Raw genomic sequence first — 57,671 nt, forward strand, 5'->3', positions numbered from 1 at the left:
CGGTCCACGTTCTCGATCAAGTTCCCGCGCGCCGCGAACATCGTCGACATCGAAGAGCGCATGAAGCGGGTCGTGCTCGAGATCGCGGAGCGGACGGGCGACCCGCAGGAGCACGAGCGGGAACTCGTCGACATCTTCCGGCAGCTCGACGCGACCGAGGAGGGGGCCCGTTTCGTGGCCCAGAGCTTCCTCGGCATGCGCACGGTCGCGGCCGACCTCGGCATCCGGCTCTGAGAGGGCGAGTACACCTGTGGAGCACATCATCGAGGGCGACGTGCGGGACAGCGACGTCGCGGTCGTCGGCATGGCCTGCCGGTTCCCCGGCTCGCCCGACGTGGACGCCTTCTGGAAAGTCCTCACCGACGGCCGGGAGACCGTCACCGTCTTCTCCGACGACCGGCTGGCCGCTGCCGGCGTGAGCCCGGCCGAACTGGCCGATCCCGCCTACGTCAAGGCCGGCCAGGTGATCGGCGGCGTCGAGATGTTCGACGCCGCCCACTTCAAGATCCCCGGGGACGAGGCGGAGATTCTCGACCCCCAGCACCGGCACCTCCTGGAGTGCTCGCTGCTGGCCCTGGAGGACGCCGGCCTCGACCCGACGCGCCATGCCGGCGAGATCGGCGTGTTCGCCGGCACCGGAATGAACACCTACCTCCTGCACCACCTCGCGGACCGCTACCGGTCCGCCTCCACCACCGGCCACTACCGGCTGATGCTCGCCAACGACAAGGACTTCCTCGCCACCCGGGTCTCCTACAAGCTGGACCTGCGGGGGCCCAGCATCAGCGTCAACACCGCCTGCTCGACCTCGCTGGTCGCCGTCCACACAGCGTGCACCAGCCTGCTCGCGGGGGAGTGCTCCGTTGCGCTGGCGGGCGCCGTGCACCTGCGGCTGCCGGAGGAGACGGGCTACGTTCACCAACAGGGCATGATCTTCTCTCCGGACGGGCACTGCCGGGCGTTCGACGCGGACGCCCAGGGCACCGTGATCGGCAGCGGAGTCGGGGTCGTCGTCCTCAAGCGGCTGGCGGAGGCGCTGGCGGACGGTGACACCGTGCACGCCGTCATCAAGGGATCCGCCGTCAACAACGACGGGTCCGCCAAGACCGGTTACACCGCGCCCAGCGTGGAGGGCCAGGCGGCGGTCATCGTGGAGGCACAGGACCTCGCCGACTGCCCGCCCGAGACCATCGGCTACGTGGAGGCCCACGGAACGGGCACCCCGCTCGGCGACCCCATCGAGGTCGCAGCCCTCACCGAGGCCTTCGGCACCGGCGTCGGGCCCGGCCAGGTCGCCCTCGGATCCGTCAAGACCAACATCGGGCACCTCGACACCGCTGCCGGTATGGCGGGCCTGATCAAGACGGTGCTGATGCTCCGCGAGCGGACCATCGTGCCCAGCCTCAACTTCCGTGTTCCCAACCCCGACATCGACTTCGCCGCAGGCCCCTTTGCCGTCGCCACCGAACTACGAGAGTGGACAGCGGGGGACACACCGCTGCGCGCCGGGGTCAGCTCCTTCGGCATCGGCGGTACCAATGCCCACGTCGTCCTGGAGGAGCCGCCCCGCAGGGCCGCCCCCGGGCCGCGGCCCCGGCCCGCCGAACTACTGGTCCTGACGGCCCGCACCCCCCGGGCCCTGGACCAGGTCACGAGTTCGGTCGCCCGCAGCCTCAAGCGCCGCCCCGGGCTCGGTCTCGGCGACGTCGCGCACACCCTCGCCGCCGGCCGTCGGCTGTACCCCCACCGGCGAGCGGTCGTCGCCCGCACCACCGCCGACGGCGCCCTGGCCCTCGCCATCGCCGATCCCGTCCGAGTGCGGACCGGCGAGGCGCCCGAGGACGCCCAGGGCACGGCCCTCGTCGTCGGGCGCGTCGAGCCGACGCTCGGCACGGGTCACGACGGAGCCGCGCTCTACCGGGAACTGCCCGCGTTCCGGGCCGCCGTGGACGACTGTGCCCACGCCCTGGAGCTCCCGGCATCGAGCGGTCCCGAGTCCCTGCTGGCCTCGGAGGGCGCGACCGCACGGTTCGTCGCCCGGTACGCCCTGGCTCGGGTCTGGGAGGACTGGGGGCTTCTGCCGACCGCGTACGTGGGCCTCGGGGAGGGGAAGATCGCCGCAGGCTGCCTGGCCGGAGTGCTCGCGCTGGGCGACGCCCTCGCCCTCACCAGGGCCCATGAGGCGGGTGATCCGGCCCCCCTGCCGGATCACCCCCTGAATGCCCCCGAGGTGCCGCTGTGCGCGGGCGAGGACGCCGTCTGGCTGGACGCCGCCACGGCCACCGACCCCGCGTTCTGGGCGAAGCCGTCCGAAGGGCCCGGCGGTGAGGAGGCCGCCGAACTCCTCGCGCAGGCCGTGCTGATCGCCGTGCCGGTCGAGCCCGTGCCGCAGGACGACCCGCAGGACGTGCCGTCCCGCCCGGCTCAGGAGGTCCTGCTCGACGCGCTGGGCCGCGCCTGGGTCCGGGGTGCCGACGTGGACTGGGACGGCCGCTTCCCGCCCGAGTACCGGCGGCGCGTGCCCTTGCCCGGGTACCCGCTGGAGCGCACCCGCCACTGGGTCGATCCCGTACCGCGCCGAGAGGCAGCGCCGTACGTGCCGTCCGCGGAGCCCGCCGGGGACGACCTGCGGCAACGGATCGACGCCGCGGGCCCGGCGGAGCGCGGCAGGCTCCTCCAGGACTACCTGTCGCAACAGGTGGCGGGGGTCCTCGGGGCGCGCGAGCGGCTCGACCCGGACCGCAGCCTCTTCGACATGGACGTGGACTCCCTCATCCTCATCGACCTGACGGCCCGGCTCGGCACGGCCCTGGGACGGCAGATTCCCTCCTCGGCCTTCGTCGAGTACCCCACCATCCGGGCGTTCGCCGAGCACGTCGCGGCGGACTGGGAGCAGGGCGGGGGCGATCGGGGCGGGAGCGGCCCCGGGCCCGCGGCGGGCAGGACCTCGCGGCGCGCCGCGACGGCCGCGCACCGGAGGTGAACGGCCGGACGGGGACGGGGCGCAGAGCGGTGGGGCACGGCGCGGCGATGGTGACGGACGGATCAGGCGGACGGACGGAAGGGCACATGGACAAGAAGCGAGCGCTGCTGCTCGAGCTGCTGGGGCAGGTTGCGGGCGCGCAGGCGACGGACGCGGCCGGTGGCGACGAGCCCATCGCCGTCATCGGCGTGGCCGGCCGGTACCCGCTCGCCGACACCCCCGACGACCTGTGGGCGAACCTGCGGGACGGCCGGAACTGCGTCACCGAGGTGCCCGCCGACCGGTGGGAGGCCGACGCGCACTACAGCGCGGACGGCTCGGTGGCCGGCCCCACCACCGGCCACACCAAATGGGCCGGATTCGTCGCCGACGCGGACAGGTTCGACCCGTTGTTCTTCCAGATCTCGCCGACCGACGCCGAGAACATGGACCCCCAGGAACGGCTGTTCCTGCAAACCGCCTGGGAGACCCTGGAGGACGCCGGCTATCCGCCGCACCGCCTCGGAGCGGGTAGCCCGGTCGGCGTCTTCGTCGGGCTCATGAACAGCAACTACGAGTGGATGGGCGGGGAGGCCAGTGCCCTCGGTGTGCACACCGACGCCCACTCCGACCACTGGTCGCTCGCCAACCGGGTTTCCCACGTCCTCGACCTGACCGGGCCGAGCCTGGCGGTCGACACCGCCTGCTCCGCCTCGCTGACGGCCGTCCACCTGGCTTGCGAGAGCCTGCGCCGGGGTGAGTGCGAGGCCGCACTCGCGGGTGGAGTGAACCTGATCCTGCACCCCAAGCACCTGGCCCTGTACTCGCGCCGCAACATGGTCTCCCGCGATGACCGGACGAAGGCCTTCGGCTCCGGCGCGGACGGCTTCGTGGCGGGGGAGGGGTGCGGTGCCGTACTCCTCAAGCCGCTGAGCCGGGCCGAGGCCGACCGGGACCGCATCCTCGGCGTCATCCGGGGTACGGCGGTGAACGCGGGCGGCCGGACCGTCGGCTACACCGTGCCCAGTCCCGCAGCCCAGGCGGCCGTGATCAAGGCCGCTCTGCGGCGCTCCGGAGTGGACCCGCACACCATCGGCTACGTGGAGGCCCACGGCACGGGCACCCCGCTCGGAGACCCCATCGAGATCGCAGGTCTTGCCGAGGCGCTGGGCGGGCGCACCGACGGCGCCACCGTCGCCGTCGGGTCGGTGAAGTCCAACATCGGCCACCTCGAATCGGCGGCCGGCATCGCCGGGCTGACCAAGGTGCTCCTCCAGTTGCGGCACGGGCAGATCGCCCCGTCGCTGCACTCGTCCGAGCTCAACCCCGAGATCGACTTCGACGCGACCCCGTTCGCCGTCCAGCAGAAGCTGGCCCCTTGGCCGAGGATCACCGTCCCGGGTGCCGACGGGCGCCCCACGGCCCTGCCGCGCCGGGCCGGCGTCAGCTCCTTCGGCGGCGGCGGCGCCAACGCCCACGTCGTCGTGGAGGAGTACACCGGCGGACCCGACCGCCGGCCCCCGGCCCCCGGCCGACGGCTGCTGGTCCTCTCCGCCCGCACCGAGGAGCAGCTGCGGGAACAGGCCGGCCGACTGGCGGCGGCCCTGGCGTCAGGCGTACACGGCGCGGACCCCGCCGCCGCACGGCCGGACGCCCCGGCTTCGGACCCCGGCCCGCTGGCCGCCTGCCTGAGGCTGGCCGCGGACGTGCTCGCCGTCGCGCCCGAGGACCTCGACCCGGACTGCGACCTGCTCGACTTCGGGTTCGGCGCCGCAGAGCAGGCAGCCCTCGCCGCCGCCCTGGGCAGGGAGTTCGCAACGGAAGCGCCCGACCTGGACTGGGCCGGCACCACCCTGCGCGACCTCGCTGCCGCCCTCGCGGTCACCACCGAGGACCCGGCGCGGCAGCCCGCACCCTCCGCCGCGGACCCGGCGCGCCTGGCGGACGTCACGCACACCCTCCAGGTCGGCCGCGAGCCGATGGACGTCCGCCTGGCCTTCACGGTCGGGGATCTGGACGAACTGCGCGAGCGGCTGGCCGCCTTCGCCGAAGGACGTCCCGTGCCCGGCGCCCGCCACGGCCGGATCACCGGGCGCCGGGGCACCGACGCGGAAGGGCGGGCGCGCCTGGAGCGCGCCCTGGCCGAACGCGACCTGGAGTCCGTCGCCGAACTGTGGACGGCGGGCGCCCGGGTGGACTGGGACCGCCTGGAAGAACCCGGCACCGTCCTGCGGACCGCGCTGCCCACGTACCCCTTCGCCCGCCGCAGGTACTGGATCCCCCAACTCCCGCCGCGCACCGGGACGGCTGTGGTCCTGCCGGCGGCGACGGGCCGACCCGTGGCCGATGCCACGGACGCCGCCACGGGTTCCGCCGCCGGCGCCGGCACCGACGGCGGGGCCCGCATGGGGCACTACCGACCGGTATGGGAATCCGCCGGGCCGACCACGGCCGCACCCGGCTCCGGCGCCGGCACGGTGCTGATCCTCGCCACGGCGGCCTCGGCCGGCCTCGCGGAGGCCGTTGCCGCCCGCTACGCCGCCGGCACGGCGCGCATCGTCCGGCTCGACGGACCCTCCGCCGAGGGATGGGAGAGCGCTGCCGCGGACGCCGACCACGTGTACCACCTCGGCGGCATCGCCAACGCCTCCCTCGACGAGGGCCAGCGCCTCGGCCTCGTACCACTGTTCACGCTCCTGCGGCGGTTCGGCCGCTCCTCGCGGGAGCACCGGCTCAGCGTCGTCACCGGCGGCGTCCACCGGCTGCCCGCCGACGGCGGCGACAACCCGTATGCCGCCGCGCTCCACGGCCTCGTCCAGGTCGGTCTCCGGGAACTGCCGCGACTGCGCGCCGCCTGCGTCGACGTGGCCGACACGGAGGCGCACGGCGGACGCGACGGCCTCGCCCGCACCGCCGCGGCCGTGACGGCCGAGCCGTGCGACCGCACCGGTGCCACCGTGCTCGTCAGCGGCGGGACCCGGTACCTGCGCCGACTCGTGGAGCTGCCCCGCACGTCCCCCGCGACGCCCGTCTACCGTGACCGCGGCGTGTACCTCGTCGCCGGCGGTACCGGCGGCGTGGGCCTCGCGCTCAGCGAGGAGCTGGCCCGAGCCCACCGCGCCCGGCTGGTCTGGATCAGCCGCAGTGCTCCCGGTACCGCGCAGCAGGCTGCGGCGGACCGCATCCGGGCCGCCGGCGGCGACGTCCTGCACGTCGCAGGGGACGTCACCTCGGCCGACACCGTCCGGCGGGCGGTGCGGGAGGCCGAGGACCGGTTCGGAGCCCTGCACGGGGTGTTCCACTCCGCCATGACCTTCGACACCCGCACGCTCGCCGAACTGGACGAGGCCGGCTTCCGCCGTGCCGTGGGGGTCAAGATGGAGGGCAGCGCCGCGCTCGTGGAAGCCCTCGGCGACCGTCCGCTGGACTTCCTCGTGCTCTTCTCCTCGGTGGGGGCGTTCGCGGGGGCCGCGGGCAACGGTACGTACACCACGGCCACGGCGTTCCAGGACGCGTACGCCCGCACCCTCGACCGCCACCTGCCCCACCCGGTCCGCGTCATCAACTGGGGCTACTGGGGCGAGATCGGGTCCGGCGACCGGCCCGGATTGCGGCGCATGTTCGCCGACCTCGGCATTGAGCCCTTCGGCACGGTCGCAGGCCTTGCCGCCGTTTCGGAGGTGATCGCCGGACCGTACGCCCAGGTCATGGCGATCCGCGCGCACGCCCGCGGCCTGGCCGCCCTCGGCATGGCCCTGAGCACCCGCGCCGAAGCGGGCCCCGGCTCCGGAACCGGGCTGCCCGTGGCCGCGGACCCCGCCCCCGTCGACGCGGTGGCGGCCGCCCACCGGCGGCTCGACCGGTTGAGCGAGGCCGCGCTGCTGCACGCTTTCCAGCGCATGGGCGTCTTCACCGACCCCGGAACCACCCATCCCAAGGACGGCCTGTCCGACCGGCTCGGCGTGGCACCCAAGTTCGCGCGCCAGTACACCGCCCTGCTCAACATCCTCGTAGGGGCCGGGTACCTCGCCGACGAGGGCGCGCACCTGCGGGTCCTGCCCGCCGCCCGGACCCGGGCACCCGGTCCGCAGGACCTGCGCGAGGCGTTCGACCGGCTGGCCGAGGACCGGCCCGACCTGGCGCCGACCGTGACCCTCACCCGGCTCTGCCTGGAGCGTTACCCCGAGGTGCTGCGCGGCCAGGTCCGCGCCACCGAGATCATGTTCCCGGACGCCTCCATGGAGTTGGTCCAGGGGCTGTACCAGGGCAACCCGCTCACCGACTCCTTCAACGACGCGGTCGCGGAGGCCGTGCGCCGAAGGCTCGCGGAGCTGCCCGGCGACGCCGGCGCAAGGATCGTCGAACTGGGCGCCGGGACGGGAGCCACGTCCGAGCGCGTCCTCCCGGTGCTGGCCGACCGCGCCGGCCCCGCCGAGTACTGGTACACGGACATCTCCGCACGCTTCACCGAGCACGGCGAGGAACGCCTCGCCGGACGTTACCCCTTCACCCGGTTCCGGGTGCTGGACCTTGAACGGGAGGTCGAGGAGCAGGGCTTCACGCCCGGCACGTTCGATGCGGTCGTCGCCACCAACGTCCTGCACGCCACCCGCGACCTGCGGGCCGGCCTGCGCAAGGCCCGGTCCCTGCTGCGGCCCGGCGGGCGGCTGGTGCTCAACGAGCTGACCACCCTACGCTCGAGCAACACCGTCGGCGGCGGCGTCCTCGACGGTTGGTGGCTGTCCACCGATCCCGAACTCCGCATCCCCGACGCCCCGCTGGCCTCGCCCGATACCTGGACCCGCCTGCTCGCGGAAGCGGGCTTCGAGAACGTGGAAGCCTGGCGCGGCACCGCCTCCGACGGCTCCGACCTCGGTCAGAGCGTGATCGTGGGGACCTCTCCCGGCCCGGTCGCCACCGCGCCCGCCGAGGCCCCCGGCGCCGGCCGGCCGGCCGGCCGTGCCGAGAGCGCCCCAGTCGGCCGCGGGCCCGCCGAGGGCTTCGGCGAGGGGCTGCTGGCCCGCCTGGCGGCGGTCACCGAGCGTGCCCTGAAGCTGGACGAGCCCGTCGACCCCGACCGGCCGCTCCAGGCGTACGGCTTCGACTCGCTGACCGGCATGAAGATCGTCTCCGCCGTCGCGGACGAGTTCGGCGCCAAGGTCGACCTGAACGACTTCTACGAGTACCCGACGCTGCGCGAGGCGGTCGGCCACTTCGTGGAGAGCGGCAAGATCGGCCCGGACCCCGCCGGTGCCTCCGCGGGTGCGGCCGCCCCGCCGACGGCGGCCCCGGCACGGGAGAGCTCCCCGGCCGGTCCGGCCGGACCGGCCGGGACGACCGGCGGGGCCGCCCCCGCCGCCCGGGCCTACCGGCTCCGCCCGCCCGCCGCGGTGCCCGAAGACCGCCTCCTGCCACTCTCCCGCGGGCAGCACGCCCTATGGGTGCTGGACCGGCTCGCCGAAGGCACCACGGCCTACAACCTGCCGCTCGCCTCCTGGATCGATCCTGCGGTCGACGTGGCCGCCCTCCGCACCGCCCTCCAGAGCATCCTCGACCGCCACGACCAGCTGCGGGCCACCGTGCACCGCCGCGAGGACGGGCCGGTGCTGTCCGTCGCCGGCTGGCTGGAGCTCCACTTCGACCACCGCCACCTCGCCGTCGACGACGACGCCGCCGTCCTCGAGCACGTCCGTGCGCAGGCGCGCCGCCCGTTCGCCCTGGACCAGGGCCCGCTGGTGCGGGCCACCCTTTTCGCCCTCCCCGACGGCCGCCAGCTCCTGCTGCTCCTCTTCCACCACATCGTGTTCGACGGGGTCTCCATCGGGGTTTTCCTGCGCGAACTCGAGGACGCCTACCGCAACGCGGCCGCCGGCGTCGCGCCGTCCGCATCGCGCCCCGCCCGCGACCACGCCGCCTTCGTCGCCGAGCAGCAGCGGATGCTGGACGGGCCGGAGGGTGCGCGCCTGCGCGACCACTGGCGGGCCAGGCTGGCCGGAGAGCCGCCCCTGCTCCAGCTCCCGCTGGACCGGCCCCGCCGTGCCGTTCCCGGCCGCCGCGGCGCCAGCGTCGAGGGCCGGCTCACCGCCGCCGCGACCGGGGCCGCCCGTGCCCTGGCGCGGGACGAACACCGTTCCCTGTTCGCGGTGTTCGTCGCCGCGTACTTCGCCCTGCTGCACCGCTACGGCGGCCAGCGGCGGATCCACGTCGGCACACCCACCGCGGGGCGCCCCGGCAGCGCCTACGACGACGTGCTCGGATACTTCATGAACATGGTGGTCCTCGCCGAGGACGTGGATCCCGACCTGGACTTCCGCTCCCTCCTCGGCCGCGTGCACCGCACCGTGACCGAAGCCCTGGAGCACGGCGCCCTGCCGCTGATCGAAGTCGCCGATCTGCTCCCCCGGGACTCCTCAGGTGCCCCGGCCGAGCCTTTCCAGGCTGCGTTCTACTTCCAGAACTGGCTCGAACGGCACCGGCCCCAGGACGGCCTCGTACGGGGGCCCGTCGACGGGGTTCACCAGGAGGGCGAGTTCGAGCTCACCCTGGAGGTCATCGAGGAGCGCGACGGCTGCCGCTACACGCTCAAGTACGACCCCGACCTGTTCGACGAGGACACCGCCCGCCGGATCGCCCGGGACTACGAACGATTGCTCGACGGCCTCCTCGCGGACCCCGGCCGCGAGCACACGGCCGTACCGCTTCTCGACGAACACGCACTCCGTGTCCTGCACGAGGAATGGAACGGCACCCGCCGTGACTACCCGCGCGACCGGCTCCTGCCCGAACTCTTCGAGGAGCAGGCCGCACTGCGGCCGGATGCCCCCGCAGTTACCCACGGCGGCACCCGGCTCACCTACGGTGAACTCGCCGAACGCGTCGACCGGCTGGCCGGCCACCTGCGCAGGCTCGGTGTGGCGCCCGGCCGTACCGTCGGCGTGCTCCTCGAACGATCCGCCGACATGGTGGTCGCCCTCCTCGCCGTGGCCCGCGCGGGCGGCGCGTACGTGCCCCTCGACCCCGGCTACCCGGCGGAACGCCTCGCCTACATGGCCGAAGACGCCCGCCTCCACCTGCTGATCGCCCACGAGGCGACCGCCGCCCCGCTCGCCGGCGCCGGTGTCCGCACCGTGTTCCTCGACGGCGATCGCGACCGGGAGGCCATTGCCGCCGGCGCGGGCACGGGCGGCGAACCCGGTGCGACCCCCGAGGACACCGCCTACGTGATCTACACCTCCGGCTCGACGGGTCGGCCCAAGGGCGTGGAGGTCGGGCACCGCGCCCTGGTCAACTTCCTCGCGTCCATGGCCCTCGAACCCGGTTTCGGTCCCGAGGACCGCCTGCTCGCCCTGACCACCGTCTGCTTCGACATCGCCGCGCTGGAGCTCTTCCTGCCGCTGGTCACCGGAGGCAGCCTGGAGATCCTGCCCGCCGAGGACGCGCGTGACGGCATCCGGCTGCGCCGCGCCGTGGAAAGCGCACGGCCCACCGTGGTCCAGGCGACCCCGGCCACCTGGCGGATGCTCATCGCCGCCGGCTGGCAGGGCGACCCGGACCTCAAGGTGCTGTGTGGCGGGGAGGCTCTCGACGCCGACACCGCGCTCCTGCTGGCCGAGGGGAACCGGGAGTTGTGGAATCTCTTCGGGCCCACCGAGACCACCATCTGGTCCGCCGCCGCCCGCATCACCCCCGGCGACCCCGTCACCCTCGGCCGTCCCATCGCCAACACCCAGCTGTACGTGCTCGACGTCCGGATGTCCGAGGCCCCCATCGGCGTGCCCGGTGAGCTGGCCATCGGCGGCGACGGCCTCGCCCGCGGCTATCTCGGCCGGCCGGCTCTCACCCGCGAGCGCTTCGTCGACAACCTCGTGCCGGGAGCCCCGTCACCCCGGCTGTACCGCACCGGCGATCTGGTCCGGCGGCGGCCCGATGGCCGGATCGAGTACCTGGGCCGGATGGACTCGCAGGTCAAACTGCGGGGCTTCCGCATCGAGCTCGAAGAGGTCGAGGCCGCGCTGCGCCGCCGCCCCGGCGTCCGCGAGGCCGTCGTCGTGGCCCACGGAACCACCCCCGACAACGTGATGTTGCGCGGCTTCTGCGTCCTGGAGGACGGAGCCGATCCGGAGACGGGACTCCCGGGAAGGGACGACCTGCGCGCCTGGCTGCCGGACTACATGGTCCCGGACGTCCTGGTCGCCGTTGCCTCGCTGCCCCGCACCCTCAACGGCAAAGTGGACCGGGGGGCACTGGCGGCCCACCCCCTCGGACTCCCGGGCCGGGATCCCGGGGCAGCAGCCCCCGCCTCCCGCACCACCGGGCCGGCGCAGGCCGGCTCCGGCCCCGCCGACGAAATCGCCGCACTCGTCGCCGACCTGGTGGGGCTCGCTCCCGCCGAGATCCTGCGGGACACTCCGCTCGGCTCGTTCGGCATGAACTCGGTGGCCTTCACGGCCCTCGCCACGGCCATGGCCGCGCGGTTCGGCATCGAGGCCAACCCCACGCTGTTCTACCGGTTCCCGACGATCACGGCGCTCACCGCGCACCTCGCCGCCGCGCACCCCGAGCGGTTCGCAGCACCGGCACCCGCCCCCGAGGGCGGTGCCGCTGACGCGGCCCGCGCCACGGGCGACATCGCACTGATCGGGATGGCTGGACGACTGCCGGACGCACCCGACCTCGCCACGTTCTGGGAGCACCTCTCGGCGGGCCGCGACCTCGTGCGGGAGATCCCGGCGGAGCGCTGGGACTGGCGCGCCCACACCGAAGGATCGCGTTCGCGGTGGGGCGGGTTCCTGCCGGACGTCGATCGGTTCGACGCCGCCTTCTTCGGGATATCGCCCCGCGAGGCCGAGCTTATGGACCCGCAGCAGCGCCTGGTACTGGAGACCGCATGGCATGCCCTCGAGGACGCCGGCATCAGGCCCGGCGACCTCGCCGGCCGCAGGGTGGGCGTCTTCCTGGGCGTCACCAACTCCGAGTACCCGGAGGTGCAGCGGGCCGCCGGGCGCGGCATCGAGGGGCACACCGTCACCGGTTCCGCCCTCTCGGTGATCCCCAACCGGCTCTCCTACCTGCTGGACCTCCGCGGTCCGAGCGTGGCCGTCGACACCGCCTGTTCCAGCTCCCTGACGGCCGTCGAGCAGGCTGTGGCCGCCCTCCGCGACGGGCGCTGCGACCTGGCACTGGCCGGGGGCGTCAGCCTGATCCTCACACCGTCCCTGTACGTCGCGCTCAGCCGGGGCGAGATGCTCAGCGAGGACGGCCGGTGCAAGGCCTTCGACAGCCGTGCCAACGGCTACGTCCGCGGCGAGGGCGTCGGCGTCGTGGTCCTCAAGCAACGGGAGGCCGCCGAACGCGACGGGGACCCCGTGCAGGCGGTCCTCAAGGCCGCGCTCACCGGACACGGGGGGCGGACGAACTCGTTGACCTCGCCCAATCCCAATGCACAGGCGGACCTCGTGCTGCGGGCACACCGGGAGGCCGGGACCGACCCGGTGACCGTCGGATTCGTCGAGGCGCACGGCACCGGCACGGCCCTCGGCGACCCCATCGAGACCGCCGGTCTCAAGGACGCGTTCGCCGAGCTGTACCGGGACGCGGGCCGGCCGCAGCCCGAGCACCCGACCTGTGTGCTCGGATCGGTGAAGACGAACATCGGTCACCTGGAGGGCGCCGCCGGCATCGCCGGGCTGATCAAGACAGTGCTGGCGCTCAGGCACCGCACGATCCCCGCCACCTTGCACTTCGAGCAGCGGAACCCGTACATCGATTTCACCGGCACCCCCTTCGAGGTCGTCTCCGAGGCCCGGCCGTGGCCGGCCCCGCGCGACGCCGCCGGTGAGGCCCTGCCCCGCCGGGCCGGCGTCAGCTCCTTCGGGTTCGGGGGGGCCAACGCCCACGTCGTCGTCGAGGAGGCGCCGACGCCGCCCGACCGCGCTCCGCGCGCGGGAGGTCCCCTGGTCTTCCCGATGTCGGCACGCACGGACGCGGCGCTCGCCGGAGCTGCGAGGCGCCTCGCCGCGTTCCTGCGCACGGAGGACGCCGACCTCGGCGACGTGGCGCACACCCTCCAGCACGGCCGGGAGCAGTACGCGCGGCGCACGGCAGTCGTCGCACGCGAACGCGCCGGGCTGCTGGCCGGCCTCGACGCGATCGCGGCAGGGGACCCACCGCCCGCCGGTGCCGCCGACGCCGCCGATGCCACCGCCGCCGACCGGGAGGCCGGAGTCCTCGCCCGCCGCTGGTCCGGGGGCGACACCGTGTCGTGGCCGGCGTGCGGTCCGCAGGAGCGACCGGCACGGCGCATCCCGCTGCCCGGATACGCCTTCGAGCGGACCCGGCACTGGGTCGCGCCCGGAGCAGCAGGCACCGCTGCGGCCCCTTCTGCTCCGGCGGGTCCCCTGCACCCGGGCCTGCTCGACGCCGACGTCTGCGATCCGCACGGAACGGCCTTCGACAAGCTGCTCCGCGGGGACGAGTACTTCCTCCGTGACCACGTCGTGCACGGCCGTCCCGTCCTGCCGGGCGTGGCCTACCCGGAGATGGCGCGCCTGGCCGGTGAACTCGCCCATGAGGGCGGGGCCCGGGTGACCCGGGTGGAGGACATCGTCTGGGCCGCTCCCGTGGCCCTGGACGCCGGGCCGCGACAGGTCCGGGTGCGGCTCAGCGCTGCGGGATCCGCCCCGGCCGCAGCCGACTACCGGCTGATCGCCGTCGACGACGGCCGCGAGGGCGTCGTGCACGGCACCGGCCGGCTGCTGTTCGACGTGCCGGTGCGGGCCGGACGCATCGATCCCGGGGAAGTGCGCGGCCGCTGCCCGCACGTACGGGACGGAGCCGCCTGCTACACCGAGTTCGCCCGGCACGGTTTCGCCTACGGCCCGTCCCTCCGGCTGATCGAGGAGGTGGCGTACGGAGCCGACGAGGCCATCGCCCTGCTGAGCCCGCCGTCCGAACCGCGGCGGGGCGAGCCGGGCCACCGGCTGCACCCCGCGGTACTCGACGCCGCCCTGCAGACGACCGGGGTCTTCGCCGCTGCCACGGACGACGTTCCCCACCTGCCCTTCTCCATCTCCGCCGTGGAGGTCCTCGGCGACCTCGACCGGGCCCGCCACGCCCATGTGCGCCGCAACGGCGGGGACGCCTCCTTCGACATCGACGTCACCGATGCCGACGGACTGGTCCTAGCCCGGATCGAGCGGCTCACGCTGCGGCCGGTCCCCGGACGCACTGCCGGCGCCGGCCGCTCGGCGCACGCGGACCGCACGGCGCACGCCGAGGCGGACCGCGCCGCCGGCAGCCTCCTCGTCCCGGTCCCGGTTCCGGTCCATGCTCCCGCCCCGGTTGTCCCCGCCCCCGGCGGCACCGTGCTGTTGCTGGACCCCGAGGCGACCGCGGCGCCGGAACTGCGCGCCGCCCTGGAGGCCCTCCCCGGCACGACAGTGATGTACGCGGGGCCCGCCGGCCCGGAGGAGGCCGCCGGGGCGGCCCGCCGGCTCGGCGCCGTCCGCGGCGGCCCGCTGAGGGTGGTGCACGCGGCCGCCCGCGGGGGAGACGTCCGCCGGGCGGCCCGGCACGGCCTCGGCACCGCCGTCGCCTTCTGCCGTGCCTGGTTCGCCGAACGGTCGGGGCCGCTCGGCTACGTCCACCTGGCCGCTGAGGGTTCCCCGCACGCCGCCCTCGACACGGCGATGGGTGCCTTCGCCCGTTCCGTCCGTCAGGAGAATCCGGACCTGGCCTTCAGCGCCGTCACTGTTCCCGCCGAGCACGATCCGGCAGCCGTCGCCGCCCTCGTCCTGGAGGACCTGCCTGCCGAGCTGCGGGTTGACACCACCGGCCGGTACGTGCCGGGGTGGCGGGCCGTCGCGCCCACCGCCCCCGGACAGCGGCCGTTCGGTGCCGGTGGGGTGCACCTGGTGACCGGTGGAACCGGCCGGCTCGGACTCCTCGCCGCCGAGCGGATCGCCGCCTCCAGCGGGGGCACCGTGGTACTGACCGGCCGCTCGGCCCCGACCGGGTGGACCGGCGGGCACCCCGCGCCCGGCGGAGGGCGGATCGAGTTCCTGCGGGCCGACGTCACCGATCGCGAGCAGGTCCGCACTCTGGTCGCCGAGGCGAACCGGCGCTTCGGGCCGGTCACCGGTGTCACGCACGCGGCCGGCGTGCTCCGCGACGGCCTGTTGCTCCACAAGACCGCCGAGGATGCGGAGGCGGTCCTCGCCCCCAAGGCGTTCGGAGCGGTCTGGCTCGACGAGGCGACCGCGGACCAGCCCTTGGAGTACTTCACCGCGTTCTCCTCGATGGCCGCCGCGCTGGGCGGGGCGGGCCAGGCGGACTACGCCCACGCCAACGCCTGGCTCGGGGCCTTCCTGGCCGCGCGCGAGGAGGCCCGGCGCCGCGGAGAGCGCAGCGGCCGCAGCGTGGCCGTGGACTGGCCGCTGTGGAGGAACGGCGGAATGCGCGCCGACGAGGCGTCCGTGGCCCGGTTGCGGACCGAACTCGGCGTCGAGCCGCTGGAGTCCGGCACTGGTCTCGCCCTGTGGGAGGCGGCGCTCCTGTCGGGCGAGCCCCGCGTCCTTCCCGTCGCGGGCGACACCACCCGGCTGCTGGAAGTGCTGGACGCGCCCGCCGGGACAGACCCCGGGCCCGCCCCCGTCCCGTCCCCAAGGGCCGGCGACCCCGCAGCCGCGCTCCCGTCCGCAGGACAGGTGGAGGCCCGGCTGGTGCGGGTGGTGGCGGAGGAGCTGGGCATGGCCGCGGCCGACCTCGACCCCACCGAGTCCTTCGAGCGGTACGGGCTCGACTCGCTGCTGGTCATGAGCGTCACGCGGCGTCTGGAGGAAGACTTCGGACCACTCCCCAAGACCCTGTTCTTCGAGTATCTGACGGTCCGTGAACTCGCGGCGCACCTGCGGGAGCGGCGCCCGGAGCAGGCGGCCGCCTTCGGCGCTCCGCCGGAGCAGGGGGGCGTGACCACGCAGCCCCCGGCGACGACCGGGGGCAGCGCGGCGGCCGCCGCACCGGTCACCGTCGCAGCGGCCGCCCCGGCCCGGCGCGTGAGCGTCCGTGCAGCGGAAGGGTCCGCCCCCGACGTCACGGCCGACGCCGGACGGGACGACATCGCGGTCATCGGCGTGGCGGGCCGCTACCCGCAGGCCCCCACCCTCGACCGGTTCTGGCAGAACCTCCGGGACGGCGTCGACGCGATCGAGGAGGTCCCCGCCGACCGGTGGGACCACTCGCGGTACTACGACCCGGACCGCCGGGTGGCCGGGAAGGCGTACGCGAAGTGGGGCGGCTTCCTCTCCGACGCCCACGCCTTCGACCCGATGTTCTTCCGGATGTCCAAGGCCGAGGCCGACCACCTCGACCCGCAGGAACGCGTCTTCCTCCAGACCGTCTGGCACCTCTTGGAGGACGCCGGCCACACCCGGCAGAGCCTCGCCGGGGTCCGCACAGGCCTCTACGTCGGCATGATGTACGGCCACTACCAGCTGTACAACGTCGAAGCGGCCTTGCGCGGAACCGGGGCGGCCACCTCGTCCTCGTACGCCTCCGTCGCCAACCGGGCTTCCTACTTCTTCGGATTCACCGGTCCCAGCGTGGCCGTCGACACCATGTGCTCGTCGTCGCTCGTCACCATCCACCTGGCCGCCCAGGCCATTCGGGCGGGGGAGTGCGAGGTCGCCGTGGCGGGCGGCGTCAACATCACCAGCCACCCGGTGAAGTACCTCCAGCTCTGCCAGCGCGGGTTTCTGTCCACGGACGGCCGGTGCCGCAGCTTCGGGGAGGGTGGCGACGGCTACGTGCCCGGCGAGGGGACCGGCGCGGTCCTCCTCAAGCGGCTCACCGACGCCGAACGCGACGGCGACCGCATCCTCGCCGTCCTCAAGGGCTCCGCCGTCAACCACGGCGGTGCGTCCAAGGGGTACAGCGTCCCCAACCCGCGCGCGCAGGGCGACCTGGTCGGGGCAGCCCTGGACCGCGCAGTCCGCGCCGGACTCGACCCGCGCGCCGTCACCTACATCGAGGCGCACGGCACGGGCACCGCCCTCGGCGACCCCGTCGAGATCAGCGGGCTCACCCGGGTGTACAGCGACCGGGAGGCCACCGGCGGCGCCATCGCGCTCGGGTCGGTGAAGTCCAACATCGGGCATGCCGAGTCGGCGGCCGGCATCGCAGCCGTCACCAAGGTCCTGCTCCAGATGCGCCACGAGGAGCTGGTGCCGTCCCTGCACGCCGAACGCCTCAACCCGAACATCGACTTCGACGCCACCCCCTTCACCGTCCAGCGGGAGGCGGCCCACTGGCCCGCGCCCGCGGACGCCGACGGCAGGCCCCTGCGCCGGGCGGCCGGAGTCAGCGCCTTCGGCGCCGGAGGCACCAACGCCCACCTGATCCTGGAGGAGTACGTGAGTCGGCCCCGGCCCCGGAGCGCGGCGGAACCGCGCCTGTTCGTCCTGTCTGCCCGGGACCGCGGTCGGCTGGCCGAACACGTCGGCAACTTCGCGGACTTCCTGCGCGGGCCCGGTGCGGCCACCGACCCGGCGGCTCTGGCCTGGACCCTCCAGACCGGCCGCGAGGCCATGGCCCACCGGCTCGCCGTCGAGTTCACGGACGTGCCCGGGCTGCTCCAGCGGCTCGACGCCCACCTCGCGGGCGGTGCGAACCCCGCCGGTGTGTGGACAGGGGAGGCCCGGACGGGGACGCCCGCGACCCGGCCGGGAGCGCAGTCCACGCTGGCGGAACAGGCCGCGCACTGGGTCGCCGGCGGGGTCGTTCAGTGGCGTCACGGGTCCGGCCCCGCCCCCGTCCGACTGCCGTTGCCGCTCTACCCGTTCGAGCCGGAACACTGCACGGTCGGCGAGGCACTGCTGCCTGCGCCGGAGGCCGTGTCCGAGCCCGCCCCCGCGCCCGAACCCCTCACGGGCCCGGCGGCTCACGGCCTCGGGGCGGAGCCGCCCGCAGAAGCCGCCCTGCTCGTCAAGGACTGGTGGCCCGCTCCGGCCGGCACGGGGGAGCTTCCCGCCTCCGTCGCCGTACTGGTCGGCCCTGGCTCCGAGGAGCCGGCCCGGCTCCTCGCCGCGCGACTGCCCGGGGTCCGACTGCTCCGGCCGGCCGACCTGGCGGCCGACTCCGACCCCCGCCCCGCTGCCGTCGTCGACCTGACGGCATACGCGGCGGCCGACTCCGGCGACGAGGGACTGGACGTCTGGCTGCCCTGGCTCCAGCGCGTGGTGGCCACGGCCGCCGCCGGAAGCGCCGCACCCCTGCTGCTCTGCGTCACCCGGGGCCTCCAGCGCGTCGGCGCGGAACCGGTGGCGCGGCACGGAGGAGCCCGCGCCGGCCTCTACCGGATGCTCCAGAGCGAGTACGGCAGTCTGCGCTCCCGGCACGTCGACCTCGAGGAAGGGACCGACGGGCCCGACGCGGTCCGCGCGGTCCTGGCCGAACTCGCCGTTCCGGGCGATGAGAACGAGATCGCCCACCGGGGAGGCGACCGGCTCCGCGCCGTCCTGAGTGAACTGCCCGCCGCGGGCCTGTCTGAGGCCGGACCCGCACCCTTCCCGAAGGACCACGTCCTGCTGGTGACGGGGGGCACCCGCGGTCTGGGCCTGCTCGCCGCCCGCCACCTCGTGCGGACCCGGGGCGTGCGCCGGCTGGTCCTGACCGGGCGCGAGCAGCTGCCGCCCCAGGAGGAGTGGCAGGGGCTGCGGGACGAGGACTCGTCCCGCGGCGAGAAGATCAGGGCCCTGCTGGCCCTGCGCGAGGAGGGCGTCCGGCTGGAGGTATGCGCCCTGCCGCTGTCGGACCCGGCCGCCGTGGCCGGGGCGCTGCGCGCGATACGGGCCGACCTCGGGCCGATCGGCGGCGTCCTGCACTGCGCGGGGCTCGCGGACGCCGAGTACCCGGCCTTCGTGCGCAAGCCGCTGGAGCGGGTACGCAGGGTCCTCGAACCCAAGGTCGCGGGGGTCGACGCCCTCGTCGACGCTCTCGCGGGAGAGCCGCTCCGCTTCCTCGTGCTGTTCTCTTCGGTGGCCGCCGCCGTACCGGTGCTGGCTGTCGGACAGAGCGACTACGCCATGGCCAACGCCCACCTCGACCAGCTCGCCGCCGCCGGGCCGCACGGCCTGCCCATCGTCAGCGTGCAGTGGCCCAGCTGGCGGGAGTCGGGCATGGGGGAGGTCCGTAGCTCGGCGTTCCTGCGCACCGGGATGGCGGCCCTCTCCGACGCCGAGGGCCTGGCGGTCCTGGACCGGGTGCTGGCCGGAGGCCTCGGTCCCGTGGTGCTGCCCGCCGTGGTCGCGGACCGCGAGGCGTGGGACCCGGCCGGCCTGACGGCGAGGCGTCCCGGATCCGGGCCCTCCGCCGCACCGGCGACCCGGACCGCGGCCCCCGCAGCGGCCGACGCCGCCCCCCGGACGGACGTGGCCCCCGAAGTCGTCGACGCCGCCGTGGCGTGGCTGCTCGCGGTCCTGGCGGAGGAACTGGGATTCGCCAGGGACCGGCTCACCGCCGATACGCCCATCGAGGACTATGGCATGGACTCGATCATGGTCACGCAGTTGATCGCCACGACGGCCAGGCAGCTGGGCACCGAGATCGACCCGTCGTCGCTGCTGGAGCACTCCACGGCCAATGCCTTCGTCGGCTGGCTGGCAGCCCGGCACCCCGACGCGCTGTCGGCGGCCTTCGCTCCGGCCGCCGGGGAACCCGGTGGATCCCGGCGGGGCGGGGAGCCCGCGGCGCCCGCCCCCGCCCAGGCGGAGCCGGCCCGGGCCGTGCCCGCCACCGTGTCCGGCTCCGCCGTGACCGTGACCGTGCCCGACCCGGCCCGGGCAGCCCCCGCCGGGGCGGCCTCCCACGGGTCCGAGGGGCCGCTGGATCTGGCCGTCGTGGCGGTGGCCTGCCGACTGCCGGGTGCGCCGACCCCCGAGGACTACTGGCGGCTGCTGCGGGAGGGCCGCAGCGCCATCGGCGCCGTGCCGCCCGGTCGCTGGGGCCACCCGAGTCCGTACCGTGCCGGACTCGTCGACGGCTACGGGGAGTTCGACGCCGAACACTTCCTCGTGCCCGCCCGGGACGCGGCCGCCATGGACCCGCAGGCGCTTCTTCTGCTGGAGGAGACCCTGTCGCTCTGGCACCGCGCCGGCTACCGGCCCGAGGAGGTCAAGGGGCGCCCTGTCGGCGTGTACATCGGGGGGCGAAGCCAGCACGCACCCGACGAGGATGTCCTGTACGCCGCACGGAACCCGATCGTGGCCGTGGGCCAGAACTACCTCGCCGCCAACATCTCGCAGTACTTCGACCTCCGCGGCCCCAGCGTTGTCGTCGATACGGCCTGTTCGTCCGCGCTCGTGGCCCTGGACATGGCGGCCCAGGCGCTGCGGTCCGGCCGGATCGAGTCGGCCGTGGTCGGCGGGGTCAGCCTGCTCGGCGACGACCGGGCGCACCGGGTCTTCTCACGCCGCGGCATCCTGGCCGAGGGAACGGAGTTCCACGTGTTCGACCGCCGGGCCGGAGGCATCCAGCTCGGCGAGGGCGCGGCGCTGGTGCTCGTCAAGCCACTGGGCAGGGCGCTCGCCGACGGGGACCGCATCATGGCGGTGGTCAAGGGCCTGGCAGTCAACAACGACGGCCGCACTGCGGGCCCCGCCACCCCGAACGTCGCCGCGCAGCGCGAGGTCATGAGCCGCGCGCTGGCCATGAGCGGCAAGCGTCCGCAGGACATCGGCTACATCGAGGCGAACGGCTCCGGATCGGTCGTCACGGACCTGCTGGAGCTGAAGGCGGTGTCCGCGGTCTACCGCGACGACTCCGACGAACCGTGCGGCCTGGGTTCCATCAAGCCGAACATCGGGCACCCGCTGTGTGCCGAGGGCGCCGCCGGGTTGCTGAAGGCGGTCCTGATGGTGCACCACCGCGAAGTGGTGCCTTTCCTCTCGGGCCAGGAGCCACTGCCCCACTTCGACCTCGTGGCCTCGCCGTTCCGGTTCGACCGGGCCGCCCGGCCCTGGCCCGGCGAGCGCCCCACCGCTGCCGTCAACTGCTTCGCCGACGGTGGCACGAACGCCCACGCCATCGTCGAGGCGTGGGTACCGGATGACCCGGACCGGCCGGTCCGGACCTCGCTGGCCCTGCCCGAGCTGCGGCGGCGTTCGTTCGCGCGGACGCCCTCGGCCGCAACCGGCTCCCCGGCGGCACCGGGCGTCTTCGACGGGGACACCCCGGCCGCCGCCACCACCGACACCGAAGGAGCGCTTGTGCGCGAGGACCCCGTACGCGACCGGCTGGTCTTCTCCAGCGGCCATCCGGCGGTCGCGGGCCACCGGGTGAACGGCACGCTGCTGCTGCCTGCGCTCGCCTACATGGACCTCGTCCTGCAGGCGTTCCACCGGCAGGGGCACTCCGTGGCCGACCTCGAACTGCGGGACCTCACCGTTCTGCGCCCGCTGACAGTGCCGGACGGCGGACGGACCGAGGCCGACCTGGACGCCGTCCCCGACGGCCGGGGCGCCTGGCGGGTCCGGGTGACCGGGGCCGACGGATCGGGTGAGCCGGTTCCGTACGCGACCGTAAGGGTTGTGGCCGTCGGCCCGCCGGAGTTCGACGGCCGACTGGACCTCGCACGGTTGCCCGGGGAACCCGTGCCCCTGGACGAGGTGTACGCGCGGCACGAGGCGCACGGCCTGAGCCACTCGGGCGTCCTGCGGGCCGCGGGAGAGGTGCGGGAGGACGAGCATCAGCTGATCGCCTCGGTGGCGGTCCGGGAGGACGCCGACAGCGCGTTCCTGTGCCACCCGGCCCTGCTCGACGGCAGCGCCGTGGCAGCCGGACCGCTGTTCCGGTCGGCGGTGGAGGAGGCGGACGGCCTGTTCCTTCCCCTGCACGTGCGCTCGTTCCGCGCCGCCGGCCCGCTCGGCGGCAGCTGCGTGGCCCGCGTCGCCAAGGACACCGTGGGGCGGGCGGAGGAGATGGTGTACCTCACCGTCGACCTCTTCGACACCGAAGGCCGGCAGGTGGCCCGGCTCGACCGGCTGGCCAGCAAGCTCGTCCGACCGGGACTGCTGACCCGGTCCGGCTCCCCGCAGGCCGCCGCCGCCCTGCTGCGGCGCCTGGTCGCCGAGCGCATCGGTGGCCGGCCCGAGGACATCGACACCGGCGTCGGCTACTACGAACTCGGCCTGGACTCCGCCCAGGTGCTCGAACTGGTCGCCTCGATCGAGGAGGCCGTGGGGGAGCCGGTGTCGCCGACGCTGCCCTTCGAACACGCCACGGTACGGGACCTGGCCGCCCATCTCGGCCGGACCTATCCGCAGGCGTTCCCGGGCACCGGTGCGCCCGCACGGCCTACCCCCGCTCAGCAGGCCCCTGCCCTCCCGGTTCCCGATGGAGTGACGCCGGGGCCGGCGTCCGGCGCCCCCGTTCCGGTGACGGGTCCCGCTCCCGCCGCCGGTGGGGGCGAACCCGTCGCGATCATCGGCATGGCCGGCCGCTATCCGGGCGCTCCTGACCTGGACGCCTTCTGGACCAACCTCCGCCAGGGCCGCAGCACGGTCACCGAGGTCCCCGAGGACCGCTGGCCGCAGGAAGCCGTCGCCCACGTCCGTGGCCCGAGCGGCCGCCCCGTGTCCCGCTGGGGAGGCTTCCTGGACGACGTGGACCGCTTCGACGCCGGGTTCTTCCGGATCACGCCCCGCGAGGCCGAAGGGATGGACCCGCAGGAGCGGCTGTTCCTGGAGACCTGCTGGCAGGCGGTCGAGGACGCCGGGTACACCCCGGCGACGCTGTGCCCGCCCGCAGGCCCCGAAGGGCGGCGTCCCGTCGGTGTTTTCGCCGGGGTGATGCAGCACGACTACCTGCTCCTCGGAGCCGACGCCCTCGCCGACGGCGTCTCGGTGCCCCTCGTCCTCAACCAGGGGCAGATCGCCAACCGGGTCTCGTTCTTCTCCGACTTCCACGGGCCGAGCATCACGCTGGACACCGTCTGCTCGTCGACGCTGAGCGCCGTCCACCTCGCCGTGCAGAGCGTGCGGCTGCGCGAGAGCCGCGTGGCGATCGCGGGCGGCGTGAACCTTTCCCTCCACCCGGGCAAGTACCTCACCTACGGCATGGCGAACATGCACGCGGGTGACGGCGTCTGCCACTCCTTCGGCGAGGGCGGCGACGGCTACGTCTCCGCCGAGGCCGTCGGGGCGGTCGTCCTCAAGCCGCTCTCCGAGGCGGTCCGCGACGGCGACCACGTGTACGCGGTGATCCGCGGCAGCGCGGCCGGACACGGCGGGACGACCAGCGGCGTGACCGTGCCCAGCCCGGTCGGCCAGGCCGAGATCATCGCGCGCGCCATCGAGGACGCCGCAGTGGACCCGCGCACGATCGGGTACGTGGAGGCCCACGCGGCGGGTACCTCCCTCGGTGACCCCATCGAGGTCGAGGGCCTGTCCCGGGCATTCCGCCGGTGGACCGGCGACACCGGCTTCTGCGGCATCGGCTCGGTCAAGTCCAACATGGGCCACGCCGAGGGCGCCGCAGGCATCGCGGCCCTCACCAAGGCGGTCCTCCAGCTGCACCACCGCACCCTCGTCCCCTCCCTGCACGCGGACCCGCCCAACCCGCACCTCGGCATCCAACGCTCCCCGTTCCGGGTCCAGCGCGACCTGCGGGAGTGGCGGCCGGAGCGGGACGCGGACGGCACCGTGCTGCCGTTGCGGGCCGGCGTCAGCAACATCGGGGCCACCGGATCGAGCGCGCACCTCGTGCTGGAGTCTTACGCCGCGCCCGTACCCCTGACCGGGCCGGCCGTCCCCGCCGAGGCCTACGTGGTCCCGCTGTCGGCCCGCGACGGCGACCGCCTCACCGCCTACGCGGAGCGGCTGCTGGGCCGGCTGCGGCCGCAGGACGGCAGCGGCCTGCGGGAGTCGCTGCGCGAGTGGACCGCGGACCTCCTGGGCGTGGCCCCGCAGGACGTGGACACCGCCGCCGCCTGGGCGGACCAGGGTGTGGAGGCGGTGCACCTGTCGGCGCTGGGGGAACGGCTCCGGGAGGCGGGCGTCGTGGTCGCGACCACCGGCCTGGCCGAGGCGGGCTCCCTCGACGCGCTGGCCGCGAAGCTCGGTGGAGCCGCCCCGGCCGCACCGTTCGAGCTCCCCGACCTCGCGTACACCTACCAAAGCGGCCGGGTCGCCCTCGCGGAGCGCGTCGCCTTCGTCGCCTCCGACCCGGACGAACTGGCCGAGCTCCTGGCCCGGTTCGTGCGCGGTGAGGAAGGCGTCGCCGGCGTGTACCGGGGCGCCGCCAAGGACCATCGCGACGTGGCCGCACTGTTCGACGCGGACGCCTTCCGTGAGGTGGTGCGCGGCTGGACGGCCCGGGGCGAGCTCGACAAGGTGGCCCGCGCCTGGGCCGGGGGCGTCGAGGTGGACTGGAGCGCCAGCCGCCCGGGCCGCACGCACCGGCGCGTCTCCGCCCCCACCTACCCGTTCGCCCGGGACCGGCACTGGCTGCCCACCGGTCCCGCGTCGCTGCGCACCGCCCCGGCGGGGTCCGGTCCTGCGACCGCGACCACCGACCCGCTCGACACCGTCCGCACGGCCGCCGCGCGGTGGCTCGGCCTCCCCGAGGCCGACGTCGAGCCCGGCGACGTGGTCCGGCACGCCCCGCTGCCGGGCGGCGTGGCGCCCCACGTCGTCTTCACCACTGGCGACGACGGAACCGTGGAGTTCACCCTGGCGGCCGGTGACACCACCGTCTGCACGGGGACCGTCCTGCGGGCCGACGGCGACGGGCCCGGCGACCGCGAGCACCTCTTCCTCGTCCGCGAGTGGACACCGGCGGCCCTTCCCACCGAGCCGGCCGGTACGCCGCAGGAGGGCCCCCGCCGCCGGGTGGTCGTTCTCGCGGGGGCGCAGACCCGCGACCTCGCCTGGGCGCTGGACCGCCACCTTCCGCCGCGCCACGAGGTGGTGGTGCGGGAGGCTGACGCCCCCGACGGGCTGCCCGATCCGCAGTGGGAGAAGTGCGACGGCTGGATCGACCTGACCGGATGCGGAACCGAGCCGGGCACCTCCGACGCCTGGCTGGGCCTGCTCCAGCGGTTCGTCGAATCAGGGCGCCGCGACGATGCGCGCGTCCTGTGCGTGACCCGGAACCTGGAGGCCTTCGGCGGCGCCCCGGTGAACCTGGCCGGCGCGACTCGGGCCGGTCTCTACCGCGCCCTCCAGAGCGAATACGCCCACCTGCGCTCCCGCCACCTGGACACGGACGCCGACCCGGTCGCCGACGTCGAGCGGCTGGCCGCGCAGATCGGCGCCGAGTACGCGGCGGCCGACGAGGAGCCCGCGGTCTGCTATCGGGGCGGTACCCGGCACCTGCCGGTGCTCGCCGAGCGGCCGGCACCCGCGGCCGGCTCCTCGCCGGAGCCATTCCCCGCCGACCACGTCCTGTGGGTGACCGGCGGGACCCGCGGCCTCGGCCTGCTCGCGGCCGGCCACCTCGTGCGCACGTACGGTGTGCGCAACGTGGTCCTGACCGGCCGGGAGACCCTGCCGCCGCGCGAGCGGTGGGCCCTGACGGCGGCGCAGGACGGTCCCCTCGGCCGCAAGATCGCCGGCATCCTCGCCCTGGAGGCCCTCGGCGCACGGGTGCGCGTGCTGGACACCCCCCTGGACGACCCGGACGCCGTTCGCGCGGCCGTCGACGCCGCGGTCCGCGACATGGGGCCGATCGGCGGCGTGCTGCACGCGGCCGGCGCCGGCGACGCCGAGCACCCCGCCTTCATCCGCAAGCCGCTGGAGTCGATCCGTGCGGTGTACGCGCCCAAGGCCGCCGGACTCGACTCCCTCCACGCCTGTCTCGCCGGCCAGCCGGTGCGGTTCTGGGTGCTGTTCTCGTCGACGGCCTCGGCCATTCCCAGCCTCGGCGCAGCCAACTGCGACTACGCGGGAGCCAACGCCTACCTCGACTTCTTCGCCGGCGCGCACGCGGGCACCCTGCCCGTGGTCAGCGTCCAGTGGTCGAGCTGGCGCGAGAGCGGGTTCGGCGAGATGACCACGCCGGCCTACCGCAGGACCGGCCTCGGCAGCCACACGGACGCCGAGGGGCTGCGCATGCTCGACGACGTGCTGGCGGGCGCGCCCGCGCCGGTCGTGCTGCCTGCCGTCCCCGAGCGGGACCGCTGGCAGCCGGGCCTGTTGCTGGCCCGCCGGATCCCGGACCCCGCACCGGGACCCGACCCCGCCCCTGCCCCGGCCGCCCCGGCCGCCCCGGCCGCCCCCGCGGCGGACCCGGCCTCCGTACCGGCCGTCCGGGCCTGGCTGGTCGAGACGTTCTCCCAGGAATTGCGCATGAGCCCCGCGGAGCTCGATGACGGCCGCGCCTTCCACGAGCTGGGCGTCGACTCGATCCTCCTGGCCCAGGTGCTCCAGCCCATCAACCGGCGCATCGCGGAGCCGATCGATCCGTCGGCGCTCTACGAGTACGCCACCTTCGACGAGTTCGCCGCCTGGCTCTCCCGTACCCACGGGGCCGAACTGGCCGCCGTCGTCGGGGCTGCCGACGGTCCCGGCGCGCAGGACCCGGCACCCGCCACGCCTGCGGTCCCGGAGTCCCCGGCACCCGCCCGGGCCGGGCGGCGCCTGGTCCCCGTACGCCGTGGATCCGGGTCCCGGCGGCCGGAGACAACCCCGACACCGCTCCCGCCGACCGCCGCTCCGACGGCCCTCACGGGACACCACGACATCGCGGTGGTCGGCATGGCAGGCCGGTTCCCCGGCGGCGACGACCTCGACGCGTACTGGCGACTCCTGTCCGAAGGCCGCTCGGCCATCACCCGCGTCGATCCCGCACGCTGGGGTGCCAGGCCCGACGACTACGCCGCCCTGCTTCCCGAGGTGAGCACGTTCGACACGGAGATGTTCGGGATTCCGCCCGAGGAGGCCGCGGCCATGGATCCGCAGGCTCTGGTCCTGCTGGAGGAGTCCCTCGTCCTCCTGGGCCACGCCGGGTACACCCGCGACGAGGTCAAGGGGCGCCCCGTCGGCGTCTACGTCGGTGCCCGCGGCCGGCTGCGCCCCGAGGAGGACACCGCGCTGTCCATCCGCGCCGTCGGCCAGAACTACCTCGCCGCCAACATCTCCCAGCACCTCGACCTGCGCGGGCCGAGCACGGTGGTGGACACCGCCTGCTCCTCCGCCCTGACGGCGATGAACATGGCCGTCCAGGCACTGCGCGCCGACGAGATCGAGTCGGCGGTGGTCGGCGCGGTCTCGCTGCTGACCACCGGCGAAGCCCACGAGGGCCTTCGCAACCGCGGGATCCTCAGCCGGGAGCCCGTCTTCCACGTCTTCGACCGCCGGGCCGACGGCGTGGTCCTCGGCGACGGCTGCGGGCTCGTCCTGCTCAAGCGGCTCGACCGCGCCGTCGCCGACGGCGACACGGTGTACGCGGTCCTGAAGGGCATCGCCGTCAACAACAGCGGCCGTACCGCCGGCCCCACGGCTCCGGGCCACGAGGCACAGAAGGACGTGCTGCGCACCGCACTGGAGCGCAGCGGCCTGCGGGGCGAGGACATCGGACACGTGGAGGTCAACGGATCCGGGTCCCAGGTCACCGACCTGCTGGAACTGAAGGCCGTCCAGGCCGTCTACCGCGACGGTTCGGACCGTCCCTGCACCCTCGGCTCGGTGAAGACGAGCATCGGCCACCCGCTCTGCGCGGAGGGCATCGCCGCCTTCATCAAGACCGTCCTGATGCTGAGCCGACGGCAGCAGGTGCCCTTCCTGTCCGGGCAGCAGCCCCTCGGCCACTTCGACCTCGAAGCCTCACCCTTCGAACTGCCGCGTTCCACACGGCCGTTGACCGATCCGACCCCGGCCGCCGCCGTGAACTGTTTCGCGGACGGCGGCGCCAACGCCGCCGTCATCCTCACGGCCTGGGACGAGGAACGCGCACCGGGCGTGCCGCTCCGCAAGCCCCTGTCGCCGACGCCGTTCGACCGCCGCCCGCTTCCTCGCGGCTCCCGGGCGGCCGTGCCGGCGCCCGCACCCGAGCCCGTGTCCGTGCCCGTGCCCGTGTCCGTGCCCGTGTCCGTGCCCGCCTGGGCACCCGACCGGGAATCAGCTCCCGCACCGCGGCCCTCCATCTGGGAAAGGTTCTGACTCTTGCTCTCCGCTCGGTTCGACTTCTCGTTGCGCAACCCCTTCGTAGCCGGCCACCGGGTCGGCGGCCGGGCCCTGCTTCCCGGGCTGGCCTACGCGGACCTGGTCCTGCAGGGCTTCGGCGGCCACGGGCACCCGTACGCCGGGCTCGAACTCCGTAACACCACCCTGTTCGCCCCCCTGACCGTCGACCCCGACGGCCGGGTCCCCCTCAGCCTGGCCGCGCGGGAGCACCGGGCCGGGGCCTGGAGCGTCGAGCTGTCCTCCGGCCCCGTGCAGTACGCCGCCGCCGAGGTGCGCACGGCCGGACCGGCCGGGTTCGCGGGCCGGGGGCTGGACCCGGCCGCCGAGCGCGCCCGGGCCCACCACTCGTTCGACCTGGCCGACGTGTACCGGCACTGCAGGAGCCAGGGGCTGGAGCACAGCGGCGTGATGCGGGCCCTCGGCACCGTCCACCGCTGCGCGGACGGCGTCCTCGCCGAGCTGTCCCTGCCCGGCGAGGCGCTGCCTGACGCCGGGGAGTTCCTCGCCCACCCCACCCTGCTCGATGCCGCCGCCGTGGCCGCCGGCCACGCCCTGAGCCTGGACGAGCCGCAACAGGCCCTCCACCTGCCGATGTGCTACGAGTCCTTCCGGATCACGGCACCGCTCACCGGCAACTGCCTCGCCAGGGTTCCCGCAGACTCGGTGCGGCGGCAGGGCGGACTGCTCACGCTGTCGATCGAGTTCTTCGACGCCGCCGGGCGCCAGGTAGCCGAACTGACCGGCTTCACGAGCAAGCCGGAGCGGACACCGCACCGGGGTGCCGCGACCGGTGCCACCGCCCCCGTGTCCGGTTGGGCGGGCGAGGACTGGGAGGCCGTGCTCCGCGCGGAACTGTCCGCCGAGCTCGGCACTCCGGCACCCTCCGTGGACCCGCGGGCCGGGTTCTACGAGATGGGCCTGGACTCGGCTGCCCTGCTCCGGCTCGTCCACGCCCTCCAGAGGCGCCTGGACACCACCCTGCCGCCCACCCTGCTCTTCGAGCACACCACCGTCCACGACCTGGCGGGATGGCTGAACGCGCACCACGCGGCTCCCGCCGCCCCGGCCCGCGCCCCCGCGGCACCCGCCCCCGCCCCGCAGACCGTGGCGGCGGCCGGCGACCCGGCCGCGACGGCCGCCCGCGCGCACCGGGAAGCCGCTGCCGGGGACTCCCCGGACCTCGCGGTCGTCGGCCTGTCGGGCCGCTACCCCGGCGCCTACGACCTGGACGCCTTCTGGCGCAACCTCCGGGCGGGCGCCGACTGCGTCACCCCTGTTCCCGCGGAGCGCTGGGACCGGGTCGCGCACGGCGGCGGGCGCCGCGGCGAGATCGGGCACAACTACTGCGACTTCGGCGGTTTCATCGAGGACGCGGACAAGTTCGACCCGCTCTTCTTCAACATCTCCCCCCGGGAGGCCGTCGCCGTCGATCCCTTGGAGCGTCTCTTCCTGGAGCACTCCTGGGCCGCTATGGAGGACGCCGGACACACCCGCAACTCGCTGCGCGGCCCCGTCGGTGTGTACGTGGGCGCGATGTTCCAGGACTATCCGCTGCTCGCCGCCGAGGGGACCACGACGGAGGGACGACGGGTCGGCCTCGGCGCCGGTGGCGCGTCCATCGCCAACAGGGTCTCGTACGTCTGCGGGTTCACCGGCCCCAGCATGATGGTCGACACCGCCTGCTCCGGCTCCCTCACCGCGCTGCACCTCGCCGCCCGGGCCCTGCGGGACGGCGAGATCGACGCGGCTCTCGTCGGCGGTGTCAACCTCTCCCTGCACCCGAACAAGTACCTGCTGCTGAGCCAGGGCGAGTTCCTCTCCGAAACGGGCCGCTGCGCCGCCTTCGGAGAGGGAGCCGACGGGATGGTCCCCGGCGAGGGTGTCGGCGTCCTCCTGCTGAAGCGGCTCGCGGACGCGGAACGGGACGGGGACCACGTCTACGGACTCGTCAAGGGGACCGCAGTCAACCACGGCGGCAGGACCGGGGGCTTCACCGTGCCCGGCCCGCAGGCCCAGCAGCAGGTGATCGAAGCCGCGCTCGCCGACGCCCGGATCGACCCGCGGACCGTGACGTGCGTCGAGGCGCACGGCACCGGCACGGCCCTGGGCGACCCCATCGAGGTGGCCGGCCTGGCCCGCGCGCTGGGAAGCCCGCAGGACGGGGCCCCGGAATGCGCCCTCGGCTCCGTCAAGTCCGGCATCGGGCACCTGGAGGCAGCCGCCGGAGTCGCCGGGGTCACCAAGGCGCTGCTCCAGCTTCACCACCGTGAGCTCGTGCCCACGCTCCACGCCGACCCGGCATCCGGGCAGCTCGGCCTCGACGGCACCCGCTTCCGCGTCAACGTCGGGCTGCGGCCGTGGCACAGGCCCGTCGTCGACGGGCGGGAGCAGCCGCTGCGCGCCGGCGTCTCCAGTTTCGGCGCGGGCGGCTCCAACGCACACGTCGTGCTGGAGGAGTACCAGGACTCCCGGGTCGGTCAGGAAGCCCGGGACGAGGACGCGGGGCGCCCGGCCCTCGTCGTCCTGTCCGCCCGGGACGAGGACCGGCTGCGGGCCTGCGCCGAACGACTGCGCGGCTACCTCACCGCGTCGGGGGATCCGTCCGCCGCGGGCGGACAGGACCCGGTCCTCGACCGTCTCGGCGCCCTCGCCAGCAGGATCGTGGCCCGCCCCGCCGGCGCGATCGCACCCGGGGCCGAACTGGCCACCGAGGGTTTCGACAGCGTTGCCCGCGCCCGGCTGCTGCTGGCCGTGGGTCGGGAGTACGGCGTCGCCCTCGCCCCCACCACCGCCGAGGACCACTCCACGCTCGCCCGGCTCGCCCGCCACCTGCGGACGGAACACGGGATCGCCGGCACCGGCGCTGCGGCCCTCCCGGCGGTCGAGGACGCACCCCGCGCGCTGCCTTCCGTCCACGCCATCGCGTACACCCTGCTCGTCGGCCGCGAGCCCCGTGAAGAGCGGCTGGCCCTGGTCGTGCGGGACACCGCGGAGCTGGCGGCCGAGCTCGACTCCTATCTCGACGGCCGCCCGTCCACCCGTCGGCACATCGGCTCCACCGCTTCGGAGCGGTCCGCGCGGGTCCGCGAGACGGCCGGCCCCCCCGCGGAAGGCCTGCTGGCCGCGGCCGCGGCCGGCGGCGACCTGGACGAGGTGGCCCAACTGTGGGTCAGCGGTCTCGCACCGGACCCCGGACTGCTCCACACCCGCCGCCCGGTGCGCGTGCCGCTGCCTACCTACCCCTTCGCCCGCGAGCGCTACTGGATCACCGACGTCCTGACGGGGCCCCGGCCGGCCGGGGCGGCCCCCGCCGCCCCGCCGGCCGTGCCGTCACTGCTGGCGGCCATCGAGGAGGACGTGGTCACCCGGCCGAGGGTGTACGAGGTCGAGTCCAGCATGCGCGAACTCGCCGAGTACCAGGACACAGTGGCGGCACTCAGCCGGATCTGCCGTGTCTCCCTGCTCGCCGCCTTCCGGGAGATGGGGGCGCTGCGGGTGGCCGGGGAGCACACCACCCGGCGGGGACTGCGGCAACAATTGTCGGTCGCCAGCCGCCACGAGCGGTTGTTCGACGCGCTGCTCGGCCTTCTTGAGGAGGCCGGATACCTGCGCCTGGACGGCGAGGAGGTGATGGTCGCGGCAGTCGACGAACACGACCTCCAGGCCGAGGTCGACGGACTTGCCGCGCAGAAGCGCGACCTGCTGGAGCGGGCCCCTGACAACGACGGGCTCCTGGCCGTCCTCGACAACTGCCTGCGGGCGTACCCGGAGGTGCTGGCGGACCGCAGGGACCCGCTCGACGTCCTCTTCCCCGGCGGCTCCTTCGCTCAGATGGACGCCATCTACAAGAACCAGCAGCAGACCAACGCCCTGATGACCGAGGCCGTGCGGAGCTACGTGGCCCGGAGGGTGGCCGCCGACCCCGCGACCCGGGTCACCGTTCTGGAGATAGGGGCGGGCACCGGAGGGACCAGCCGGGGTGTGCTCGCAGCCCTGGAGCCGTACGCCGAGCACCTGCGCTACCACTACACGGACCTGGGCAGCAGCTTCGTGAAGTACGGCGCCGCCGAGTACGGCAGCCACGGATTCGTGGAGTTCCGGCAGCTCGACATCGAGCGGTCTCCCGCCGACCAGGGCTTCGACCCGGGCAGCGTGGACGTGGTCGTCGCCTCCAACGTGCTGCACGCGACCCGGTCCATCCACCGGACCCTCACCCACGCCAAGTCCGTGATGCGCCCGGGCGGCATGATCGCGCTGTTCGAGGTCACCCGGCTGCACGAACTCCTCACCATCGCCTTCGGGCTCCTCGAAGGCTGGTGGGCCTTTGAGGACACCGACCGGCTGCCCGGCTCGCCGCTGCTCAGCGCCCCCATGTGGCGCCGGGCGATGGAGCGGGCCGGTTTCCGGGGGATGCGGGTGCTGTCCGGGATGCCGCTGCGGGAGGACCGGCTGTCCGAGAGCGTGCTGCTCGCGGAGAGCGACGGCCGACCGGTCGAGGACGCGGTCCCCGCGCCCGCCGCCGCACGGCCCGCCCCGGCTCCGGCCGCGCCTGTCCCGGCAGCCGCTCCGGCTGCGGCCCCGGCGGCACCCGTCACCGTGTCCGCCCCGGCTCCGGCACCCGCCGTTCCGGCTCCGGCACCCGCGCCCGCGCTGGCGGTGTCCGCGCAGCCTCCCGCGGCACCCGCCCCGGCCGAGGGCGTCGCCGCGAATGACCTGGAGACGCTCATCGAGGCGGCGTGGAAGGAGGTGCTCGGCGTGGACCGGATCCGGCCCGCCGACAGCTTCCAGGACCTCGGCGGCGATTCGATCATGGCCTCTCGGATCAAGGCCCGTGTCAACAGCGCCCTGCCCTTCGAGCTCGAACTGCGGGAACTCCTCACCGCCACCACGGTCCGCGAGATGGCCCTGCAGGCCGAGGCCGAGATCATCGAGCGCATCGACGAACTCCCCGAGGACGCCGTCCTCGCCCTGACCACGGACTGACGCGACAGCTCCGCCCAGCCCTGTCACCCCCACGGAAAGGACACCATGTCACTGGACCGGATGCTCGCCGGACGCAGAGCCCGGCTGTCGCCCGCGAAACTCGCCCTGCTGGAGAAGCTGAAGGGCTCGGTCGGGGACGAGGACGGCCGCGCCCTCATCCCGCGCCGCCCGGCCGCGGTCCGGCCCCCGCTCTCCTTCCAGCAGCAGCGCATGTGGTCGCTGGACCAGCTGGTCCCGGACAGCCCGGCCTACAACGTCGTGCTCTCCCTGCGGCTCGACGCCGACGTCCGGGCTGATCTCCTCGAACGCGCCGTCAACGAGATCGTTCGCCGTCACGAGGCGTTCCGCACCACCTTCCCCAGCGAGGCGGGTACACCCTGGCAGGAGATCGCTTCTGAGCTGCACATTCCGCTCCCCGTGGTCGACCTGTCGGACATCGGGGACGAGGAAGGGCGCCAGACCGAGTTCGACCGGCTCGCCCGGGCCGAGGCCCAACACGTCTTCGACCTGGCGCGCGGTCCGCTGCTGCGCGTCGGTCTCTACCGCCTCACACGGGACAGCCACGCCTTTCTGCTCAACGCGCACCACATCGTGATCGACGGCTGGTCCATCAACAATTTCGTCCGCGAACTGCTCGTCCTTTACGCGGCCTACGAGGAGGGCCGGCCGTCGCCGTTCGCCGAACCGGTCCTCCAGTACGCCGACTACGCGGTCAGGGAGCGGGACCGGCTCAGCGGCAGCGGTCTGCAGGAGCGCCTCGCCTACTGGCGGGAACGCCTCGCCGACCGCAAGCCCGGCTCCGAGCTGCCGATGGACCGCCCCCGCCCGCCGGTGCAGACCTTCCGTGGCGGCAGCACGTCCTTCGACATCAGCCCGGAGGTCGCGGAGGGGCTGCGCGAGCTGACCCGGAAACAGAACGGGACCCTGTTCGTCACTCTGGCCGGGGCCCTGAAGATCCTCATGCACCGTTGGACCGGGGACGACCGGGTGGTCATCGGCACGCCGATCGCCAACCGGCACCACAAGGAGACCGAGGAGCTCATCGGACTCTTCGTCAACACCCTGGTCCTGGACACGGACCTGTCCGGCAACCCGAGCGTCGAAGAGGCCCTGCACCGTGTCGCCGACGTGGCCAAAGGGGCGTACGCCCACCAGGACGTGCCGTTCGAGGTGCTCGTCAACGAGTTCCGGCCCGAACGCGGCATGAGCATGAACCCCCTCTTCCAGGTCTGCTTCGCGCTCCAGACCGCGCCCGCCGACGAGGTCCGGGAGGGGTCGATCCTCGGCCCCGTGCACGAGGTGCGCAACGGCACCAGCAAGTTCGACCTGTGGATCTCGGTCGCCGAGCGGGAGGGCCTGCTCACCGCTTCGGTGGAGTACAACGCCGACATCTTCGACCACGACACCGTCCAGCGCTTCGTCGACGGCTACCAGACCCTTCTGGAGGACCTCGCCGAGGCGCCCGGTCGGCCCGTCGGGGCGCTGCGCGTGCTCCCCGAGGCCGAGCGCGCCCGGATCCTCCTCGGGTTCAACGACACGGCGCGCGACTACCCCGAGGCGGCCGGGTCCACCCTGCACGGCCTGGTGGAGCGCCGCTTCGCCCTCGCCGATCCCGCCGACCCCGCCGTCCGTTTCGAAGGCGCGGACCTCACGGTCGGTGAGCTGGACCGGCGCTCCGCCCAGCTCGCCCGCCTCCTCCGCGAACAGGGCGTGACCCGGGACACCCCCGTCGCGATCTGCATGGAACGCTCACCGGAACTGGTCGTCGGACTCCTCGGCATCCTCCGCGCCGGAGGCGCCTACGTGCCCGTCGACCCCGGATACCCCGCCGAAAGAAGGGAGTTCATGCTCGCCGACGCCGACCCCGGCATCCTGCTGACACAGGAGCGGCTGCGTGCGAGCCTGCCCCCGCACGCGGCGCGCGTCGTGACGCTCGACCCCGGCGCCGACGGGGAATGGCCGGCCCTGACCGGCCTGGACACCTCCCCGCCCGAGCCCTCCGCAGGGCCTGGAAGCTCCGCGTACATGATCTACACCTCGGGGTCCACAGGTCGCCCGAAGGCCGCCGTGATCAGCCACCGCGCCATCTGCAACCGCATCCTGTGGATGCAGGAGCAGTACGGGCTGTCCCCCGACGACCGGGTGCTCCAGAAGACGCCGTTCAGCTTCGACGTCTCCGTCTGGGAGTTCTTCTGGCCCCTCGTCACAGGCGCCCTGATGGTGCTGGCCCGCCCGGAGGGCCACAAGGACCCCGCGTACCTGGCCGACCTCGTCGAGGAGGAAGGCATCACCACCCTCCACTTCGTGCCCTCCATGCTCCAGGCGTTCCTCGCCGCGGACCGGCCGGGTGAACGGGCCGGCTCGGTCCGCAGGGTCTTCGCCAGCGGAGAGGCCCTCTCGGCCACCGTGGTGGAGCGGTTCTACGCGGCCTTCGGCCCGTACGCGCCGCAGGCCCGGCTGCACAACCTGTACGGGCCGACCGAGGCGGCCGTCGACGTGACGCACTGGACCTGCCCCCCGGACGCCTCCACCCGGACCGTGCCCATCGGCCGGCCGGTCGCCAACACGCGCATCCACATTCTCGACCGGAACCTCAGCCCCGTGCCGGTGGGAACCCCCGGCGAGCTCTACATCGGGGGCGTCCAGGTCGCCAGGGGATACCACAACCGGCCCGAGCTCACCCGGGAGCGGTTCGTCCCCGACCCCTTCGCCGGCCTGTGGGGGGAGGACCGGGACGGCGGCGCCCGCCTGTACCGCACCGGAGACCTGGCCCGCTACCTGCCCGACGGGACCATCGAGTACCGCGGACGAACCGATTTCCAGGTGAAGGTGCGCGGCTTCCGCATCGAGCCCGGGGAGATCGAGGCGGCGCTCGCCGTGCACCCCGACATCCGCGAGGCCGTCGTCCTCGCCCGTGCGGCCGCCGAGCCCGAGGCGACCGAGGAGGACGCCGCGGACGGCAGAGACGGACCCGACGACGAACACAAGCGGCTCGTGGCCTACGTGGTGCCCCGCCCGGACACCGGCCGCACCGCACCGGCCACCGAGACCGCCACCGACGACGGTCCGGCCGGCGAGTGGGAAACGGTCTTCGACCGCGCCTACGCCCCAGGGGACGCGCCGGTCGGGTCCGCGGATTTCAACATCGCCGGATGGAACTCCAGCTACACGGGGGAGCCGCTGCCCGCCGAGGAGATGCGCACCTGGGTGGAGTCCACCGCACAGCGGATCCTCGACCTGCGCCCGCGCCGTGTGCTCGAGATCGGCTGCGGCACCGGCCTGCTGCTGGCCCGCATCGCACCGCACTGCGAGGTCTACCACGGTACCGACCTGGCGCAGCGAGGCCTGGACCACATCCGCGAACACATCGTGCCCGGACTGCCGGACGGCGTACGGGTCGAACTGGACAAGCGCGACGCCGACGACTTCACGGGCCTGCCCGAGGCGACCTTCGACGCGGTCGTCATCAACTCGGTCGCCCAGTACTTTCCCCACGTCGACTACCTGCGCTCGGTCGTCGCCCAGGCCGCGGAGCTGTTGCGGCCGGGGGGCAGTGTCTTCCTCGGTGACCTGCGCAGCCTGCCCCTCCTGGAGGCCTTCCACACCGAGGTGGAGCTCCACCGCGCCGACCCGGACACCAGGGTCGGCGCGCTGCGCCGGCGGATCGCGAGCCGTGTCGCCCAGGAGCAGGAGCTCGTGGTCGACCCGAGGCTGCTCACGTCGTCGGTCCTCGATCTTCGCGGCATCGCCTCCGCCGAGGTTCACCTCAAGCGCGGCGCACACATCAACGAGCTCAGCCGGTACCGCTACGACGTGGTGCTGCGCACCGCCGGTGGCGGCGCCGCCGGGCCCGCCGCCCCGCAGCCGCACCGGATGACGTGGTCGCCCGCCGACGGCGTCGAGGAGGCCCGCCGCGTCCTCACCACGCAGCGCCCGCCCGCCCTGCTGGTCGAGCACGTGTCCAACGGCCGCCTCACCGATGCCCGCCGGGCCGTGCGGGCCCTGGCCGCCCTGCCCGCCACCGCCACCGTGGCCGAGCTGCGCGCCGCGGCGGACGCGGCGGACGCGGCGGACGCGGCGGGGATCGACCCGGAACAGTGGTGGGAGCTGGCGGAGGAGAGCGGTTACCGGGCCGCGGTCGGCTGGGTCGAGGGCCTGACCGACGGCTCGTACCACGTGCTGCTCCACCGCGACGGACGGCCCCCCGTGCTGCCGCCCGCGGCGGGTGACGCCCCGCGCTCCCGGTACGCCTGTGCCAACAGCCCGCACCACATGCGGCTCGGCACGCGCCTCACCGCCGAAGCGGGCGCCTTCCTGCGCCAGCGCCTGCCGGAGTTCATGGTGCCGTCCGCGATCGTGGCGCTCCCGGAGCTGCCGACCGACGCGAACGGCAAGCTCGACCGCCGCGCGCTGCCGGTGCCCGTGCTCGCACCCGCCGCCGACAGGGCCGCCGTCCACACGGCGCCCCGCACACCGGAGGAGGAGGCCCTCGCCGAGGTCTGGGAGGAGGTGCTCGGCGTGGCCGAAGCAGGCGTGCTCACCGACTTCTTCGAGGCGGGTGGCGACTCCATCCTCAGCATCCGCCTGGTCAACCGGGCGAACCGGCGTGGCCTGGAGCTGACCGCCCAGGACGTCTTCCAGTACAAGACGGTCGCCGGCCTCGCGGAGGCGGCCCGCTCCCGCGGCCTCCGCGCCGGGCCCTCCACCGTCACGGACGACGCCCCCGCCGTCAGTGAGGAAGCCCGCCGCATCGTCGCGGACCGGCACCCCGACGCGGTGGATGCCTACCCGCTCGGCAGCACGCAGGAGAACGTCCTCCACCACACCCTGCGCACCCGGGCCCCCGGTGCGAACGTCGTCCACCAGAGGTGGCGGATCACCGCCGCGGACTTCGACGACGCCGCGTTCGAGCGGGCCTGGCGGCACACCGTGCGGTGCTTCCCCGTCCTGCGGACGTCGTTCCTCTGGGAGGGCCTCGACGAACCGGTCCAGGTCGTCCACCCCGAGGTCGAGCTGCCCTTCGAACGGCACGACTGGCGGGGCCTGCGCCCCTGGGAGCAGGAGCGGCGGCTCCAGGCGTACATCGCCGCGCGCCGACGCGAGGGCTTCGATCTGTCCCGGGCGCCCCAGACGCGCATCGCCCTCTTCCGCCTCGACGAACACACCTGGGACTACCTCTACCTGTTCTCCCTCGCGCTCCAGGACGGCTGGAGCTATCCGATGATCATGAGGAGTCTGTTCGACGCCTACGAGGCTCTGGCCGCCGGCCGAGAGCCCGAACCACCCGCCCCCGACACCGTCTACCGCGACTTCTGCGTCTCGCAGCGCCGCCGCGACCTCACGGCCGCAGAGGCGTTCTGGCGGGCCGAGCTCGCCGGTGTCGAGCCGCCGGCTCCGGCGCTCGCCGTGCCGCACGCTCAGCGCCGCCCGAACCCGGACGAGCCCGACCTGCTCCACGACGGCATCCTGGTCCCGGACGAGGTCACCGCGGAACTGCTGCGGCAAGCCCGCAATGAGGGGCTGACGCCGTTCACCTTCCTCCAGGCGGCCTGGGCGCTGCTGCTGTCGGCCGAGTCCGGAGAGCGCGACATCGTCTTCGGAGCGGTCTTCTCCGGCCGGGCGGGCGCCCTGGTAGACGTCAACACCGGAGTGGGCCAGTTCTTCACCATCCTTCCGGTCCGGGTGGCCCTCGACCCGGAGGCGGCGGTCCGGGACTGGCTGGCCGAACTCCAGCGCAGGGTGGGCGAGATCGCCCGCCACGAGCACGCGCCGATCGCCCGGATCCATGAGTGGGCGGGGGTGCCGCGCGATCGCTTCCTGTTCGACAGCTACCTCGTGAACGAGACGTTTCCCGAACTGCCCGACCTCTTCCAGAGGTTCGACACGGACCTCGGGGCGGAGCCGATGGACTTCCTGAACCAGACGGAGCACCCGCTGCGGGTCGAGGCGATCTTCATGGGGGACCACTTGGTGATCAACATGAACAGCTATTCCGGCGGGTTCCCGCCCGGGACGATTCCCGCCAGGCTCCGCGCGTTCGCGGCACTCCTGCGCGACGTCCTGTCCGATCCCGACCGGACGGTGGGCGAGGTGCTCGCCGCTTCGGCGCCCCGCCGCACCGGCACCGGTACCACCGCCGAGGAGGCCACCGCATGACGGACGACCGCGTCCGCACCGTGTTCATGTTCTCGGGCCAAGGCTCGCAGTACTACCAGATGGGCCGGGACCTCCACGAGAGCGAGCCGGTCTTCGCCGCGGCCATGGAGCGCATGGACGCGACGGTGGCCGCCGAACTCGGCTTCTCCGTGCTCGCCCGGATGTACGACGACACGCGCTCCAAGGCCCAGCCGTTCCTGGACACCGAGGTCACCCATCCCGCCATCGTCATGGTCGAGATCGCCCTGGCCGAGACCCTCATGGCGGAGGGGATTCAGCCCGATCTGCTGCTCGGAGCCAGCCTCGGGGAGTTCGTCACGGCCGTCCTGTCGTCCGCCCTCGACGAAGGCGACTGCCTGCGCCTGCTCGTCCGTCAGGCCCGGGCCCTGCGGACGTGTGCCGCCGGCGGCATGTCCGCAGTGCTGGGGCCGCAGTCCCTCTACGACGAGCTGCCCGAGCTACGCGACGGCACCGACCTGGCCGCCCGGAACTACGACCAGCACTTCGTGGTGGCGGGCACCGAGGAGGCGCTGGCGGCGGCGGAGTCCCGGCTGAGGAGTCTGGACGTGCCCTACCAGAGGGTCCCCGTCGAACACGGCTTTCACTCCCGGCTGATGGACGCGGCGCTGCCGGCCTGCGCGGGGGCCATGGAGGGCGTCCGCCTGCACCCGCCGCGGCTTCCGCTGGTCTCCTGCGCTGCGGGAGGGCCGGTCACCGCGCTCGACCCCGGCCACTTCTGGCGGGTCGCCCGGGAGCCCATCGAGTTCCAGCGGGCGGTGGCCCACCTCGAAGCGCAGGGGCCGCACCGCTACCTTGACCTCGGCCCGTCCGGCACGCTGCACAACTTCGTCCGCAACAACCTGTCCCCGGCCGGGCCTTCCGTCTCCTTCCCCCTCCTCAGCCCGTTCGGCCGGAACACCGGGCTGCTGTCCGCGGTGCGCCGGGAGATTCCCGTCCGCCACCCCGCCGGCCCTGCGGCGGCGGAGACCGCCCCGCCCGCCCGGACCGCTCCCACCGGGGGGCCGGCCGCCGCCCCGGCCACCGCACAGAAAGGTCCCGCCATGAAGGTGTACGGCTTCCCCGGCCAGGGCTCCCAGGTCAAAGGCATGGGTGCGGGCCTCTTCGAGGAGTTCCCCGAGCTGACGGCTGCGGCGGACGCGGTGCTCGGCTACTCCGTCGAGCGCCTCTGCGTCGAGGACCCGGACAAGGAGCTCAGCCTGACGCAGTTCACGCAACCCGCCCTGTTCGTCGTCGGCGCGCTCTCGTACCTCAAGAGGCTCAAGGACGACCCCGAGCCGCCGGACTACGTCATCGGGCACAGCCTCGGCGAGTACGTCGCCCTCTTCGCCGCGGGAGCGTTCGACTTCGAGACGGGCCTGCGCCTCGTGCAGCGCAGAGCCCTGCTGACCGCCCGTACCGAGGGCGGCGGCATGGCGGCCGTCGTGGGTTGCGACCAGGACAAGGTGGAGGCAGTCCTGCGTCGCCCCGAACTGACTGGTCTTGCGATTGCAAATTACAACTCACCGGAGCAGTTCGTACTGACCGGCGCGCGTGACGCGATCGACCGGGCCCGCGCCTTCTACGAGAACGAGGGGGCCTTCTTCACCCGCCTGAGGGTCAGTGGAGCCTTTCACTCTGAATTCATGCGACCCGCCTCCGAGGAATTCACGGAATTCCTTTCCGGCTTCTCCGTTTCGGCTCCGAGTATTCCCGTCGTGTCGAATGCGGACGCCCGCCCCTATCCTCCTGACCCGGCCGGGATCGCCGATACCCTGACCCGGCAGATCTGGAGCGGGGTCCGCTGGATCGAAACGGTCCGCTACCTCATGGGGAAGGACGAGGACTTCGTCTTCGAGGAGGTCGGGCCCGGCACCGTCCTGACCAAGCTGGTCCGCAAGATCCGCGAGACCGCTTCCCCGCTGCGGCTCGACGAGGGGCCCTCCCGGCCGGTCGACCCCGCCCCCCGCCCCACCGGGCGTCTGCCCGTTCCGGACCCTGCTCTCCGGTCTGCGCCGGCACCCGATCCCCACGAGGCGGAGCCCCGTCGCCACCAGCCCGCTGCGGTGCCGGCGCCGGCCGCCCTCACAGCCGAACGCCTCGGCGCGGACTCCTTCAAGGAGCGCTACGGGCTGCGCCTGGCCTGCCTGGCCGGGTCCATGTACCGGGGCGTCTCCGGCTCGGAGATGGTGGCCCGGCTCGCGAAGGCGGGCAGCATGGGCTTTCTCGGCACCGGGGGGCTGGACCCTGAACGCATCGAGGAGGAAGTGGGGGCCGTCGTCGCCGCCGTCGGAGACGACGCGGCCTTCGGCGCCAATCTCCTGCACCGGCAGGACGATCCTGAGGCCGAGTCCGGGCTGGTGGACCTGCTCCTCAGGCTCGGGGTCCGGACCGTCGAGGCGTCGGGACACCTCCAGATCACCCCTGCCCTGGTGCGCTACCGGCTCAAGGGCGGCAGGGTCATCGCCAAGGTGTCGCGAGCCGACACCGCCCGCCTGTTCCTCTCCCCGCCGCCCCGGCCCCTGGTGGATCGGCTGCTCGGCCAGGGCGCGGTCACGGCGAACGACGTCGCGCGCCACGCCCACCGGCCGGTCGCCGACGACCTGTGCGTGGAGACGGACGGGTGGCGCCCGGGTACGGAGACCCCGGCGACCCTGCTGCCCACGGTGTTGCGGCTGCGGGACGAGCTGGCGGCTGACGGACCCCGGGTCCACGTGGGGGTCGCCGGCGGCCTCGGCACCCCCGAGGCGGTCGCGGCGGCCTTCCTGCTCGGGGCCGAGTTCGTTCTGACCGGCTCGGTGAACCACTGCACGGTCCAGGCGGTCACGAGCGACGCCGTCAAGGACATGCTCCAGGCGGCCGAGGCTCACGATGTGGAGGCGGCCCCCTGGAGCGAGGGATTCGAGCTGGGACTCCCCGCTCGCGCCCTCAAGCGGGGGGTGTTCTTCCCTGCCCGCGCGGCCAAGCTCCACGAGCTGTGGCGCCGCCACGCCTCCTTCGAGGAGGTCGACGCCGCCACCCGGGCCCAGATCGAACAGAAGTACCTGCGCCGGCCGTTCGCGCAGGCGTGGGAGGAGATCGCCGCCGGGCTGCGGGCCTCCGCCCCGGAGGAGGCAGCCCGGGCGGAGGCGAGCGGCCGCCGGCGGATGGCCCTGGTCTTCCGCCGGTTCCTCGACGACTGCCTGGAGTTCGCCGCGGACGGCCGCACGGACCGCCGTGTCGACTACGCCGTCCACTGCGGCCCCGCGCTCGGGGCGTTCAACGCCTGGGCGCGGGGCGGCGACCTGGAGGACTGGCGCGGCCGCCACGTCGACGTGGTCGCGGACCGCCTGATGACGGGGGCGTCCGACGTGCTGCGCGACCGGTACGAGGCCCTGCTGGGCGTCGCCGGGGTCGGAGCCGGCACAGGGCCGCGGCCCTGAAAGCCGGCCGGCCGCCCTGGGGGGCGTGGGGCCCTGCGTCAGCGGGGGGTCAGTTGCGCCCACACGGGCTTGTCGGGCCGGATGTTGCCGGTCTGCTGGAAGGTGACCACGGAGTCTGCCGACTCGATGTGGAATCGCCGGACGACCGCCTCCAGCAGCACGGTGGACGCGAGCATCGCGAAGTGCTCCCCGATGCAGACGTGCGGTCCGCCGCCGAAGGGGAGGTAGGCGTAGCGCGGTCGGTCCTGCTCGCCGACGAAGCGAGAAGGGTCGAAGCGCTCGGGGTCCGGCCAGAAGTCCGGATGCCTGTGCGTCACCCACGGCGACAGGAACACCGCCGTCCCGGCGGGTACCTCGTAGCCGCCGAGAACGATGTCGGAGACCGCCTGGTGCTCCGTCATGTAGACCGGCGGGTACAGCCGCATGGCTTCCAGCAGGCAGGCACGGCCGAGCGATTCGCGCTGCTGGGCGTAGCCGGCCGAACTGCCGCCCGCCGCGACGAAGCCGTGGGCCTCGTCCGCGAGGGACCGTTGCGCGGTCTCGTCCCGGCCCAGCAGGTGCAGGGCGAAGGTGAGCGCGGTCGCCGTGGTCTCATGCCCGGCCATCATCATCAGCAGGGTCTGGTCGCGGATCTCCTGGGCCGACAGCGCGGCGCCCGTCTCCGGGTCACGGGCGGTGCGCAGCCGCGTGACGATGTCGTCCCGCTCCTCGCCCGCCGCCCCGGCGTCCGTACGGGCGAGGATCCTGTCGATGAGCCGGTACAGGTCGTCGCGGGTCCGCGTGAACGCCCGGTTGCGGGGGGTGGGGACGCCCAGCGGGGGTTTGAGGAGCTGGGTGGTGCGGCGGATGATCAGCTCGTTGGTGAGCGGGATCAGCCGGTGCAGCTCGGGGGCCGTGTCGTCGATGTCCCCGCTGAACAGCGCCCGCCCGACCACGCGCAGCGAGTACCGCAGCATCAACCGGTGCAGGTCGACCCGCCCGCCCCCGGCCGCCACGTCCGCGGTGGTCACCCGCTCGGCCTCGGCCGCCATCAGCTCGGTGTAGCGGGCGACCCGCTTGGGGGTGAAAAGGGGTTGGAGGGTGCGACGCTGGCGGCGCCACTCGGAGCCGTCCGTCGTCATGAGGTTGCAGCCGATCATGTCCTCCAGCACCTGGGTGCTGGACTGGCCGCGGCCGATCGTCCGCTCGGTGTCGGTCAGTACCTGCCGGGCGGAATCCGGGTGGAAAGCACCGACTGCGATCTTCCCGAGCCGGTTGCGCGGCCCGAACGGGAACGCCACCAGATCGCCGTGGTCCCGGAAGGAGCGCTCCAGTACCGAGATCGGGTCGCGTAAGAACTCGGCGGTGACGCCGGCAAGGACGTTGCCCCGGGGCCCCGGCACTGCCGAGAACGCGCCGGGCTGCTGGGTCTGGGGGGTCATCGGGAGCCTCCTGGCGTCCTCTGCGGGCGTCTCACCGGCGTTCGAACGTGGTGCGGACGTCCTTGTCGGGCCGGATGCTGTTGAGCACCTTCATCGAGATGGCGGCGTCGTGCGACGTGATGCGGTACTTACGGAGCAGCGCCTCCATGAGCACCATCGAGGCAAGGACGGCGAAGTGCTCGCCGATGCAGACCCGCGGTCCGCCACCGAAGGGGAAGTAGGCGTAGCGCGGCCGGTCGTGCTTGCCCACGAACCGCTCGGGGTCGAAGCGCTCGGGGTCGGGCCAGAAGTCGGGGTGGCGGTGCGTCACCCAGGGCACGAGGAATACCGACGTGCCCCGGGGCACCCGGTATCCGTTCAGTTCCAGGTCCTCGTTGGCCACCCGTTCGGTCATGTGCACCGACGGGAACAACCGCAGGGCCTCCGCGAGGGCAGCGCGTCCCAGGGTCTCGCGGTTCTGCGCGTAGTCGGCCGCACTGCCGCCCGCAGCCAGGTTGGCCCGGATCTCGGCCGCGATCCGGTCCTGGATCTCCGGGTGCCGCCCGATCTGGTGCAGTCCGAAGGTGAGGCCCATCGCGGTGGTCTCGTGCCCCGCCATGAACAGCAGCAGGGCCTCGTTGCGCACCTCCTGCTCGGTCAGTCCCTCGCCGGTCTCCGGGTCCTTCGACTCGCGCAGGCGGGTCACGATGTTGTCGGACGAGTCTGCGGCCGAGCCGCTGCCGGACCGGTCGATGACCCGGTCGATGAGGTCGTACAGCCCCTCGCGGGTCCGTACGAACCGGCGGTTCGCCGGGATCGGGAACCCCAGCGGGAGCTTGGGTATCTGCGTGGTGCGGGCCATGATCCCCCTGTTGGCCTCGGGGATCAGGTGGTGCAGGTCGGCCTCGGCGTCGTCCATCTCGCCGCCGAACAGGGCGCGCCCCACGACGCGCAGCGAATAGCGCATCATCGCCTGGTGGAGGTCGATCTCGGTGCCTTCGAAGCGTTCGTGCTCCACGATGATGCGCTCGGCTTCTGCCGTCATCAGCTCGGTGTAGCGGGCGACGCGCTTGGGCGTGAACAGCGGCTGGAGGATGTGCCGACGGCTGCGCCAGTACGCCCCCTCCGTGGTCATCAGCCCCTTGCCCACGAGCTCGCTGGTGGCGCGGAAGCCGTCGGTGTCCCGCCCGAAGGCGCGCTCCGACTCCATCAGGATCCGGGTCACCAGGTCGGGGTGGTAGGCGGCGAGGATGGTCTTACCCAGGGCGATCTTCGGCCCGAAGCGGTAGGACACCAGGTCCCCGTGCGCGTGGAAGCCGTTCATGAGGAACCCGAGCGGATCCGCGTTGAAGTCCGGCAGCAGGCCGGCAATGGCGTGTCCTTTGGGCCCGGGTATTTCATCGAACGGGCGGAGCGCCGTGGTGCTGGACATGGATTCTTCTCCCCGAATGTCTTTCTCCGGTGTGGAGTTGTCTGGTGCCGCATACGTGCGTTCGATCCTAGCCGGGTCAAGTGAGCGAACGGAAGCGCGATTTGCCTGGCGCGGGCCATCGGCGGGCATTACAGTGAGCCGGGTGATCGCAGTCCAGATATCGAATTCCGGTGGCGCCGACATGCTGGAGCTCGTCGACCTGCCGACCCCGAAACCAGCGTCCGGGGAGATTCTCGTCGAGGTCTCCCTTGCAGGTGTGAACTACAGGGACACCCACCTGTCGGAGGTCGAGGCGCTCTCCGGCGGGTTACGGCCGATCGTTCCCGGCATGGAAGTGGTGGGGAGGACACCCGACGGGACCCGCGTTGCCGCGGTCGTGCCCCGCGGAGGGTACGCCCAGTACGCGGCCGTGCCCGAGGCGCTGGCGGTTCCCGTTCCCGACGGCGTCGACGACCTCTCCGCGCTCGCCCTCCTCGTCCAGGGCACGACCGCATGGCTCCTGCTGCACGAGAGCGCAAGGATGCGGGCCGGGGACTCCGTGCTGGTGCAGGCCGCCGCGGGAGGCGTGGGAACCCTCGCGGTGCAGCTCGCCCAGGAAGCCGGCGCCGGCCGGGTGATCGGCCTCGCGGGCACGCCGGAGAAGCGCGCGCTGGTACTCGACCTCGGCGCCGACGCGGCCGTCGACTCCACCGCGCCCGACTGGCCGGAACGGGTGCGGCGCGCCAACGGCGGCCAGGGCCTGGACATCGTCCTCGACATGACCGGCGGTCCCGAGACCGCCCGCAGCCGCTCCCTCCTGGCCCCGCTCGGCCGCCTCGTCTTCTTCGGCATGGCGGGGCGCGTACAGCCGGACCCCGTACCGCCGTCCGAGCTGCTGGCCTCGTCCACCACGGTGGGCGGGCTGATGCTGGAGCACGCCATGACCCGCCCGGGCCTGCTGGAACGGGCGATGGGCGAGCTGTTCAGCCGGGTGACCGACGGCCGGCTGCACGTGGTGTCGGGCGGCGTCCGCGGCCTTTCCGAGGTGCAGCGGGTCCACGAGGAACTCGCGGGGCGCCGTACGGTCGGGAAGCTGGCCCTGGACCCCCGGCGATGACCGCGGAGGTCGCCCTCCTGGCGCCGGGGGAGTGCCACGTCTGGTGGGCGCGGGCCGAATCCGACCTCGCCCTCCTCGACCTCCTCGACGTGGAGGAGCGCACGCGCTCCCGCGGTTTCCTCCGGGAGCAGCCGCGCGCCCTCTACCTGACCGCCCACGCGCTGACCCGGTTGGTCGTCTCCGCGCAGACCGGCGTGCCCCCGCACCTGCTGCGCTTCGTCCGCGTCTGCAAGACCTGCGCCGGACCGCACGGCAAGCCCGCCCTGTCCGGTTCGCCCGTCCCCCTGGAGCTGTCGCTGTCCCACTCGGGCGACCGGGTCGCGGTGGCCCTCAGTCGCGGCGGTGCGGTGGGCGTCGATGTGGAACGGGTCGGCGAGCGCTGGGCGGAGTCCGTGGACGCCCTCTCCCCTGAGGAGCGCCGCGCCCTGGACCTGCTGCCCGAGGAGCGGCGTGCGCCGGGCTTCTTCCGTTACTGGGCCCGCAAGGAAGCGGTGCTGAAGGCCACCGGCGACGGACTCGTCGTCAACCCGGCCACCCTCACCCTGTCCGGGGCGGAAGAGCCGGCGGCCCTGAAGCACTGGCACGGCCGTCCGGGGGCCGAGGACCGGATCGCCGTCGCCGATCTGGACGCCGGACCCGGCTACCGGATGGCGGTCGCACGCGTGGGCGACAACGACAACGGCCTGCGGGCCGTACAGCACCAGGTGGGCGACGTACTGGCCCTGCGCCCCTGAACAGGGCGGGAAGCACCCCGCCGATGGACCCGAAACGACACCGCCGACAGCGGTCGACCCGAGGAGAGCACGCATGTCCAAGGTGATCCAGTGGTACACGGGCACCATAGCCAAGCAGCAGATCAAGCTGCTGTCCGAACACCCCGACCACACCCTCGTGGCGGTCGTCACCCAGAACCCGGAGAAGGCGGGGCGGGACGCCGGCGAACTCGCCGGAATCGGGCCGATCGGGGTCGCCGCCACCACCGACGTCGAGGCGGTCCTGGCCATGGACGCCGACTGCGTCCTGCTGAACCCGCCGTTCTGGGACGGTGAACTGGTGGCCCGGATCCTGCGGTCAGGCAAGAACGTCGTCACCCCGACCGGCGGGTTCGACCTGCGCGGTACACCCTTCCACGAGGAGCTGGAGCGGGCCTGCGCCGAGGGCGGAACCACCCTGACCGGCGGCGGCAACATGCCGGGCCTGCTCAACGACGTCATGCCGCTGGTGCTTTCCGGGTACACCTCGCGCGTGCGCGGTGTCTGGACGCGCGAGCGCAACTTCCACCGCGACTACGCGGGGGCCGAGGTACTCGGCCTGCTCGGGTTCGGAGCACCCCTGGAGGAGTGCGGCCCCGGCAGCCAGCGGGCGCAGATGCTGGGTCAGGCCTTCCACTGGTACGAGGGCCAGGCCGCCCATCTGGTCACGGACGCCCTCGGGCTGAAGCTGGACGAACTGCGCACCACGGCCTGGGACATCGTCCCGGCACCGCAGGACATCCACCTCCCTGCCAGCGGCCTGACCATCGCGAAGGGCACGGCCGCCGGCATGCGCTACGCGTTCACCGGCTACGTGGACGGGCGTCCCTGGCACACCACGGTGGTTGAGCACGTCGCGGACCTCGGGCTGGGAGAGGGCTGGCAGCAGTCCGAGGACGAGCCTGAGTTCTCCATCCGGGTGGAGGGAGACCCGGTCATCTCGGTCGATTTCGCGCATCTGGGCGTGGACGGGCTGATCCAGCTGAACGCGGCCAGGATCGTCAACCTCGTCAGTCCGGTGTGCGCGGCCGAGCCGGGCTGCCGCACGATCCTGGAGCTGCCGTTCGTGACGGCCGCACGGGCGGCGGCCGCCGACGGGCCGGCCGGGGCTAAGCGGGAAGGATGACCTTCGGGACGTCCGGGGGCGTGGGCCGGGACTCCCACTCCCGTGGGTAGCCCAGTGAGACCTCCACGTGGCGGACCCCGTCGCTCCACAAGGTCCGCGGGATGTGGAGGTGGCCGTAGACCACGGCTGAAGCCCGGAACCGGCGGGGCCAGTCGGACGTCGCCTCGGTACCGCACCACTGCGCGAATTCGGGGTGCCACAGTACCCGGGTGGGCTCCCGGACGAGTGGGTAGTGGTTGACCAGGACGGTCGGCAGCGCGGGGTCCACGGCGCTCAGGCGTTCTTCGGTGAGGGCGAGGCGGGCTCGGCACCAGGCCTCGCGGCTCGGGTGGGGATCGGGGTGGAGCAGGTGCTCGTCCGTGCACACGACGCCCGCCTTGTGAGCCGCCCTCAGCCCCTCCTCCTTCGTGGTGGCGTTCGGGGGAAGGAAGGAGTAGTCGTAGAGGAGGAAGAGGGGGGCGACGACTACCGGTCCGCCCGCCCCGTGCCACACGCGGTATGGGTCCTCCGGCGTGACCACCCCCAGTTCGCGGCAGACGGAAACGAGGTGCTCGTACCGTGCGGCCCCCCGCAGCTGCACCGGGTCCGACGGGTGCGTCCACAGTTCGTGGTTGCCCGGCGCCCACAGCACGGTCGCGAACCGGGCCGCGAGCAGGCCCAGCGCGTCCTTCACGTCGGCGACCCGCTCGGCCACGTCGCCCGCGACGATCAACCAGTCGTCCGGGTGCCGCGGTTGTAAACCCTCGAGTATGTCGCGATTTTTGGGGTGTCCTATGTGCAGGTCGCTGATCGCCAGCAGCCTGCCACTGCTCGTCCTTTCCATGCGCGGACGCTATCAAGCCGCATCCGCGCCACCGGAGCGGAGAAGCCGGGGAGACGGGGGGCGGACCCGTCTCCCCGGCTTCCGTCTGTCTACTGGAGCCCGGTGTGGACCGCGTTCGCGAGTTCACCGTTCGCGGTGTCGCCGCTGAACTCCCAGTAGAAGGCTCCCCGGAGGCCCTGCTGCCTGGCCCAGGTCATCTTCCCGGCGATGGTGGCGGGGGTGTCGTAGCTCCACCAGTTGCTGCCGCACTTGGCGTAGGCCGTGCCGGCGACGGTGCCGGTGGCCGGGCAGCTGTTCTTGAGGACCTTGTAGTCCTCGATGCCCTGCTCGTACGTGCCCGGGGCCGGTCCGGTGGCGGTGCCGCCGGGGGCGGCCTGGGTGACGCCGGTCCAGCCGCGGCCGTAGAAGCCGATGCCGAGGTTGAGCTTCGAGCCGGGGACGCCCTTGGCCTTGAGCTTGGCGATGGCGTCGGCCGAGTTGAAGCCGGCCTGCGGGATGCCGGCGTACGAGGTCAGCGGGGAGTGCGGGGCGGTCGGGCCCTGGGCCGCCCAGGCCCCGAAGAAGTCGTACGTCATGACGTTGTAGAAGTCGGTGTACTGCGCGGCGCCCGCGTAGTCGGCCTTGTCGATCTTGCCGCCGTCCGAGGCGTCGGCGGTGATGGCCGCGGTGACCAGGTTGTTCGCGCCGAACCGGGCCTTCACGGCCTGCATCAGGTTCGTGAAGGCGGCCGGACCGCTGGTGTCGCAGGACAGGCCGCAGGCGTTCGGGTACTCCCAGTCCAGGTCGATGCCGTCGAAGACGTCGGCCCAGCGCGGGTCCTCGACCAGGTTGTAGCAGGACTGGGCGAAGGCGGTCGGGTTGGCGGCGGCCTGCGGGAAGCCGCCGGACCAGGTCCAGCCGCCGAAGGACCACAGCACCTTGATGTTCGGGTACTGCTTCTTCAGCTTGCGCAGCTGGTTGAAGTTGCCGCGCAGCGGCTGGTCCCAGGTGTCGGCGACGCCGTCGACGCTCTGGGCGGCGGTGTAGGCCTTGTCGTAGTCGGCGTAGGCGTCACCGATCGTGCACTGGCCGTTCTGGACGTTGCCGAAGGCGTAGTTGATGTGCGTGATCTTGCCCGCGGTGCCGGAGGTGACCAGGTTCTTGACGTGGTAGTTGCGTCCGTAGACGCCCCAGTTGGTGAAGTAGCCGAGCTTGACCTTGTCGCCCGGGTCCGGTGGGACGACCCCGCCGGTCGTGGTGACCGTGGTGGAGCCGGAGGAGGGGCCGGTCTGGTCGATGGTGTCGCGGGCGGTGACGCTGTAGGTGTACGTCGTGCCCTTGGTCAGGCCCGAGTCCGCGTAGCTGGTCCCGGTGACGGTGGCGATCTTGGCGGAGCCCCGGTAGACGTCGTAGTTCTTGACGCCCTTGTCGTCGGTGGCCGGGGTCCAGGTCAGGGTCAGCGAGGTGTCGGCGACGTTGCTCGCGGCGGGGGCGCCGGGAGCCGTGGGGGCGGTGTCGCCGGGCTGGGTGCCGCCGTCGCAGGAGGCGCCGTTGATCTTGCAGCCGCTCGGGGCGCCGGATCCGGCGCCGTTGAAGCCGAAGCTGGCGGTGGCGCCGGGGGCGAGGGTGCCGTTCCAGCCGACGTTCTTGGCCGTCCAGTGGGTGCCCGAGCTGGTGACGGTGGCGTCCCAGGCCGAGGTGACCGAGGTGCCCGCCGGGTAGTCCCACTCCACGGTCCAGCTGCTCAGGGTGGTGGTGCCGGTGTTCTTCACCACCCACTTGCCCTCGAAGCCGGACCCCCAGTCGGAGGCCTTGGTGTACGTCGCGGTCGCGGAGGCGGCGGCCTGGGCCGGGCCGGCCAGCGCCACGAGCCCGGTGACGGGCAGGGCGAGTACGGCGACGACCGCCGCGACTCTGGTGAAGAACCGGGTGCGCCTGGTGGGGGGTGGGGATGCTGTGCTCAAGGGTGCTCCTCCGAGGTCCGTCGCGGCCGTGGGGCCGACTGCGACATGGGGGTGGGACCTGCGCCGCCCGTGAGCACGCTTTGTCATGGCACGCTCACCACAGTGTTGCGGCGAGCGTAGAAAGGTCTGGACCAACCGTCAAGAGGTCCAGACCGGTGGCGCTCGCCGCCGCCCGGCCACAGCTCCAGGCAGGACCTAGATACCCAACTCCTGTGCCAGGAACGCTGCTTGGAGTCTGCTGCGCAGCTCCAGCTTGCCCAGCAGCCTGCTGACGTGGGTTTTCGCCGTGGCCTCCGCCATCTCCAGCCGCTCGGCGATCTCCGCGTTCGACAGGCCCTCGCCCAGAGCGCTCAGCACCTGCCGCTCACGCGGGGTGAGGGAGGCGACCGCCGCCGCCCGCTCCGGCGCCGGGGCGCCGCGCGCCGGACGCGGCGCCGCGAACTCGGCGATCAGCCGGCGGGTCACCGCCGGGGCGATCAGCCCCTCCCCGCGCGCGACCGTCCGTACCGCCGCCAGCAGCTCCGCCGCGTCGGCGTTCTTCAGCAGGAAGCCGGCGGCGCCCGCCCGCAGCGCCCCGAAGACGTACTCGTCGAGGTCGAAGGTGGTCAGCACCAGTACGTCCGCCAGGCCCTCCTCGACCACCTGGCGGGTCGCGGACACCCCGTCGAGCCGGGGCATCTGCACGTCCATGAGGACGAGATCCGGCCGCAGCTCGCGGGCCAGGCGGACCGCCTCCTCCCCGTCGGCCGCCTCGCCGGTCACCTCGATGTCGCCCGCGCTGCGCAGGATGAGCACCAGCCCGGCCCGTACCGCGGCCTGGTCCTCCGCCACCACCACTCGAATCGTCATGCCTCCACCGCCTTGTCCTGCGCGGGCAGTGATGCCCGTACCTGCCACACCGCCCCGTGGCGGCCCGCCGTGAACTTCCCGCCCAGCAGTTCCGTCCGCTCCTTCATGCCGATCAGCCCGGCCCCCGATCCGGGCGCGCGCGGCCCCGGGCGGTCCCCGTAGGGCGAGTCCACCGCCACGCTCAGCTGTCCGTCCTCGTGCGCCACGCGGACCGTCACCGTGCCGGGCGCGGCGTGCTTGAGGGCATTGGTCAGGGACTCCTGGACGATCCGGTACGCCGCCAGCTCCACGGGGGCCGCCGCGGGCTCCCCGGACGGCCGGTCGTCGTGCAGGACGAAGGTCAGCCCGCTGGCCGAGCCGTTGGTGCGGGCCTGCCCGATCAGGGTGTCGAGGCCGTCCAGGGAGGGCACCGCGACCGGCTCCCGGTCGCCGCCGGCGTCCCGCAGCAGCCCGATCAGGCGGCGCATTTCGGCCAGTCCCTGCACGCTGTTCTCGCGGATCACGCCGAGCGCGTCGCGGCTGGTCGCGGCCGTGTCGATGGAGAGCGCGGCGGTGGAGTGGATGGCGATGGCGGAGAGGTGGTTGGCCACCATGTCGTGCAGCTCGCGGGCCATCCGGGCGCGTTCGGCGGCCACAGCCTCCTTGCGGTCCACCTCGGCCAGCAGAGCCGTCTGCTCGGCGCGCAGCCGGGCGGCCTCGGCGGCCTCACGGTGGTTGCGCAAGGTGGCGCCGGTCAGGGCCGGGGCGAAGCTGACGATGCCGGTGATCGCGCCGATCAGCAGGGCCTGGGGGGTGCGCAGCCAGGCCACCGAGGCGACGGTGACGACGACGGTGACCAGGCCGGTGCTGACCGGGAGCCGCCGGGCCATGGCCGGTTTCCCGTACACGACGGCCGCGTACATCAGGTCGGTGAAGATCACGACGGTGGCGAGGCTGCCGACGGTGAACTGGTCGGCGATCACCCCCGCGGTGCCGACGGCCAGCGTCACCTGCGGTGCGGTGCGGCGCAGCAGCTCCATCGCGCCGAGCACCACGAGGGGCACCAGGGCGGCCCAGGCCGGCAGGGAGCCGCGGCCGGGGCTGCTGTAGACGCCGAGCGACCAGAACACCAGGCCCGCGGCCACGCTGACCACCGCGAGGAGGACGTCGTCACGGTGGGGGCGCAGGCTCTTCTCGGTCACGGTCCCATCCAACAGGGTGCACGGCCGCCGCACGTCGGCGGAGCGGCCGAGGCGCGGCTACATCGAAGGATGCAGGCGCACATGGTCATTCGCGACGACGAAACGGGCGGCGGCGGGCGGGAGCCTTGGAGGACGACGCACCCGAGCGGAAGGAGAATCCCGTGATCGTCGCGTTGATCATCGCCTGTGAGGTCGGCTTCTGGGTCCTGCTGGCGGCGGGACTCGCCCTGCGCTACCTCGCGAAGATGCCGCGGCTGGGCGCGGCGGTCCTGCTCTGCGAGCCGCTCATGGAGCTGGTCCTGCTGGTCGTCACCACGGTCGACCTCAAGAACGGCGCCGAGCCGGACTGGAAGCACGGTCTCGCCGCGCTGTACATCGGCTACACCGTCGCCTACGGGCACTACACGGTCAAGTGGCTCGACGGGCACGCCGCGTACCGGCTGGCCGGGGGGCCGAAGCCGGCGGGCGCCGGCTACGGCAAGGAGCGGGCCCGGCACGAGTGGAAGCTCTGGGTCCGTACCGTGGTCGCCGCCGCCGTCGCCCTGGCCCTGCTGCAGGCGGCCGTCTGGTACGTCGGCGACGCGGGCGACGTCAGCTCACTCAAGGCCTGGCAGTTCGGCGCCCTGCGGGTCGTCGGCATCCACGCCCTGGTCGCGGCGGCCTACACGATCTGGCCGAAAGAGGCCCCCGCGGGTGCTGAGAAGGACCGCTCTTCCCTCACCGCGAGCGAGCGCCGGTAGGCAGGGCCCCGACCCTAGGGGCGTGTCCTGCCTACCGCTCGCCGCCCGGCACCCACAGCACGTCTCCGACCTCCTTGTTGGCCACCCGGGCCAGGATGAACAGGAGGTCGGAGAGGCGGTTGAGATAGGTGGCGGTGAGCGGGTTCATCGTCTCGCCGTGCACCTCCAGCGCCGCCCACGTCGACCGCTCGGCGCGCCGGACCACCGTGCAGGCCTGGTGCAGCAGGGCCGCGCCGGGGGCGCCGCCGGGCAGGATGAAGCTGCGCAGCTTCTCGACCTGCTCCAGGAAGAGGTCGCAGTCGGCCTCCAGCTTGTCGACGTAGAACTGCTCCACCCGCAGCGGCGGGTACTCGGGGTTCTCCACGACCGGGGTGCACAGGTCCGCGCCCACGTCGAACAGGTCGTTCTGCACCCGGACCAGCACCTTGACGACCTCCGCCGGCAGGCTGCCGAGCGCGATGGCCGTCCCGATGGCCGCGTTGGCCTCGTTGGCGTCCGCGTACGCGGAGATCCGCAGGTCGGTCTTGGCCGTGCGGCTCATGTCGCCCAGGGCGGTCGTGCCCTTGTCGCCGGTACGGGTGTAGATGCGCGTCAGGTTCACCATGCGGCCAGGGTAGACGGGCCCGCCGGGCGCGCGGCGGCCTCGGGCGGCGCGTGAACTGTGAGGCAGCGCACCGGGCATGGGCCGTACCGGTGTGATGTCCGTCATCTGAGACGTGACGCGTGTTACTTCGCGGTCACACCGCACCCCCCGGACGCTAGTCTCCGCCGGAGTGGCTACGAAGCCGTGCCGTATTTGAGAACAACGAGGGGTGTGCAGTGGCTGGGAAGCTCGCCGTCATCGGTGCGGGACTCATGGGTTCCGGGATCGCTCAGGTCTCCGCTCAGGCGGGATGGGACGTCGTGCTGCGCGATGTCACCGACGCCGCGCTGACCCGGGGCACGGACGGGATCAAGGCCTCGTACGACAAGTTCGTCTCCAAGGGCAGGCTGACGGCCGAGGACGCCGAGGCGGCGCTCGCGCGCATCACGACGACCACCGACCTGGACGCCGTCGCCGACGTCGACATCGTCGTGGAAGCGGCCTTCGAGAAGATCGAGATCAAGCACGAGATCTTCCGCGCGCTCGACAAGATCGTGCGTGAGGACGCCATCCTCGCCTCCAACACCTCCGCCATCCCGATCACCAAGATCGCTGCCGTGACGGAGCGTCCGGAGCGGGTCGTCGGCGCGCACTTCTTCTCGCCCGTCCCGATGATGCAGCTGTGCGAGCTGGTCCGCGGCTACAAGACGAGCGACGAGACCCTCGCCGCGACCCGGGCGTTCGCCGAGTCGGTCGGCAAGACCTGCATCGTCGTCAACCGCGACGTGGCCGGCTTCGTGACGACCCGTCTGATCTCCGCGCTGGTCGTCGAGGCCGCGAAGCTGTACGAGTCGGGCGTGGCCACCGCCGAGGACATCGACATCGCCTGCAAGCTGGGCTTCGGGCACGCGATGGGCCCGCTGGCCACCGCCGACCTCACGGGCGTCGACATCCTGCTGCACGCCACCAGCAACATCTACACCGAGTCCCAGGACGAGAAGTTCGCGCCGCCGGAGCTCATGCGCCGCATGGTGGACGCCGGGGACATCGGCCGCAAGAGCGGACAGGGCTTCTACAAGCACTGAGAGCGGTCCACCCACTGAGCGCCATCGTTCGAATGCCTTCACTCGTCAGGGTGAATTAGGTATCGGTTCGCTCACGGTCGGCAACTTCCCTGCCCGCGCGGCAGTCAGTTGCAGTGAGAGTTGCCGACCACGGACCAGTTGCCATACGTACGCAGTACTGCCGGGAGTACACATGCACATCAGGGGCGACCACGCCGAACTCGCTGTCGGGGGCCGCCTCGACGTGCGCAGCGCGGCGGACGCCCGTACGGCCCTCCACACCGCCCTCGACGACGGCCACGGCGACCTCGTGCTCGACCTCACCGGGCTCGACTCCTGGGACGCGACCGGCCTCGGCGTGATCATGGGCGCGCACCGGAGGGCCGGCCGGACGGGACGACGCCTCGTCCTGCGCGGGGTGCCGCCGCAGATGCAGCGGCTGCTCGTGGCGACCCGCCTGCACCGGATCCTCGCGATCGAGGGCGGCCTGGAAGCCGAGTCGCTGCCCCGGGTCTGACCCGCAAGCCGCTGACCTTTGCATTTCCTGCGGAAAGTAACGGTCCGGTGGTGATCGAGCCCCTACGGTTTCCCGCACGACCGGCCACGGTCTAGGGTTCGGGCGGTAACCGGACCAGTGGCGACAGCGGGTGCGCGACGGCCGGGCGGTACGACGGCGAGGCGCGCGGCCCGCGATGGGGGACTGGGTCATGGACCGTACACAAGGGCAGAACGGGCGGGACGAGCAGGTCGCGGGCGACCCCGGGACGCCGTCCTCCGCTTCCGCCGCCGGGACCACCTCACCCGCGCCGCCGCCGGCACCGTCCGGTCCCACCGGGCCCGCGCGCGTCGTCACCCTGACCGCCGGCGACTTCACCCTCACCGTCAACCCCGTCGACGGCAGCGAGATCGAACCGCTGCGGCCCGGCACCGAGCGCGGCCGCCCCGCCAAGCGCGACACCGCCGCCCGCGCGGCACGGGACGCCGCCGCCCGGCCGCCCGTACTGCCCGGCCCCCCGATACCCGCCCGGCCCCTGCTCGCCCGCGGTGAGGAGCTGGAACGGCTCGTACGGCTCCTGGGACGCGGCCGGTCCGTACGCCTGACCGGACCTTCCGGTTCCGGACGCAGTGCGCTGCTCGACGCGGTCGCCGCCCGGTGCGCGGGCCTCGCCCCCGACGGGGTCGTACGGCTCAGCGGGTACGGACACCAGCAGCCCGGGGAACTGCTCCACGCGCTCTACGCGACCGTGTACGACGCCCCGCGGGAACGCCCCGAGCGCGACGAGCTCCTCGCCCGCGTGCGCGACATCGGCGCCGTCGTCCTCCTCGACGACCTGGAGATGGGCGGCAGCGCCCTCGACGAGCTGCTGCGCGCGACCCCCGAGTGCGCCTACCTGCTGGCGGCCACCCCCGACACCAAGGCCCCCTGCGACGACTCCCACGTCGAGGAGGTGCTCCTCACCGGCCTCGGCAAGGACGACTGCGTGGCGCTGCTGGAAGCGGGCCTGGGACGGCCGCTGACGGAGGAGGAGACCACCTGGGCGGGCGACCTGAGGTTCGCCTCCGAGGGGCTGCCGCTGCGCTTCGTACAGGCCGCCGCGATGCTGCGGCAGCGGGACGAGCTCAACCACAGCGACGAGGACGACGACGAGGAGGAGCCCGGCGTCTTCGAGGAGCGCCCGCGCGACAGCGGTGTGGTGCCGCTGCCGACGCTCGCCGAGGGCGCGGCCCCGGCGGAGCTGCTCGCGTCGCGGGTCAGCGAGTCGGCGCGGGCGGCCCTGCGGATCGCCTGCGCGCTCGGCGGCGAGCTGCCGCACCACGCCCACCTGCCGGCGCTCGTGGGGGACACCCACGCGGACACGGCGGTGGCGGAACTGCTGGACTGCGGGCTGCTGACGCCCGTCGGGACGCGCTACCGGCTGGCCGCCGGGGTCGCCCGCCAGCTGGAGGACGTCGGCTACGCGGACACCGCGTCGGAGGAGGCCCGTAC

At 73.5% G+C, this 57,671-nt stretch carries 20 protein-coding genes (2 of these 20 cut by a window edge); 13 read left to right on the forward strand and 7 right to left on the reverse strand.

Going from position 1 to position 57,671, the window contains the following annotated elements; genetic code table 11:
• The 6 genes from ACFWFZ_RS04500 to fabD form a co-directional block, all read left to right on the forward strand.
• Positions 1 to 234, forward strand: partial view of an OzmP gene (locus ACFWFZ_RS04500; protein ID WP_387117302.1) — the end only. It extends 900 nt beyond the left edge of the window; only the last 234 of its 1,134 coding nucleotides appear in the window; the start codon falls outside the window, past its left edge; it ends in the stop codon at positions 232 to 234.
• Between the two features lie 16 nt (positions 235 to 250).
• Positions 251 to 2,983 (forward strand): type I polyketide synthase, encoded by a 2,733-nt coding sequence (locus ACFWFZ_RS04505; protein ID WP_387116523.1) that lies wholly within the window; start codon positions 251 to 253, stop codon positions 2,981 to 2,983.
• A gap of 86 nt (positions 2,984 to 3,069) precedes the next feature.
• Positions 3,070 to 28,113 (forward strand): amino acid adenylation domain-containing protein, encoded by a 25,044-nt coding sequence (locus ACFWFZ_RS04510; protein ID WP_387116526.1) that lies wholly within the window; start codon positions 3,070 to 3,072, stop codon positions 28,111 to 28,113.
• A 3-nt stretch (positions 28,114 to 28,116) separates the two neighbouring features.
• Positions 28,117 to 33,120 carry a beta-ketoacyl synthase N-terminal-like domain-containing protein gene (locus ACFWFZ_RS04515; RefSeq protein WP_387116528.1) on the forward strand — a complete coding sequence of 1,668 codons (5,004 nt, stop codon included), beginning with the start codon at positions 28,117 to 28,119 and terminating at the stop codon, positions 33,118 to 33,120.
• 45 nt (positions 33,121 to 33,165) lie between these two features.
• A complete protein-coding gene (locus ACFWFZ_RS04520) occupies positions 33,166 to 39,276 on the forward strand; it encodes an amino acid adenylation domain-containing protein (protein ID WP_387116531.1) in 6,111 nt (2,036 codons plus the stop codon).
• A complete protein-coding gene (gene fabD, locus ACFWFZ_RS04525) occupies positions 39,273 to 42,695 on the forward strand; it encodes an ACP S-malonyltransferase (RefSeq protein WP_387116534.1) in 3,423 nt (1,140 codons plus the stop codon). The genes ACFWFZ_RS04520 and fabD overlap by 4 nt, the downstream gene beginning before the upstream one ends.
• A gap of 38 nt (positions 42,696 to 42,733) precedes the next feature.
• Here the strand turns inward: fabD and ACFWFZ_RS04530 are convergent, their stop codons facing one another.
• A complete protein-coding gene (locus ACFWFZ_RS04530; RefSeq protein ID WP_387116537.1) occupies positions 42,734 to 44,116 on the reverse strand; it encodes a cytochrome P450 in 1,383 nt (460 codons plus the stop codon).
• A gap of 31 nt (positions 44,117 to 44,147) precedes the next feature.
• Positions 44,148 to 45,527, reverse strand: a complete 1,380-nt coding sequence (locus ACFWFZ_RS04535; protein ID WP_387116540.1) for a cytochrome P450 — start codon at positions 45,525 to 45,527, stop codon at positions 44,148 to 44,150.
• 142 nt (positions 45,528 to 45,669) lie between these two features.
• Between ACFWFZ_RS04535 and ACFWFZ_RS04540 the strand changes: the two genes are divergently transcribed.
• From ACFWFZ_RS04540 to ACFWFZ_RS04550, 3 genes are all read left to right on the forward strand, one after another.
• Positions 45,670 to 46,623, forward strand: a complete 954-nt coding sequence (locus tag ACFWFZ_RS04540; RefSeq protein ID WP_387116542.1) for a zinc-binding alcohol dehydrogenase family protein — start codon at positions 45,670 to 45,672, stop codon at positions 46,621 to 46,623.
• A complete protein-coding gene (locus ACFWFZ_RS04545) occupies positions 46,620 to 47,357 on the forward strand; it encodes a 4'-phosphopantetheinyl transferase family protein (RefSeq protein ID WP_387116545.1) in 738 nt (245 codons plus the stop codon). The genes ACFWFZ_RS04540 and ACFWFZ_RS04545 overlap by 4 nt, the downstream gene beginning before the upstream one ends.
• A gap of 73 nt (positions 47,358 to 47,430) precedes the next feature.
• The gene (locus tag ACFWFZ_RS04550) at positions 47,431 to 48,501 is read left to right on the forward strand and encodes a dihydrodipicolinate reductase (RefSeq protein ID WP_387116548.1); all 1,071 of its coding nucleotides are present in this window, start codon (positions 47,431 to 47,433) and stop codon (positions 48,499 to 48,501) included.
• On the opposite strand, the gene ACFWFZ_RS04555 is transcribed toward ACFWFZ_RS04550, so the two are convergent.
• The 4 genes from ACFWFZ_RS04555 to ACFWFZ_RS04570 form a co-directional block, all read right to left on the reverse strand.
• Complete coding sequence (locus ACFWFZ_RS04555; RefSeq protein ID WP_387116551.1) at positions 48,485 to 49,324, reverse strand: metallophosphoesterase family protein; 840 nt, start codon at positions 49,322 to 49,324, stop codon at positions 48,485 to 48,487. The two genes, ACFWFZ_RS04550 and ACFWFZ_RS04555, sit on opposite strands and share 17 nt — an antisense overlap.
• An 89-nt stretch (positions 49,325 to 49,413) precedes the next feature.
• Entirely contained in the window at positions 49,414 to 51,267 is a 1,854-nt protein-coding gene (locus ACFWFZ_RS04560; RefSeq protein WP_387116554.1) for a glycosyl hydrolase family 18 protein, read from the reverse strand.
• A 195-nt stretch (positions 51,268 to 51,462) separates the two neighbouring features.
• Positions 51,463 to 52,116: a response regulator gene (locus ACFWFZ_RS04565; protein WP_387116557.1), complete on the reverse strand. Its 654-nt coding sequence runs from the start codon at positions 52,114 to 52,116 to the stop codon at positions 51,463 to 51,465.
• Positions 52,113 to 53,297, reverse strand: a complete 1,185-nt coding sequence (locus ACFWFZ_RS04570) for a sensor histidine kinase (protein WP_387116560.1) — start codon at positions 53,295 to 53,297, stop codon at positions 52,113 to 52,115. Before ACFWFZ_RS04570 ends, ACFWFZ_RS04565 begins: the two co-directional genes overlap by 4 nt.
• 161 nt (positions 53,298 to 53,458) lie before the next feature.
• Here ACFWFZ_RS04570 and ACFWFZ_RS04575 point away from each other — a divergent pair, with 161 nt between their 5' ends.
• Entirely contained in the window at positions 53,459 to 54,037 is a 579-nt protein-coding gene (locus ACFWFZ_RS04575; RefSeq protein WP_387116563.1) for a hypothetical protein, read from the forward strand.
• Between the two features lie 31 nt (positions 54,038 to 54,068).
• Here the strand turns inward: ACFWFZ_RS04575 and ACFWFZ_RS04580 are convergent, their stop codons facing one another.
• Entirely contained in the window at positions 54,069 to 54,641 is a 573-nt protein-coding gene (locus tag ACFWFZ_RS04580) for a cob(I)yrinic acid a,c-diamide adenosyltransferase (protein ID WP_387116566.1), read from the reverse strand.
• A gap of 215 nt (positions 54,642 to 54,856) precedes the next feature.
• Here ACFWFZ_RS04580 and ACFWFZ_RS04585 point away from each other — a divergent pair, with 215 nt between their 5' ends.
• The 3 genes from ACFWFZ_RS04585 to ACFWFZ_RS04595 all read left to right on the forward strand — a co-directional run.
• Positions 54,857 to 55,705, forward strand: coding sequence for a 3-hydroxyacyl-CoA dehydrogenase family protein (locus ACFWFZ_RS04585; RefSeq protein WP_356812375.1), 849 nt, complete (start codon positions 54,857 to 54,859; stop codon positions 55,703 to 55,705).
• A 172-nt stretch (positions 55,706 to 55,877) separates the two neighbouring features.
• Complete coding sequence (locus ACFWFZ_RS04590; protein WP_030153791.1) at positions 55,878 to 56,201, forward strand: STAS domain-containing protein; 324 nt, start codon at positions 55,878 to 55,880, stop codon at positions 56,199 to 56,201.
• Between the two features lie 190 nt (positions 56,202 to 56,391).
• A protein-coding gene (locus ACFWFZ_RS04595) for an ATP-binding protein (RefSeq protein WP_387116569.1) crosses the window boundary here: on the forward strand, positions 56,392 to 57,671 show its start. It continues 1,381 nt past the right edge of the window; only the first 1,280 of its 2,661 coding nucleotides appear in the window; its start codon is at positions 56,392 to 56,394; its stop codon lies beyond the right edge, outside the window.

The sequence above is a fragment of the Streptomyces sp. NPDC060232 genome (genome assembly GCF_042726555.1).
Lineage (GTDB): Bacteria > Actinomycetota > Actinomycetes > Streptomycetales > Streptomycetaceae > Streptomyces.

What these genes read in the sequence shown, in the direction of transcription:
- ACFWFZ_RS04555 (WP_387116551.1), bottom strand. Translation starts at nt 49,324, where the DNA reads ATGGAAAGGACGAGCAGTGGCAGGCTGCTGGCGATCAGCGACCTGCAC.
- ACFWFZ_RS04510 (WP_387116526.1), top strand. Translation starts at nt 3,070, where the DNA reads ATGGACAAGAAGCGAGCGCTGCTGCTCGAGCTGCTGGGGCAGGTTGCG.
- ACFWFZ_RS04565 (WP_387116557.1), bottom strand. Translation starts at nt 52,116, where the DNA reads ATGACGATTCGAGTGGTGGTGGCGGAGGACCAGGCCGCGGTACGGGCC.
- ACFWFZ_RS04580 (WP_387116566.1), bottom strand. Translation starts at nt 54,641, where the DNA reads ATGGTGAACCTGACGCGCATCTACACCCGTACCGGCGACAAGGGCACG.
- ACFWFZ_RS04520 (WP_387116531.1), top strand. Translation starts at nt 33,166, where the DNA reads ATGTCACTGGACCGGATGCTCGCCGGACGCAGAGCCCGGCTGTCGCCC.
- ACFWFZ_RS04535 (WP_387116540.1), bottom strand. Translation starts at nt 45,527, where the DNA reads ATGTCCAGCACCACGGCGCTCCGCCCGTTCGATGAAATACCCGGGCCC.
- ACFWFZ_RS04590 (WP_030153791.1), top strand. Translation starts at nt 55,878, where the DNA reads ATGCACATCAGGGGCGACCACGCCGAACTCGCTGTCGGGGGCCGCCTC.
- ACFWFZ_RS04530 (WP_387116537.1), bottom strand. Translation starts at nt 44,116, where the DNA reads ATGACCCCCCAGACCCAGCAGCCCGGCGCGTTCTCGGCAGTGCCGGGG.
- ACFWFZ_RS04545 (WP_387116545.1), top strand. Translation starts at nt 46,620, where the DNA reads ATGACCGCGGAGGTCGCCCTCCTGGCGCCGGGGGAGTGCCACGTCTGG.
- fabD (WP_387116534.1), top strand. Translation starts at nt 39,273, where the DNA reads ATGACGGACGACCGCGTCCGCACCGTGTTCATGTTCTCGGGCCAAGGC.
- ACFWFZ_RS04550 (WP_387116548.1), top strand. Translation starts at nt 47,431, where the DNA reads ATGTCCAAGGTGATCCAGTGGTACACGGGCACCATAGCCAAGCAGCAG.